Source organism: Shinella zoogloeoides (assembly GCF_030733845.1).
Classification (GTDB): domain Bacteria; phylum Pseudomonadota; class Alphaproteobacteria; order Rhizobiales; family Rhizobiaceae; genus Shinella; species Shinella zoogloeoides_C.
In genome coordinates, this window is the sequence record NZ_CP132311.1 from 165,326 (window position 1) to 221,784 (window position 56,459).

The 56,459-nt window shown below is 65.8% G+C and carries 51 protein-coding genes (2 of these 51 running past the window's edge); 26 read left to right on the forward strand and 25 right to left on the reverse strand.

Translation table 11 applies throughout. The annotated features are described in order from the left end of the window. Positions 1-224, forward strand: partial view of a hypothetical protein gene (locus Q9316_RS01790; RefSeq protein ID WP_306033556.1) — the 3' portion only. Its footprint begins 97 nt before the window's first position; 224 of the gene's 321 nt are visible here — the last part of the coding sequence; the start codon falls outside the window, past its left edge; it ends in the stop codon at positions 222-224. A gap of 157 nt (positions 225-381) precedes the next feature. Here the strand turns inward: Q9316_RS01790 and rfbC are convergent, their stop codons facing one another. From rfbC to rfbB, 4 genes are read right to left on the reverse strand one after another with little or no spacing between them, the layout of a single operon-like run. Then, the gene (gene rfbC / locus Q9316_RS01795; protein WP_306033557.1) at positions 382-924 is read right to left on the reverse strand and encodes a dTDP-4-dehydrorhamnose 3,5-epimerase; all 543 of its coding nucleotides are present in this window, start codon (positions 922-924) and stop codon (positions 382-384) included. Further along, positions 924-1,805, reverse strand: a complete 882-nt coding sequence (rfbA, locus tag Q9316_RS01800; RefSeq protein ID WP_306033558.1) for a glucose-1-phosphate thymidylyltransferase RfbA — start codon at positions 1,803-1,805, stop codon at positions 924-926. The genes rfbC and rfbA overlap by 1 nt, the downstream gene beginning before the upstream one ends. A 1-nt stretch (position 1,806) precedes the next feature. Continuing rightward, the gene (gene rfbD / locus Q9316_RS01805; RefSeq protein WP_306033559.1) at positions 1,807-2,697 is read right to left on the reverse strand and encodes a dTDP-4-dehydrorhamnose reductase; all 891 of its coding nucleotides are present in this window, start codon (positions 2,695-2,697) and stop codon (positions 1,807-1,809) included. 3 nt (positions 2,698-2,700) lie between these two features. Then, a complete protein-coding gene (gene rfbB, locus Q9316_RS01810; RefSeq protein ID WP_306033560.1) occupies positions 2,701-3,762 on the reverse strand; it encodes a dTDP-glucose 4,6-dehydratase in 1,062 nt (353 codons plus the stop codon). Positions 3,763-4,123: 361 nt separating this feature from the next. Between rfbB and Q9316_RS01815 the strand changes: the two genes are divergently transcribed. The 8 genes from Q9316_RS01815 to Q9316_RS01850 all read left to right on the forward strand — a co-directional run bounded on the left by Q9316_RS01815 (position 4,124) and on the right by Q9316_RS01850 (position 13,872). Beyond that, positions 4,124-4,978 (forward strand): SDR family NAD(P)-dependent oxidoreductase, encoded by an 855-nt coding sequence (locus tag Q9316_RS01815; protein WP_306033561.1) that lies wholly within the window; start codon positions 4,124-4,126, stop codon positions 4,976-4,978. 38 nt (positions 4,979-5,016) lie between these two features. Beyond that, positions 5,017-5,214: a hypothetical protein gene (locus Q9316_RS01820; protein ID WP_306033562.1), complete on the forward strand. Its 198-nt coding sequence runs from the start codon at positions 5,017-5,019 to the stop codon at positions 5,212-5,214. Beyond that, positions 5,211-5,333: a hypothetical protein gene (locus Q9316_RS01825; protein WP_306033563.1), complete on the forward strand. Its 123-nt coding sequence runs from the start codon at positions 5,211-5,213 to the stop codon at positions 5,331-5,333. Before Q9316_RS01820 ends, Q9316_RS01825 begins: the two co-directional genes overlap by 4 nt. Before the next feature lie 280 nt (positions 5,334-5,613). Next, the gene (locus tag Q9316_RS01830) at positions 5,614-6,360 is read left to right on the forward strand and encodes a transporter substrate-binding domain-containing protein (RefSeq protein ID WP_306033564.1); all 747 of its coding nucleotides are present in this window, start codon (positions 5,614-5,616) and stop codon (positions 6,358-6,360) included. Between the two features lie 66 nt (positions 6,361-6,426). Next, positions 6,427-8,082 (forward strand): amino acid ABC transporter permease, encoded by a 1,656-nt coding sequence (locus Q9316_RS01835; protein ID WP_306033565.1) that lies wholly within the window; start codon positions 6,427-6,429, stop codon positions 8,080-8,082. 10 nt (positions 8,083-8,092) lie between these two features. After that, the gene (locus Q9316_RS01840; protein ID WP_371878022.1) at positions 8,093-8,734 is read left to right on the forward strand and encodes an SDR family oxidoreductase; all 642 of its coding nucleotides are present in this window, start codon (positions 8,093-8,095) and stop codon (positions 8,732-8,734) included. A gap of 11 nt (positions 8,735-8,745) precedes the next feature. Next, complete coding sequence (locus Q9316_RS01845; RefSeq protein WP_306033567.1) at positions 8,746-11,775, forward strand: aminotransferase class III-fold pyridoxal phosphate-dependent enzyme; 3,030 nt, start codon at positions 8,746-8,748, stop codon at positions 11,773-11,775. A gap of 81 nt (positions 11,776-11,856) precedes the next feature. Further along, entirely contained in the window at positions 11,857-13,872 is a 2,016-nt protein-coding gene (locus Q9316_RS01850) for a beta-galactosidase (RefSeq protein ID WP_371878023.1), read from the forward strand. Positions 13,873-13,899: 27 nt separating this feature from the next. Here Q9316_RS01850 and Q9316_RS01855 read toward each other — a convergent pair whose 3' ends face one another. Further along, positions 13,900-15,846 carry a glycosyltransferase family 2 protein gene (locus Q9316_RS01855; protein WP_306033568.1) on the reverse strand — a complete coding sequence of 649 codons (1,947 nt, stop codon included), beginning with the start codon at positions 15,844-15,846 and terminating at the stop codon, positions 13,900-13,902. A gap of 58 nt (positions 15,847-15,904) precedes the next feature. Here Q9316_RS01855 and Q9316_RS01860 point away from each other — a divergent pair, with 58 nt between their 5' ends. Continuing rightward, positions 15,905-16,786: a transporter substrate-binding domain-containing protein gene (locus Q9316_RS01860; RefSeq protein WP_306033569.1), complete on the forward strand. Its 882-nt coding sequence runs from the start codon at positions 15,905-15,907 to the stop codon at positions 16,784-16,786. Between the two features lie 17 nt (positions 16,787-16,803). Here Q9316_RS01860 and Q9316_RS01865 read toward each other — a convergent pair whose 3' ends face one another. Continuing rightward, positions 16,804-17,466, reverse strand: a complete 663-nt coding sequence (locus tag Q9316_RS01865) for a S24 family peptidase (protein ID WP_306033570.1) — start codon at positions 17,464-17,466, stop codon at positions 16,804-16,806. A gap of 93 nt (positions 17,467-17,559) precedes the next feature. Further along, positions 17,560-18,465 (reverse strand): DMT family transporter, encoded by a 906-nt coding sequence (locus tag Q9316_RS01870; protein ID WP_306033571.1) that lies wholly within the window; start codon positions 18,463-18,465, stop codon positions 17,560-17,562. Between the two features lie 188 nt (positions 18,466-18,653). Between Q9316_RS01870 and Q9316_RS01875 the strand changes: the two genes are divergently transcribed. The 4 genes from Q9316_RS01875 (at position 18,654) to Q9316_RS01890 (ending at position 22,647) form a co-directional block, all read left to right on the forward strand. Then, positions 18,654-19,535 carry a DMT family transporter gene (locus tag Q9316_RS01875; protein WP_306033572.1) on the forward strand — a complete coding sequence of 294 codons (882 nt, stop codon included), beginning with the start codon at positions 18,654-18,656 and terminating at the stop codon, positions 19,533-19,535. 115 nt (positions 19,536-19,650) lie between these two features. Next, positions 19,651-21,147 (forward strand): sensor histidine kinase, encoded by a 1,497-nt coding sequence (locus tag Q9316_RS01880; RefSeq protein WP_306033573.1) that lies wholly within the window; start codon positions 19,651-19,653, stop codon positions 21,145-21,147. Next, positions 21,144-21,590, forward strand: a complete 447-nt coding sequence (locus tag Q9316_RS01885) for a response regulator (RefSeq protein WP_306033574.1) — start codon at positions 21,144-21,146, stop codon at positions 21,588-21,590. Before Q9316_RS01880 ends, Q9316_RS01885 begins: the two co-directional genes overlap by 4 nt. A gap of 1 nt (position 21,591) precedes the next feature. Beyond that, entirely contained in the window at positions 21,592-22,647 is a 1,056-nt protein-coding gene (locus tag Q9316_RS01890; RefSeq protein WP_306033575.1) for a sensor histidine kinase, read from the forward strand. 72 nt (positions 22,648-22,719) lie between these two features. On the opposite strand, the gene Q9316_RS01895 is transcribed toward Q9316_RS01890, so the two are convergent. Continuing rightward, the gene (locus tag Q9316_RS01895) at positions 22,720-22,896 is read right to left on the reverse strand and encodes a hypothetical protein (RefSeq protein WP_306033576.1); all 177 of its coding nucleotides are present in this window, start codon (positions 22,894-22,896) and stop codon (positions 22,720-22,722) included. Positions 22,897-23,058: 162 nt separating this feature from the next. Here Q9316_RS01895 and Q9316_RS01900 point away from each other — a divergent pair, with 162 nt between their 5' ends. Next, on the forward strand, positions 23,059-23,487 hold the full coding sequence (locus Q9316_RS01900; protein WP_306033577.1) for a VOC family protein: 429 nt from the start codon (positions 23,059-23,061) through the stop codon (positions 23,485-23,487). Positions 23,488-23,584: 97 nt separating this feature from the next. On the opposite strand, the gene Q9316_RS01905 is transcribed toward Q9316_RS01900, so the two are convergent. The 5 genes from Q9316_RS01905 to Q9316_RS01925 form a co-directional block, all read right to left on the reverse strand. Continuing rightward, positions 23,585-24,019, reverse strand: coding sequence for an SAM-dependent methyltransferase (locus tag Q9316_RS01905; RefSeq protein ID WP_306033578.1), 435 nt, complete (start codon positions 24,017-24,019; stop codon positions 23,585-23,587). A 17-nt stretch (positions 24,020-24,036) separates the two neighbouring features. Continuing rightward, a complete protein-coding gene (locus Q9316_RS01910) occupies positions 24,037-26,247 on the reverse strand; it encodes an FAD-dependent oxidoreductase (RefSeq protein WP_306033579.1) in 2,211 nt (736 codons plus the stop codon). Positions 26,248-26,260: 13 nt separating this feature from the next. After that, on the reverse strand, positions 26,261-26,659 hold the full coding sequence (locus tag Q9316_RS01915) for a hypothetical protein (protein WP_306033580.1): 399 nt from the start codon (positions 26,657-26,659) through the stop codon (positions 26,261-26,263). Between the two features lie 2 nt (positions 26,660-26,661). Continuing rightward, positions 26,662-27,870, reverse strand: a complete 1,209-nt coding sequence (locus tag Q9316_RS01920) for an acetyl-CoA C-acetyltransferase (protein WP_306033581.1) — start codon at positions 27,868-27,870, stop codon at positions 26,662-26,664. 105 nt (positions 27,871-27,975) lie between these two features. Next, positions 27,976-29,772, reverse strand: a complete 1,797-nt coding sequence (locus tag Q9316_RS01925) for an acyl-CoA dehydrogenase C-terminal domain-containing protein (protein WP_306033582.1) — start codon at positions 29,770-29,772, stop codon at positions 27,976-27,978. Positions 29,773-30,285: 513 nt separating this feature from the next. Here Q9316_RS01925 and Q9316_RS01930 point away from each other — a divergent pair. The 3 genes from Q9316_RS01930 (at position 30,286) to Q9316_RS01940 (ending at position 36,311) form a co-directional block, all read left to right on the forward strand. Then, on the forward strand, positions 30,286-34,140 hold the full coding sequence (locus Q9316_RS01930; protein WP_306033583.1) for a peptidoglycan-binding protein: 3,855 nt from the start codon (positions 30,286-30,288) through the stop codon (positions 34,138-34,140). A gap of 453 nt (positions 34,141-34,593) precedes the next feature. Continuing rightward, on the forward strand, positions 34,594-35,520 hold the full coding sequence (locus Q9316_RS01935; protein WP_306033584.1) for a sulfite exporter TauE/SafE family protein: 927 nt from the start codon (positions 34,594-34,596) through the stop codon (positions 35,518-35,520). Next, on the forward strand, positions 35,517-36,311 hold the full coding sequence (locus Q9316_RS01940; protein WP_306033585.1) for a TIGR02186 family protein: 795 nt from the start codon (positions 35,517-35,519) through the stop codon (positions 36,309-36,311). Before Q9316_RS01935 ends, Q9316_RS01940 begins: the two co-directional genes overlap by 4 nt. Here Q9316_RS01940 and Q9316_RS01945 read toward each other — a convergent pair whose 3' ends face one another. Then, positions 36,312-36,818, reverse strand: coding sequence for a winged helix-turn-helix transcriptional regulator (locus Q9316_RS01945; RefSeq protein WP_306033586.1), 507 nt, complete (start codon positions 36,816-36,818; stop codon positions 36,312-36,314). A gap of 115 nt (positions 36,819-36,933) precedes the next feature. Between Q9316_RS01945 and Q9316_RS01950 the strand changes: the two genes are divergently transcribed. Continuing rightward, on the forward strand, positions 36,934-37,494 hold the full coding sequence (locus tag Q9316_RS01950; RefSeq protein ID WP_306033587.1) for a dihydrofolate reductase family protein: 561 nt from the start codon (positions 36,934-36,936) through the stop codon (positions 37,492-37,494). Positions 37,495-37,621: 127 nt separating this feature from the next. Continuing rightward, complete coding sequence (locus Q9316_RS01955; RefSeq protein WP_371877943.1) at positions 37,622-38,842, forward strand: PQQ-dependent sugar dehydrogenase; 1,221 nt, start codon at positions 37,622-37,624, stop codon at positions 38,840-38,842. Here the strand turns inward: Q9316_RS01955 and pdeM are convergent. Genes pdeM through Q9316_RS01975 form a run of 4 tightly spaced genes read right to left on the reverse strand, consistent with a single transcriptional unit; the run spans position 38,839 to position 43,798 of the window. After that, on the reverse strand, positions 38,839-39,564 hold the full coding sequence (pdeM, locus tag Q9316_RS01960; RefSeq protein WP_306033588.1) for a ligase-associated DNA damage response endonuclease PdeM: 726 nt from the start codon (positions 39,562-39,564) through the stop codon (positions 38,839-38,841). The genes Q9316_RS01955 and pdeM overlap by 4 nt on opposite strands. 16 nt (positions 39,565-39,580) lie before the next feature. Continuing rightward, a complete protein-coding gene (locus Q9316_RS01965) occupies positions 39,581-42,106 on the reverse strand; it encodes a ligase-associated DNA damage response DEXH box helicase (RefSeq protein WP_306033589.1) in 2,526 nt (841 codons plus the stop codon). A gap of 55 nt (positions 42,107-42,161) precedes the next feature. Further along, the gene (locus tag Q9316_RS01970; protein ID WP_306033590.1) at positions 42,162-42,797 is read right to left on the reverse strand and encodes a YitT family protein; all 636 of its coding nucleotides are present in this window, start codon (positions 42,795-42,797) and stop codon (positions 42,162-42,164) included. Positions 42,798-42,856: 59 nt separating this feature from the next. Further along, positions 42,857-43,798, reverse strand: coding sequence for a methyltransferase (locus tag Q9316_RS01975; RefSeq protein WP_306033591.1), 942 nt, complete (start codon positions 43,796-43,798; stop codon positions 42,857-42,859). A 144-nt stretch (positions 43,799-43,942) separates the two neighbouring features. Here Q9316_RS01975 and Q9316_RS01980 point away from each other — a divergent pair, with 144 nt between their 5' ends. From Q9316_RS01980 to Q9316_RS01990, 3 genes are read left to right on the forward strand one after another with little or no spacing between them, the layout of a single operon-like run. Further along, complete coding sequence (locus Q9316_RS01980; protein WP_306033592.1) at positions 43,943-44,209, forward strand: DUF6460 domain-containing protein; 267 nt, start codon at positions 43,943-43,945, stop codon at positions 44,207-44,209. Between the two features lie 2 nt (positions 44,210-44,211). Next, positions 44,212-44,697 (forward strand): CAP domain-containing protein, encoded by a 486-nt coding sequence (locus Q9316_RS01985; protein ID WP_306033593.1) that lies wholly within the window; start codon positions 44,212-44,214, stop codon positions 44,695-44,697. Positions 44,698-44,722: 25 nt separating this feature from the next. Beyond that, positions 44,723-46,069 carry an MATE family efflux transporter gene (locus Q9316_RS01990; protein WP_306033594.1) on the forward strand — a complete coding sequence of 449 codons (1,347 nt, stop codon included), beginning with the start codon at positions 44,723-44,725 and terminating at the stop codon, positions 46,067-46,069. 44 nt (positions 46,070-46,113) lie between these two features. Here Q9316_RS01990 and Q9316_RS01995 read toward each other — a convergent pair whose 3' ends face one another. The 3 genes from Q9316_RS01995 to Q9316_RS02005 all read right to left on the reverse strand — a co-directional run bounded on the left by Q9316_RS01995 (position 46,114) and on the right by Q9316_RS02005 (position 48,042). Further along, positions 46,114-46,473: a DUF2934 domain-containing protein gene (locus tag Q9316_RS01995; protein ID WP_306033595.1), complete on the reverse strand. Its 360-nt coding sequence runs from the start codon at positions 46,471-46,473 to the stop codon at positions 46,114-46,116. 136 nt (positions 46,474-46,609) lie between these two features. Continuing rightward, positions 46,610-47,695, reverse strand: a complete 1,086-nt coding sequence (locus tag Q9316_RS02000; RefSeq protein WP_306033596.1) for a quinone-dependent dihydroorotate dehydrogenase — start codon at positions 47,693-47,695, stop codon at positions 46,610-46,612. Further along, complete coding sequence (locus Q9316_RS02005) at positions 47,695-48,042, reverse strand: DUF952 domain-containing protein (RefSeq protein WP_306033597.1); 348 nt, start codon at positions 48,040-48,042, stop codon at positions 47,695-47,697. Before Q9316_RS02005 ends, Q9316_RS02000 begins: the two co-directional genes overlap by 1 nt. Before the next feature lie 108 nt (positions 48,043-48,150). Here Q9316_RS02005 and Q9316_RS02010 point away from each other — a divergent pair, with 108 nt between their 5' ends. Together Q9316_RS02010 and Q9316_RS02015 are read left to right on the forward strand one after the other, a co-directional pair. Then, positions 48,151-48,579, forward strand: a complete 429-nt coding sequence (locus Q9316_RS02010; RefSeq protein WP_306033598.1) for a hypothetical protein — start codon at positions 48,151-48,153, stop codon at positions 48,577-48,579. Between the two features lie 70 nt (positions 48,580-48,649). Continuing rightward, the gene (locus Q9316_RS02015) at positions 48,650-49,303 is read left to right on the forward strand and encodes a response regulator transcription factor (RefSeq protein WP_306033599.1); all 654 of its coding nucleotides are present in this window, start codon (positions 48,650-48,652) and stop codon (positions 49,301-49,303) included. A gap of 2 nt (positions 49,304-49,305) precedes the next feature. On the opposite strand, the gene Q9316_RS02020 is transcribed toward Q9316_RS02015, so the two are convergent. Next, positions 49,306-52,806, reverse strand: coding sequence for a hybrid sensor histidine kinase/response regulator (locus Q9316_RS02020; RefSeq protein WP_306033600.1), 3,501 nt, complete (start codon positions 52,804-52,806; stop codon positions 49,306-49,308). Between the two features lie 185 nt (positions 52,807-52,991). Between Q9316_RS02020 and mscL the strand changes: the two genes are divergently transcribed. After that, complete coding sequence (mscL, locus tag Q9316_RS02025; RefSeq protein WP_306033601.1) at positions 52,992-53,432, forward strand: large conductance mechanosensitive channel protein MscL; 441 nt, start codon at positions 52,992-52,994, stop codon at positions 53,430-53,432. 162 nt (positions 53,433-53,594) lie between these two features. On the opposite strand, the gene Q9316_RS02030 is transcribed toward mscL, so the two are convergent. The 3 genes in view from Q9316_RS02030 to Q9316_RS02040 are tightly spaced (at most 33 nt apart) and all read right to left on the reverse strand, a layout consistent with a single transcriptional unit that may run on beyond the window. Then, positions 53,595-55,202 carry a 5-guanidino-2-oxopentanoate decarboxylase gene (locus tag Q9316_RS02030; protein ID WP_306033602.1) on the reverse strand — a complete coding sequence of 536 codons (1,608 nt, stop codon included), beginning with the start codon at positions 55,200-55,202 and terminating at the stop codon, positions 53,595-53,597. Continuing rightward, a complete protein-coding gene (locus Q9316_RS02035) occupies positions 55,199-56,389 on the reverse strand; it encodes a pyridoxal phosphate-dependent aminotransferase (protein WP_306033603.1) in 1,191 nt (396 codons plus the stop codon). The genes Q9316_RS02030 and Q9316_RS02035 overlap by 4 nt, the downstream gene beginning before the upstream one ends. Before the next feature lie 33 nt (positions 56,390-56,422). Further along, positions 56,423-56,459, reverse strand: the 3' portion of a protein-coding gene (locus Q9316_RS02040) for a TetR family transcriptional regulator C-terminal domain-containing protein (protein ID WP_306033604.1). The gene runs 602 nt beyond the window's last position; 37 of the gene's 639 nt are visible here — the last part of the coding sequence; its start codon lies off the right edge, out of view; its stop codon occupies positions 56,423-56,425.

A 56,459-nucleotide genomic window follows, 5' to 3' on the forward strand; every position in this document is an offset into this window, starting at 1 on the left:
GCTGGGCGGTTCATTTTGCGCTCAACGAGTTCTTCCGACCAAGGTCAGCGCCCTCATCGAAATCGCCTACCGAGAGCCGCTTCCGAAATGTTTTCGCCATGATGGATGAAGGCCGGCGCCAATCCCTGATCCGGTACAACATGGAAAAGTATGAGTGCGGCCGCGAGGAAGCCATGCGGCTGGCCATGGACGAACGAACCCGCGATGCTGATAGGTGGAATTGACACAGCGGGAGGCGGCTCGCCGCGCTTTTCATTCGCCCGTTAGGCCTCTCGCTCGTTGGCAGGGACGGTCCTGATCGCCACCCTCAATCTCGGCAAGGATGTAAATTGAGGTTACGTGGCGATAAAAATCCCAACCGCATTCCCAATTAACCTGCCATCAGAACGTCTCGGCGTCGCGGAAGCGGCTGGCCGCGCCATCCTTGGCCGACAATTGCGGCTCGCCGGACGTCGGCCACTGAATGTTTAGATCCGGGTCGTTCCACAGGATCGAGCGTTCGAAAGCGGGGTTGTAGTAGTCGGTGGTCTTGTAGAGGAATTCGGCGGTTTCGCTGAGGACGACGAAGCCGTGGGCAAAGCCCTCGGGCACCCAGAGCTGCTTCTTGTTCTCTGCGCTCAAGTGCACGCCGACCCATCGCCCGAAGGTCGGGGAAGCGCGGCGGATATCGACCGCCACGTCAAACACTTCGCCCTCGACCACGCGCACCAGCTTCCCCTGCGCCTGCTCTATCTGGTAGTGCAGGCCGCGCAGCACGTTGCGGGCGGATTTCGAATGGTTGTCCTGCACGAACTCGCGATCGAGGCCGGTCGCCTCCTTGAAGGCGCGGGCATTGAAGCTCTCGAAGAAGAAGCCGCGCTCGTCGCCGAACACCTTCGGCTCGAGAATGACGACCTCGGGAATGGCTGTCGCTGTGGCCTGCATCAGTATATCGTTTCCTTCAGGATGTTTTGCAGATAACGGCCATAGCCGCTCTTGATGAGCGGCGCGGCGAGTTCCTCGAGCTGCGCAGCATCAATCCAGCCGGCGCGGTAGGCGATTTCCTCCGGGCAGGCGACGCGCAGGCCTTGGCGCTTCTCGATGGTGGCGATGTATTGGCCGGCTTCCAGCAACGAGTCGTGCGTGCCCGTATCCAGCCAGGCATAGCCGCGTCCCATGATCTCGACGCGAAGCTGGCCCTGTGACAGATAGCGGCTGTTGACGTCGGTGATTTCCAGCTCGCCGCGCGGCGAGGGCTTGATCCCGGCAGCAATGTCGCACACCTGCCCGTCGTAGAAATAGAGCCCAGTGACGGCATAGTTCGACTTCGGCTGTTCCGGCTTTTCTTCGATGGACAGCGCCTTCTGGTTCCGGTCGAAATCCACCACGCCATAGCGCTCCGGATCGGTCACATGATAGGCGAACACGGTCGCGCCGCTCTCAGCGCCTGCCGCATTGTGCAGCAGCTTCTGGAAATCGTGGCCGTAGAAGATGTTGTCGCCGAGGACCAGCGCGCTCGGCTGGCCGCCGATGAAATCACGCCCCAGGATAAAGGCCTGCGCCAGTCCGTCGGGGCTTGGCTGCACGCAATAGGTCAGGCTGATGCCCCATTGGCTGCCGTCGCCGAGAAGCGCCTGGAAGCGCGGCGTATCCTGCGGGGTGGAGATGACCAGGATCTCGCGAATGCCTGCCAGCATCAGCGTCGTCAGCGGATAGTAGATCATCGGCTTGTCGTAGACGGGCAGAAGCTGCTTCGACATGGCGAGCGTCGCCGGATGAAGTCGTGTGCCGGAGCCTCCGGCCAGAATGATACCCTTGCGTTGCATCTCAGCTCCGAATGATCTGCTGGAGGACGTGATCGAGGCCCGACTGCCAGTGCGGCAGGGTCAGTCCGAAGGTTTGCTGAAGTTTTGCCGTGTCGAGCCGCGAATTGGCCGGGCGGCGGGCTGGCGTCGGATAATCTTCCGTGGAAATCGGCAGGATCGCGTCGGCGGCGACCCGCACCGGCCTGCCGGCACGCCGGGCGGCCTCGATGACATAGCAGGCATAGGCATGCCAGTTGGTCTCGCCGCCTGCGGCAAGATGGTAGATATCGTCCGCGGCGCCGTCGCCATCTCTGACAGCCTGCCGGATGGCATGCGCCGTGACGTCGGCGATCAGCGCGGCGGAGGTCGGGGCGCCGACCTGATCGGCAACGACCTTCAACTCGTCACGCTCTGCCGCAAGGCGCAGCATGGTCTTGGCGAAGTTCGCGCCATGCGCGCCGAATACCCAGCTCGTGCGGAAGACGAGATACCGGGCACCGCTGACCGACAGAGCCTTCTCGCCGGCGAGCTTGCTTTGTCCATAGACGCCCTGCGGGCCGGTCATGGCATCCTCGGCATACCGGCCGGTGGCGGTACCGTCGAAAACGTAGTCCGTCGAATAGTGCACCACCAGCGCGCGGCGCCGCGCCGCCTCCGCGCCGATGATGCCGGGGGCGTGCGCATTGACCGCATGGGCGCGTTCCGCCTCGCCCTCGGCCCGGTCCACGGCCGTATAGGCGGCGGGATTGACGATGACGTCCGGCTCGGCCCTGCGGATGGCCTCGCGCAGGGATGTCTCGCTTTCAAGGTCGCACTCGGAGCGGTCGACGGCGATGAGCTCGCCGAGCGGCGCGAGCGCGCGCTGCAGCTCGAACCCAACCTGTCCGTTCTTGCCCGTCAGCAGGATCCGCATGGCTCAGCGCCCGTATTGCTGGCCGAGCCAGTTCTGGTAGGCGCCGCTGGTCACATTCTCCACCCAGTCCTGATTATCGAGATACCAGCGGACCGTCTTGGTGATGCCGGTCTCGAAGGTCTCCGCCGGTTTCCAGCCGAGTTCGCGCTCGGTCTTGCCGGCGTCGATGGCGTAGCGCCGGTCATGCCCCGGCCGATCCTTCACGAAGGTGATCTGGCTGGCATAGGACAGACCGTCGGCGCGTGGCTGCAGGTCGTCGAGGATCGCGCAGAGGACGTGCACGACGTCGAGATTGGCCTTCTCGTTCCAGCCGCCGATATTGTAGGTCTCGCCGACCTTGCCCGCCTCGAGCACGCGACGGATCGCGGAGCAATGGTCCTTCACATACAGCCAGTCGCGTACCTGCTGGCCGTCGCCGTAGATCGGCAAGGGCTGGCCGGCCAGCGCGTTGCGAATGCACAGCGGAATGAGCTTTTCCGGAAAATGGTAGGGGCCATAGTTGTTGGAGCAGTTGGTGGTCAGCACCGGCAGGCCATAGGTATGGTGATAGGCGCGCACCAGATGATCGGACGCCGCCTTGCTGGCCGAATAGGGACTGTTCGGCTCGTACCGGTTGGTTTCTGCGAAAGGACTATCCTCCTTCTCCAGCGAGCCATAGACCTCGTCGGTCGAGACGTGCAGGAAGCGGAATTCCCGCTTGCGATCCTCGGCAAGCTCATTCCAGTAGGCCCGCACGGCATCGAGCAGGCGGAACGTGCCGACGATGTTCGTCTCGATGAAGGCCGCCGGGCCATGGATCGATCGGTCGACATGCGATTCGGCCGCGAAGTTGACGATCGCACGCGGCGCATGCTCCGTCAGCAGGGCGCCGATCGCATCGGCATCGCCTATGTCCGCACGCACGAAGACATGCCGGGCGTTCCCCGCAAGACTCTTCAGATTTTCCGGATTGCCCGCATAGGTAAGCTTGTCGATGTTGACGACGGTCTCGTCCGAGGCCCCGACCCAGTCCAGAACAAAGTTGCTGCCGATAAAACCCGCACCGCCCGTTACGAAGATCGTCATGTTCCTTGGCTCTCGCACTCTAAAAGTTGCGATTGAGGTAGCATAGACGATGCAGAAGGCTCAATAAGAATAAGGGCGTTTTATCGTGATGTCTGCGATCTTCTCAATTACCAGTAGAAAACTTAGTTTTACAATTCGCCGCTAAGCCATTGATATTGCGTCCGATGATTGGCGGAATTTTACAGCCATGCTCTTGATCATGCGGCGTAACCACTAGCTTCCCAAGCTGAACGCGCGGGTTCGATTCCCGCTACCCGCTCCAATCTTCGTTGTCGAGCGCCACTGGTGGTACGGATCATGTCTGTCGGCCTTGCCCACTGTTCGGGCGCTTGTCGCCACGCCGTCGCAAACTAAGGCGAACTTGCCGAAGCTCTCCTATTTCTTTATTTCAAGCCAAGGCATCCGTAGGCATCCCCCAATTGCCTCATGGAGATCGTGTGATGACGAAAGCACTTGTCACGGGGCGACGCATGCTCCCGAACGCGCGGTCGCGACCACGCTCGCAAAAGAAGGGTCGGAGGTGCATGCGCTCGGGCACGATCGCATCACGCTTGACGAGATGCGCGTCGAGCACGGGATCGTGCCTCTGGCAATGGATCTGACGGATCGTGAATATGTCCGCGCCGTTGCAGAAGGATTGGAGCCTGACGTCCTCGTCCATGTGGCACTTCGCTGGTTTGAGAAGCCCCGCTTTCTGGAGCTTGCGGAAGCCGGCATCGACATGACGCTTGAGGTTAACCTGTCCGCCACGTTGCATGACACGCGCGCTGTCCTGCCCTCTATGATCGATAGAGGCCGCGGGGAGCTCGCCATGTTCTCCCAAGATAATAGTGACGCGGAAAGCGCAGTCGAACCGGCGGCCGTGGCAGCCATCGACGGCTTTGTGTGCGCGCTTGCCGACAAGACCCAGGGCAGCAGTGTTTTCGTTCACCGCCTCTCAGCGGGAAAGCCGGCTTTCAAGCAGTTGGGCTCCCGGGTTCTTGCGCAGTTGTCGGCTGCGTCAGCGAAATCGTGCCCGGCCGCGGCCGGACGGACTTCTATCGCACCTCGATCGCCGGCAACTAGGCGCAAGCCGTGCTCTATGACGGCTATCGTCCGATCCAGCCGGAACATACTGCCCCATCGTCAACGATGTCATAGCGCTCCCGGTTATGTTGATGTCGCCCGCGTCGAGGTCTTTCCGATCGACCAGGCGACGGGCGGGAGAACCATGTGAAGTTCGGGACGGAATAACGGCCTGCCGGGAGGAGAGCCATGGAAGACGAGACTGACAAGGCAGGGAACCGGCAACGGCCGGATCTCGTCCGCGACTATCGCCCTGTCGCAATCCATTCCGTGCTCGCCGCCCATGCGATGATGCCGAAATCTCGGTCGGAAGCGGCGCCCGAGCCTGCATCGCCCGAAATGGACTTTGTTCTGCCGGCCGGCTTCCGCAACTCTTCGGAGGATTGAGGTTTGCTCGCTTCATCGGCACCGGCTCGATCACCGAGGCGGCCCTCACCGGCATTCTGGCCCGCGAGGGGCCGGGATGTTCGCCGAATTCCGCGGCAACCGTGGTCTCGACGCCCTGACGCAGGTGCTGGACGACGTCTTGCGCCGAGTGCGCTCCAGATAGTTCGTGCGTCCTTCGGTGCGCAATCCCCGCTGCGCCCGAGTTGAAACGTCGGCAGCCCAGCCGAAAACCGACCGTCCGGGCAGGGACTGAAACCCAAAATAAAAACGTTTATATTTCTTCTTGAAAACGTTTATATTCCTTGTTACCGTTGCTCTCAGGATGGAGGAGGGGCCCCGTCCGTGGGATTTGTCGTGCGTTCGTCGAAAGTGGCGGCGGCGATCGTTGAGGAGGAAGAGATGAGGAAATTCGTTGCAACATTCGCGTTTGCCGTCCTTGCGGCCGGCGGCGTCCATGCCGCCGATCTTGGCGGCAAGCTCCTGAAGGTCGGGTCCGACACGACCTCGCCGCCGATGGAAAGCATCGACCCGGCGTCCGGCCAGATCGTCGGCTTCGACGTCGATGTGGTCAATGCCATCTGCGCCAAGATCAACTGCCAGGCCGAATTCGTGACGACCGGCTGGGACGGTATCTTCGTCGCGCTCGACCAGGGCAATTTCGATCTCGTGGCCTCCGGCGTCTCGATCACCGAGGAACGCAAGAAGGCGATGGATTTTTCCGATCCCTACATCGTCAACAGCCAGGCCGTGCTGACGCGCGCCGAGGACCAGGGCATCACGCTCGAAAAATTCAAGGCCGAGGGCCGCAAGCTCTCCGCCCAGGCCAACACGACGGACGCGCAGGTCGCCGAAGGCGTGGTCGGCAAGGAAAACGTCGCCGCCTATGACAGTTTCAGCGCCGCCATCATCGCGCTGAAGAACAAGGATGTCGACGGCGTGGTGATCAACGGCGCCAACGCCGCCGCCTATGAGCGCGAATTCGCCGGCGAACTCGTCGCTTCCATCAAGGACCTCGAATCCGATCCGCTCGGCCTCGTCTTCCGCAAGGGCGACGAGAACGTCGCCGCCTTCAACGAAGGCCTGAAGGCGATCAAGGACGACGGCACGCTCGACCAGCTCGTCGCCAAATACTGGGGCCTCAAGTAAACAGGCCCTTGCCGGAAGCGCCCCATACGGCGCTTCCGGCCCTTTTCCATCCCGCCGGAGGCCGGAATGTCGTTCGTCAGAAGCGTGAGGCCCAGCAATCTGGTGATCCTCGCCGCGCTGCCTTTCATCGTCTACCTGTTCGCCTCCTCGGGCGACTATCAGCGCTCGCTGCGCGCCATCCTCGGCATCGAGCAGGGTTCGGGCGCCTTCGTGCCGGGTTTCCTGCTGCTTGTCGTCGCCTTTTCCGCCGGCCTTGCCGTTCTCGTCCTGTCGCGGGCAAAGCCGGCGCGGCCGCGCATGACCCTCGCCGCCGGTCTTGCCGGCCTGCTTGCCACGGCCATTCTCGTCGCCGGTGATCTGGTTCATCCCTTCAGCGCTTCCGTGGTGGCGAACGGCGTCGATCCGTTCAAGTCCGACCTCGTCGTCAAGGGCGTCACGCCGCGCCAGCTGACGGAGGCGGCCGATCTCATGGTGCGCGGCGTCGAGGCCTGGCTCTGGCCGGCCTATGCCGTGTCGTTGCTCGCCGGCCTCGGCCTGCTTTTCATCGGCAGCCGCGCGCCCGTTCCCGCCGAAAGCCTTGCCCACCGGGCGGGCGCCTGGCTCACCGGCCTCGTCAATGGCGCGGGCCTCGTCTTCGTCGTGCTTTTCGCTCATCTCGCCTTCGCTTCCGGGCTTGCCACGACCATCCGTGCGGCCATCGCCGCCTATATTCTCGCGGCCGTTCTCGGCCTTGTCTGGGTCGGACTGCTGAAGCTGCGCTATACGCGCGGGAGCCTGCTGTTCTTTGCCGGCATGATGGTCGTCTTCGCCGCGCTTTCCGCCTGGTTCCTGCTGCAGCCGCGCGACGGCTACGTGCTGGCCGGCACGCTGGAAGGCAAGGTCGGCATCGTCACCAACACGCCCTCGGGCCTGATCAGCGCCGTGCGCTTCGGCCAGTATGAGGGCGGCCCGGCGAACGAGACGCCGGTGCGTACCTTCGTCACGCCCGAGCAGGCCATCGAGGCCGTCGGCCGGAAAGAGGATGTCAGCGGCGCGCTGCTGCCGGCCGCTTCCGTCCCTGCCAACTGGCCGCGCCTCTGGCAGGTCGAGGCGCTGAACGATCGCGACCGCGCGGCCGGCATCACCTTCGCCGTCATCGCCATCGCCGTCGGCCTTCTCACCTTCGGCGGCTTCCTGCATCGCCGCCATCCGCTGTCGGTGGGCTCGGAATTCATCGTCGATACCATTCGCGGCATCCCCATGCTGGTCATCGTGCTCTATGTCGGCCTGCCGCTCTCCGGCGCCCTCAAGGATGCGACGGCCGGCGTGTTTGATCCGCCGAACCTCGTGCGCGGCATCGTGGCTATGGCGATCGCCTATTCGGCCTATCTCGCCGAAATCTTCCGCTCCGGCATCAACGCCATTCCCGCCGGGCAGATCGAGGCGGCGGGCAGCCTCGGGCTCAACCGCTGGCAGACGGCGCGGCTCGTCATCCTTCCGCAAGCCTTCCGCATCGTCATTCCGCCGCTCGGCAACGAGCTGATCGCCATCCTCAAGGACACCTCGCTGCTGTCGATCCTGTCGATCCGCGACATCACCCAGCGCATGCGCGAGTTCCAGTCGGCGAGCTTCCTGCCGTTCGCACCCTACAATTCGGCGGCCATCCTCTACATCCTGCTGACGCTCGCCGCCGCCAGCCTCATCAGCCTGATCGAGAAGAAATATGACGTCAAACACCGCTGAGACAGGAACCGTGCTCGTCACAGGCGCCGCGCGCGGGCTCGGCCGGGCCCTCGCCGATCTCTATGCGGCCGCCGGCTCGCGTGTCATCGCCTGCCAGCGGCCGGGCGCGGGCGAGCCGCTCGACGTGTCGGATGCGGGTTCCATCGCGGCGCTCGGCCAACGGCTGGAAGGCCGGCCGATCGACATCGTCATCAACAATGCCGCGATCCGCGGCGATACCGGCGGCCTCGCCTCGCTCGAAGCGGACGGCTTCCTCGAGGTCATGCGCATCAACGCGCTGGCCCCGCTGCTCATCGCCCGGGCGCTGCGGCCCAACCTGCTTGCGGGACGCCGCAAGGTGCTGGTCAATATCAGCAGCCGCGCCGGCTCTCTGGCGGAAGGCACGATAGACGACGAGGACGGCGACTACGCCTATCGCTGCTCCAAGGCCGCGCTGAACATGGCGACGGTCAAGCTCGCGCAGGATTTCCGCCGCGACGGCATCGCGGTCATCTCGCTGCATCCCGGCTGGGTGCGCACCGACATGGGCGGCGCGCAGGCGACTATCGACGTGGCGCAAAGCGCGGCGGGCCTGAAGGCGTTGATCGACGCAACGACAATGGCCGAGACCGGAAGCTTCCGCGCCTATGACGGCCGAACGGTGGCATGGTGAGGGCGGCGGCGATGATCGGAACGATGGAACGGCAGGAGGAAATCGCGGCGATCGAGCGGCTGTTGCTCGACCGCTACGGCATTGCCGGCACGATCACGCCTCTGCCCGGCGAGCACGACCTCAACTATCGCGTCGAGACGGCGGATGGTGCGCGCTATCTCCTGAAGCTGCATGCGCCCGGCGATGCGGACGACCTCGCCATGCAGGTCGCCGTGCTCGATCATCTTGCCGAGGCCGCGCCGCATCTTCCGCTCTCCCGCGCCCTGCCGGACAGGACGGGCGCCCGGACGGCCGATGCCGACATCCACGGCCCGCGCACCGCGCGGCTGCTGACCTGGCTGCCGGGCGACGTCTGGTCGCGCGCGGCCGTGCGCGATGCGCGGAGCGTCGCCACGCTCGGCCGGCTGCTCGGCGCGCTCGATCGCAGCCTGGAGGGCTTTGCCCATCCCGGCGCGAAGCGTCTCTATGCCTGGGATATCGGCCGGGCGGACATGCACCGGGAGAGCCTCCGTTTCATCGACGATGCCGAAAAGCAGGCGGCGGTGGCATCCATTCTGGACCGCTTCGCGACCGAGGTGTTGCCGCGGCTGGAGGCCTGCCCGCGGCAGGTCATCCACAACGATGCCAACGACTACAATGTGTTGCTCGATAGTGAAGGGCATGTCAGCGGCCTGCTCGATTTCGGCGACATGGTGGAGACGTTCCGTGTCGTTGAGATCGCGGTCGCCGGCGCCTATGCGTTGATCGGCACGTCCGACCCCGTCGAAACGATCGGCCGCCTCGCCGCCGCTTACCATGCCGTCAACCCGATCGGCGAGGCGGAGGCGGAACTGCTCTTCGACCTCGTCTGCACGCGCTATGCCGTCAGCATCTGTATGGCAGCCCGGCAGATCCGCGACAATCCCGACAACACCTATCTTCTGGTCAGTCAGGAGGATGTCTGGCGCGAGCTCCGCCGCCTGCAGCGGGAAAATCGCCCCCTTGCCATCGCCCGCATCCGTGATGCCTGCGGCTTCGCGCCGATTCCGCATGCGCCCCGCGTCGAGCGCTGGCTGGAGCGCAACGCCCACGATTTCGCCGCCGTTATCCGTCCGGGCCTCGTCAGACCAAAGGTGCTCTCTCTCGACCTGACGGCATCGGGGCCGGATGCGGCCGCCTGGGCATCCCTGGATGCGGACGGCGCCGAGCGGCTCATCGAAGCGCGCGTGATGGAAGCCGGGGCGGATTTCGCCATCGGCCTCTATGGCGAGGACCGCGCCGTCTACAAGGGCGATGCCTTCGAGACCGGCCCGACCGGCGCGCGCCGTACGGTGCATCTTGGCATCGATCTCTTTGCGCCCGCCGGCGAGCCGGTGCATGCTCCCTTCGCCGGCAAGGTCGCCTTCATCCATGACGATGCCGTCGCCTTCGGCTTCGGCCCGACGGTCCTTCTCGAACATCGCACCGATGAGGGCGATGTCTTCTGGACGCTCTATGGGCATCTCTCCCGCCAAGGCGTCCAGAAGCTCTCTTTGGGGCAGGCCATCGCCAGGGACGAGGCCTTCGCCGCCTTCGGCACGGCTGCGGAGAACGGCAACTGGTCGCCCCACCTGCATTTCCAGGTCGTCACCGACCATCTCGGGCTGGAAGGCCGCATGCATGGCGTCGGCGTGCGCGATCAATGGCAGGTCTGGCAGGCGGTCAGTCCGGACCCGAGCGTCGTCTTCGGCTTTGCGACGCCCGCTTCGGTCATCGTCGCGCGCGACAAGGATTTCCTGGTGCGCGAGCGCCATCGCCGCATCGGCCGCTCGCTCTCCGTCGCCTATTCCGCCGCGCCGCTGAAGATCGTCGGCGGGGAGGGCGCCCACCTCATCGATGAAGAGGGCAACCGCTGGCTCGACATGGTCAACAATGTCTGCCACGTCGGCCATTGCCATCCCCGCGTCGTCCGGGCGGCGCAGGCGCAGATGGCTCGGCTCAACACCAATTCGCGCTACCTGCACGATTCGCTGGTGGAATATTCCCGCCGCCTCGCCGCGCTCTTTCCCGATCCGCTCAATGTCTGCTTCTTCGTCAATTCGGGCAGCGAGGCGAATGACCTCGCCATCCGCCTTGCGCGTGCCTATACCGGCAACCGCGATATCGTCACGGTCGACCATGCCTATCACGGGCACCTGTCGAGCCTGATCGACGTCAGCCCTTACAAGTTCGCCGGCAAGGGCGGCGACGGCTGCCCGCCGCATGTGCGCGTCGCCGAAATGCCGGATCTCTATCGCGGCCGCTTCCGCTATGGCGATACCCATGCTGGAAAAAAATACGCCGAGGACGTGCGCCGGCAGGTCGAGGCGCTGGCCGCGGAGGGCCGCCGCCCGGCGCTGTTCTTCAGCGAGGGTATCCTCGGCACCGGCGGCCAGCTCACCTTGCCGGAGAACTACCTGAAGGAAGCCTATGCCCATGTTCGCGCGGCAGGCGGCCTCTGCCTTGCGGACGAGGTGCAGGTCGGCTTCGGCCGCGTTGGCAGCCATATGTGGGCGCACGAGCTGCAGGGCGTCGTCCCTGATATCGTCACCATGGGCAAGCCGATCGGCAACGGCCACCCCATGGCAGCCGTCGTCACCACGGAAGCGATTGCCGCCGCCTTCGCCAACGGCATGGAATATTTCAACACCTTCGGCGGCAATCCCGTCTCCGCCGAGATCGGCCTTGCCGTGCTCGACGTCATCAGGGACGAGCGGCTGATGCACCATTGCAGGGTGGTCGGCGACCGGCTGATGGACGGCGCCCGGGCGCTCGCAGAACGCCACGCGATCATCGGCGACGTGCGCGGCCACGGCCTGTTCAACGGCATCGAGCTGGTGCGCGACCGGGAGACGCTGGAGCCGGCGGCGGCGGAGCTCGATTTCGTCATCGCCGAGATGAAACGCAGGCATCGTATCCTGCTCTCCAGTGAGGGTCCGCACCACAATGTGCTGAAGGTGAAACCCCCCGCACCCTTCAGCGCCGATGACTGCGACCGCTTCCTCGCCGCCCTCGACGAAACCCTCGGCGCGCTCGCGCGCTGAGGTACACCGCTCCCCAAGGGGTTTGCAATCGTGACGAAAGCGGCGCTCCAAAAGGCGCCGTGAATGACAAGGACAGTACTAGTGCACAAGCCGCTCGCCAGACAGAACCGCTTCGACGCCAGCCGGCAGGAGGCCGGCATGCTGGAGCTTGGCGTGTGCTATTATCCCGAGCAGTGGCCGCGCGAGAAATGGGACGAGGATGCCCGCCGCATGGTCGAGCTCGGCCTTGCCTGGGTGCGCATCGGCGAGTTCGCCTGGTCGCATATCGAGCCGCAATCCGGCGTCTTCCATTGGGAATGGCTGGACGAGGCGATCGAGGTGCTCGGCTGCGCCGGCCTCAAGGTCATCCTCGGCACGCCGACGGCCGCGCCGCCGAAATGGCTGGTCGACCGCTATCCCGATATCCTGCCGGTCGATGCGAAGGGCACCGTGCGCAAGTTCGGCGCGCGCCGGCACTATTGCTTCTCCAGCCGCCGCTACCGCATCGAGGCCGCCCGCATCACCGAGGCCATGGCGCGCCGCTACGGCGAAAACCCCTTCGTGCATGCCTGGCAGACCGACAACGAATACGGCGACCACGATACGATCCACAGCTATTCCGACGAGGCGAAGCTCGCCTTCCGCGCATGGCTCGCCGCGCGCTACGGCACCATCGACGAGATGAACCGCGCCTGGGGCACGCAGTTCTGGAGCATGCACTACAACAGCTTCGACGAGGTGGACCTGCCCAACAACCTCGTGGAAGAGCCGACTCCGACCCATCTCGTCGATTATTTCCGCTTCTCCTCCGACCAGGTGAGGAGCTTCAACAGGGCGCAGGTCGATCTCATCCGCCGGCATTCGCCGGGCCGTCCGGTCACGCACAATTTCATGTCGCAGAACACCGACTTCGATCACTACAAGGTCGGCGAGGACATCGATATCGCTTCCTGGGACGTCTACCCGATGGGCGGCCTCATCAACGGGCGGCTCAGCTCCGAGGAGAAGGCGCGCTACCTGCGCGTCGGCGACCCGGACCAGACGGCCTTCAACCACGACCTCTACCGCGCCGTCGGCCGCGGCCGGGTCTGGGTGATGGAGCAGCAGCCGGGGCCGGTCAACTGGGCCGCGCACAACCAGTCGCCCGCCGACGGCATGGTGCGCCTGTGGACGTGGCTGGCCTATGCGCACGGCGTCGACATGGTCTCCTACTTCCGCTGGCGCCAGGCGCCCTTCGCGCAAGAGCAGTTCCATGCCGGCCTGCTGCTGCCGAACAGCGAGGTGGACCAGGGCTATCTGGAAGTCGCGCAGGTGGCCGAGGAAATAGCGCGCCTTCCTGCCGGCGAGGTCAGGCAAAAGGCCTCGGTCGCCATCCTGCTCGATTATGAATCCCGTTTCGCCACCCGCGCCCTGCCGCAGGGCCGCGGCTATGCGGCATCCGCCATCGCGCTCGACTGGTACGCGGCGGTCGCCCGCCTCGGCGTGGACGTGGATTTCATCGGCCAGCATTCCGACCTTTCGGGCTACAAGCTGGTGCTGGCGCCCGATCTCGTCATCCCCGATGCGGATTTCATCGCCCGGCTGAAGGCCTCCGGGGCAAAGGCGCTGTTCGGCCCGCGCAGCGGCAGCAAGACGCGCGACATGCACATTCCTGCCGACCTGCCGCCCGGCCCGCTTGCCGCGCTCCTGGATTTCCGCGTGACGCGCGTCGAATCGCTGCCGGAATTCCACAGCGAGCCCGCGCTCTACGGCAATGCGAGCCACGCCGTCACCGGCTGGCGCGAGCTCATCCGCACCAGCGAAACGGTTCTGGCGACCTTCGAGGGCGAGCACCGCACCGGTTCCCCGGCGGTGATCGGCAACGACAAGGCGCGTTATGTCGGCACGCTGCCGCGCGGTGAGTTCCTCTCGATGCTGGTGGGCGATACGCTCGGCTGGGCCGGCGTCGCCAGCCTTCCCGATCTCGGCGACCTGCGCCTCGCCCGCCGCGGCCGGCTGCACTTCGCCTTCAACTACGCCAGCATCCCGGCGACCGTGCCGGCCGCTACGAGTGCCGCGTTCCTCGTCGGCAGCCGCGCGCTTGGTCCGGTCGATGTGGCGATCTGGACGGAAGATTGACGAAACCCGAGTCGGGCGCCGGAGCTCTCATCCGGTGCCGGGCGCCGCTGCGGGGCCTTCCTGCGTCTTCGCCGGGCGATGGGCCGTCTTGTTCCAGAAGAACGGATTGGAGCGCAATTCGCGCACGGCGCGCCAGGCGGCCTGCGAGATCAGCAGCCAGTAGACGGGCGTCAGCGCCCAGCGCGATCCGACCGTCCGCCGCTCCTCCCGCGTCATGCCGATGCGCCCGAGCGCGATGAAGACCGCGTAGCTTCCGGCAATGTTGAGGGCATCGAGCGTGAACAGGGTGAGATCGAGCAGCCCGACGGTCGCGTTCTCCAGCGCGACGAGGCGCCAGACGATGACGCCGAGATAGGCGAGAATGAGCGGATGGGCGAGCGAGGAGAGGATGAGCCCGCCGACCAGCACCTGGAAGACCAGGCTCGGCCCGAGCCCCATTTCCCTGACGAGTTGCGAGGGCCGGCGCATCAGCACCAGCCAGGTCTGCAGCCATCCCTTGAACCAACGCGTGCGCTGGCCGAGCCAGGCGCGGATTTCGGTCGGCGCCTCCTCGTAGGTCGGCCGGCTGATCACCCCGCAGCGGTAGCCGAGCCGGTAGAGCCTGAGGCCGAGGTCGGCATCCTCGGTGACGTTGAACGGATCCCACCCGCCCACGTCCTGCAGCACGCGCGTGCGGAAATGGTTGGACGTGCCGCCGAGCGGCATCGGCATGCGGGCGGCGGCCAGCCGCGGCAGCAGCACCCGGAAGAGGCCGGCATATTCGACCGCGAAGAGCGCGCTGATCCAGCTTTCCCGCGCATTGGTGATGATGAGCGGAGCCTGGAGGCAGGCGATATGCGCCGGCCCGGCCGCAAAGGTCCGCCACGCTTCCTCGAGCTGCATCGGGTCGATCCGGTCTTCCGCATCGTAGATCACCAGGAATTCGCCCCGTGCCGCGCCGAGCGCATAGGTCAGGGCCCTCGGCTTGGTGCGCGGCCGGCCGGGCGGCACCGTGACGATCTCGAATTGCGGGCCGAGGGCGGCTGCGGCCAATGCGTCGAGCGTCTCCCGGTCGTCGGCCTCGCAGATCAGCTTGATGTCGAGGCAGGCCGCCGGCCATTGCAGCCGGTTCAGCGTAGCGACGAGCTGCGGCACGACCGCCGCCTCCCGGTAGAGAGCGACGAAGACGGAATAGACCGGCCGCCGGCCGAGGAGGGGCGCGGGCCGCGTGCGGAATTTCTCCCGCCATTTGGCCAGCAACGCCATCACGCGGATGATGACGGTGGCGAAGAAGAACAGCCCGAGCACGATGTGAAGCAGCAGCAGCACGGCGATCGGCTGTATGGCCAGCAGCATGACGAGAAGCGTGAGGGCCATGCCGATATAGAAACCCTGCCGCCCCCACAGGGTGATGCGGGCGCTGGCTTCGGGCGTGGCGCTGAACAGCCGGTCGACGGTCTCGCGAAGCCGGCGCCCGCTGCCCGCCTGCCAGACCGCCGCACGCACGGCGACGGGCGTGGTCGAGACCATCATTGTGCGCAGCGACGGAGAGAAGCGCAGCCGTTCCTGCAGATAGTCCAGCCGGGCCGCGCTGGGGACGATGGCCGTGATCGGTGCGCGGGTACGCTGGCGCAGCCGGACGACGGTCGGCTCTACGAGTTGGCTGTCGGCGCCAGGAAGATCCTCCACCTCGTTCGGATCCAGCTTGCGCAGGAAGGGCAAGCCGAGAATTTCCGCAAGCGCTTCGTAGTAGATGTCCGGCGCAACCATGCCGCTTGCGATGAGTTCCGCTTCCAGCGTCGTGCCGTGCTGGCCGGCGCGCACCAGCATTGTGGAGATGAGCGTTTTCGAGAGGCCGAGCCGGCGGAAGAGCTGGGCTTCCGCCATGAGAGGCGCCGGCACATGCCGGTCTTCCGAGGGCGGCGCCTGCCGCGCCGGCGCAATGCCGATTGCGGTGGCGAAAGCGATGTCGTCGGGATATTCTGCCAGTCGCATGCAGCCCATCGCCGCCGTGTAAACGGCTGCGCCCCATTTAAACCCCAAGTTGATTGTAATGTGGAAGAACAGAATTTCATCCCTTAAATCCCATGGGATTTTTGCGCTTTGCCTGCTGATGGCGACGGTAAATCCGCTATCCGCCGCCGCGCAGGAGCGGGCGCCGGTCGATCTGCCGATCCTCTTCGATACCCGAGAGCGCATCGCCCGGCCGGACCTTTCCGGCATCGTGCGGCTGCGCTTCCTGACGACCGTGGATTTCCCGCCGTTCAATTTCATCGACCAGACCGGCAAGCTTGCCGGCTTCCACGTCGATCTCGTGCGCGAGATCTGCCGGGAACTGGCCTTGACGGAAAAGTGCCAGATCCAGGCCGTGACCTTCCCGGAGCTGGAAAAGGCGCTGGTCGACGGCAATGGCGAGGCGATCGCCGCTGGCGTCGCCGTCACGGCGGAGTTGCGCATGCGTTTTGCCTTCTCGCGCCCCTTCATGCGGCTGCCGGCGCGCTTTGCCGTCACGAAGAAGGCGGCGCCGGCCGGCGAGACGGCGGCGGCGCTCGATGGCAAGCGGGTGGGTGTCGTGGCGGCAAGCGCACACGAGGCTATGCTGAAGGCCTTTTTCCCGCGGGTGACAGCCGAGGCTCTCCCGGATCGGGCGGCCCTGCTCGCGGCACTGAAGGATGGCAAGGTGGATGCCGCTTTCGGCGACGGCATGCAGCTCGCCTTCTGGACGAACGGCACGGAATCGGCCGGCTGCTGCCGCCTGTTCGACGGCCCCTACGTTTCCGAGCGGTTCCTCGGCGAGGGATTGACGATCATGGTGCGCAAGCAGGACGAGGCCATTGCCGGCGCCATCGACCACGCGCTTCTGGCGCTTTCGCGCAGCGGCCGCCTGCAGGAAATCTACCTGCGCTACTTCCCCGTCAATCTGTACGGCGGCTGATATAGGTAAGTGGTTACTTACTGGCTCGCCCAGATGATGCGGGCGATCCAGTCGATTTCGTCGATATCGAAGTTGCGGTTCGGGTGTTCGGGGTTGAGCGAGACGAGCTCGATCGTACGCGGGCTCTGGCGGTGCAGCACCTTGGCCATGACCTCGCCTTCCCGCGTCTTGACGACGACCCTGTCGCCGCGGCGCACCTGTGCGCCGGGTTCCACGATCAGCACATCGCCGTCGCGGTAGAGCGGCAGCATGCTGTCGCCCTGCACTTCCAGCGCATAGACGCCGGCCTTGCGGTCCGGCGAGGCGGGGAATTCGACCACGTCCCAGCCCTGGCCCGCCGGAAAGCCGCCATCATCGAAGAAGCCCCCGGCGCCGGCCTGGGCGAAGCCGAGCAGGGGAATGGTGCCGGCCTGCGGTGGAAAGGCGCCCTGCGGCAGCGCGGCATCGCGCGCCGGGTCGGCCAGCGTGAAGAATTCGTCGATGGAGGCGCCCGTCGCGTCGAGCACCTTGGCGATCGATTCCGTCGAGGGCCAGCGCTGGCGGCCGTCGGCAGCCTGCCGTTTCGACTTGTTGAAGGACGTGGGATCGAGCCCGGCGCGGCGGGCAAGGCCGGACGGCGAGAGGCGGTAGCGCTCGGCGAGGGCGTCGATCGCCGCCCAGATCCGGTCGTGGGAAAACATGCTGCGAAACCCTGCCAAGGCGGCGGACGGCTCTTGCCGGTCCGATTGACCGGAAGCATATCGAAGGACGATTTCCGAGTAAAGAAAAAAGGATTATATTCCTGTATCGTTCCGGCCGGCATTCTCCCGCGCTCGCCGGCGCGCCACGACGCTTTCGCGCCAGATGGTGAAGATGCCGGCGCCGACGACGATCGCCGAGCCGACGATGGTGTTGAGGTTCAGCGTCTCGCCGAAGACGCTGACGCCGATGATCGCCGCCAGCACGACCTGGAGATAGGTCAGCGGCTGCACCGCCGCCGCGTCGAGCAGGTCATAGGCGCGGATCAGGAAATAGTGGCTCGACATGCCGGTAATGCAGAGCAGGCCCATCCAGAGCCAGTCGCCGGGGGTGAGATTGGTCCAGAAGAACGGGCCGACGAGCGAGATCGCCGCCGCCCCGGCGACGCCGATATAGAAGAAGCTGGTCGAGGCCGGATCGTCACGGCTGACGAGGCGCGTCACGATGACGTAGATCGCGAACATCAGTGCGCCGGCGAGCGGCAGGAGGACGCTCGCGTCGAAGGAACTGCCGGCCGGGTTGAGGACGATCAGCACGCCGCAGAGGCCGACGCCGATCGCCGTCCATCGCCGCCAGCCGACCCGCTCGCCGAGAAGTGGCATGGAGAGAAGCGCCACGAAGATCGGCCCGGAGGACAGGATCGCCTGGGAATGGGCAAGGCCCACCGTGCTGAACGCGGTGATGACGACGACGATCTGGAACGCGAGCAGCACGCCGCGCAGGATCTGGAGGAACGGCCGCTTCGCCGCCGCCGCCGCCCTCAGGCCGCCCGGGCTGCGCGCGCCCAGCACCATCGCGAAGGCGCCGAACGCCCAGAAGCGCAGCATGGCGATGAAGACAGGCGGATAGGCGCTGCCGAGATGTTTCGAAATGGCGTCCTGCAGGCTAAAGATCACGATCGCGAGCAGGGTGAAGGCGTAGCCGAGTCGTTTGGAATCCATGGTCCGCGCATATACCCGTCCCGCCCTGCTTGCACGCCCAAACTTGCCCGCGGGCGGACATTTCGCGGCGGATGGGCACGCGCAGGAAAAATTTCCTTCACACCGTGATTTTCAGCCACTTTCGCGAAAACGCGGGGCGCGCTATCAAGGCAGGGCGCGGCCCTGTTCCGCGCGTCGAGGTTCCTTCCGTGCACAAGACCGTCACTTCCGGCATTCTGCTGACGTCCTTCGCCTATTTCCTGTTTTCGTTGCAGGATGCGTCGGTCAAATGGCTCGTTGTGGCCCTGCCGGTCTGGCAGATCCTCTTCGTGCGCAGCGTGACGATCTTTTCGCTCTGTCTCGTCGTCGGCGGGCGTCCGCTCCTGCGGGCCTCGCACCGGTCGCCGGTGCTGAAGCCGCTCTTCCTGCGCAACCTTTTGCTGCTTGCCGCCTGGCTCAGCTACTACAACGCCGCGCGTGATCTCGGCCTCGCGGAGCTGACGACGCTCTACTATGCCTCGCCGGTCGTCATGACGATCCTTTCCGTGCCGATCCTCGGCGAGCAGGTGCCGGGCTACCGGTGGCTTGCCGTCGTCGTCGGCTTCATCGGCGTGGTCGTCGCCTGCGGCATCGCGGCGAAAGGGCTCACGCTGTCGCTGCCCGTCTATCTCGCCCTGCAGGCCGCCGTCTTCTGGGCCATCGCGACGGTCCTCCTGCGCAAGACGGCGCTGCATGAGCGCACGCAGGTGCAGATGACCATTTCCAGCGGATTCTTCGTGTTCTTCACGGCGCTCGCCATGCCCTTCGTCTGGCAGCCGATCTCGCTCGTCGATCTCGCGCTGATGGCGGGAACGGGTGTGATAGCGGGCATCGGTCAGTTCGCGATGTTCGAGGGCATGCGCCGCGCGCCCGTATCGGTCCTCGCCCCGTTCGAATATACCTCGCTCGTCTGGGCCTTCGCGCTCGGCTATCTCATCTGGAGCGACGTGCCCGGTTCGAATGTCTTCGTCGGCGCTGCGCTGATCTTTTCCGCCGGCATGATCATCATCGCCCGCGAGCGGTTCGACCGGCGCCTGCGCGTGCGGACATGAGGGTTAAGTTGCGAAGCAACCAAAAGAATCCCCGTTTTTTGACGTTCGTCAGTTGCGTGCTGGTTCCATGACGATATTGTCGCCGTCCGTAAGGCAGCTTTAACCGGGGGGCTGAATGCCGATATCGAACGCCGCATTCGTGCGCTCGACCGTTATGCTATTGATCGGCGGAATGATCGCGCTGCTCGGCATCGTCGGCACGTCGCTCTGGCTCGTCCACAAGGTCGAGGGTTATTTCACCGGCTATATCGAAGTGCGGGAAGTCCGCAGTGCGGCATCCGACCTCCTGTCCACGCTGAAGGACCTGGAAACGGGCCAGCGCGGTTTCGTCATCACCGGCGACGAGGCGTTCCGCGCGCCTTATGACGCGGCGCTTGCGGCCGTGGCCGAAAAACAGCAGCTCCTCAGCGAGAAGGCCGCGCGCTTCCCGAACTACGCAGCCCGCATGCCCGAGATCGAGCGGCTGGTGAAGGACAAGCTGCAGGAGCTCGCCGAAACGGTCGAAGCCGTCGAGGAGGGCCGGCAGGCCGAGGCGGTGGCACAGGTCAAGACCGACCGTGGCCGCGTGATCATGGACCAGTTGCGCACCCAGCTCGGCGACATCATGGGCAATGCCGACAATCGCCTGCAGGAGGGCGTTACCGATACGGTATGGTCCGCTGGCGCCCTGCAATGGACGACGGTGATCGGTGCGATTGCCATCATCGGCGTGCTCGGTGGCGCGGCCATGGTCGTCGCGCAATATACCCGCGACATCCTCGCCGCGCGCCGCGAGGTCGAGACGCTGAACGCCACACTGGAGAAGCGCGTGGACGAGCGGACGGAAGAGCTGATCCGCGCCAATCAGGAGGTCCAGCGTTTCGCCTATATCGTGACGCACGATCTGCGCGCCCCGCTCGTCAACATCATGGGCTTCACCAGCGAGCTGCAAGCCTCGCTCGCCGCCATCCAGGCCTATGTGCTGGCCGACGGCAAGGCGCCCAGCCCCGACGACATCCTGGAAGCCCGCCGAGCCGCGTCCGAGGACCTGCCGGAAGCGATCGGCTTCATCCGCTCTTCGACGAAGAAGATGGACGGCCTCATCAACGCGATCCTGAAGATCTCGCGCGACGGGCGGCGGGAACTCAAGATCGAGCGCGTGGACATCAAGGCGCTGGTCGAGGCCGGCGCGGCCGCGGTCGGCCACCAGGTCGCCGAATCGGATGGCGTGATCACCATCGGCGACACCCTGCCGACCGTCATTTCCGACCGGCTGTCGCTGGAGCAGGTGTTCGGCAACCTCTTCGACAATGCGATCAAGTACCAGGCGCCCGACCGGCCGCTGCGGGTTTCCGTCACCGCCCGCAACAGCGGCCGGGCCGGCTTCGTCATCGAATTCACCGACAACGGCCGCGGTATCGCGCCGGAAGACCATGAACGGGTCTTCGAACTCTTCCGCCGCTCGGGAACGCAGGACAAGCCCGGCGAAGGCATCGGTCTGGCGCATGTGCGTTCACTGATGCGCAATCTCGGCGGTGATATCGTCGTCAGATCCGAATTCGGGCAGGGGACGACCTTCGTGCTTCGTCTGCCGCCCGACCTCAGCAAGGTAGTAAGGAGTATGCAGGCATGAACGGACTGGGCAAGGAAGTCACCATCGTCATGATCGAGGACGACGAGGGCCATGCGCGCCTCATCGAGAAGAACATCCGCCGCGCCGGCGTGCACAACGAGGTCGTGCCCTTCACCAACGGCACCGACGCGCTCGATTTCGTGCTCGGCAAGGATCGTTCGGGCCTGGCGAGCGCCGGCCGGTTCCTGCTGATCCTGCTCGATCTCAACCTGCCGGACATGTCGGGCATCGACATCCTGCAGAAGATCAAGTCCAACTCCCACACCAAGCGCCTGCCGGTCGTCATCCTCACGACGACGGACGACGAGCGGGAAATCCAGCGCTGCTACGATCTCGGCGCCAACGTCTACATCACCAAGCCTGTCGAATATGAAAGCTTCGCCCATGCGATCCGCCAGCTTGGCCTGTTCTTTTCCGTGATCCAGATTCCCGAGACGCAATAAAATGAAGGAAGGCCCTGTCCGTATCCTCTATATCGACGACGATCCGATCCTCGCGCGGCTCGCCCAGCGCGCGCTCGGCCGTCTCGGCTACGAGGTGCTGCATGCCGAGGACGTGGAGCAGGGCCGCGAGCGCATCGCCGAGGGCGGCTTCGATGCCGTCGTGCTCGATCATTTCCTGCAGTCGGGAACGGGGCTTTCCCTGCTCAGGGAACTCGTCGATGCGCCCGGCGCCGTGCCGGTGGTCTATGTGACGGGCTCGAACGACGCGCAGGTCGCCGTCGAGGCGCTGAAGGCGGGGGCGGCCGACTATGTCATCAAGTCGGTCGGTGACGATTTCATGCCGCTGCTTGCCAATGCCCTTGGCCAGGCGCTGGAAAATGCCGCGCTGAAGAGGGCCAAGCTCAGGGCGGAGCTCGAAATCCGGCTCGCCAAGGAGCGTGCGGAAATCCTGCTGGCCGAGGTGAACCACCGCGTCGGCAATTCGCTGGCGCTCGCCGCCGCGCTCATCCGCCTGCAGATGTCGAGCGCCACCGACGACGCGGTCAAGGAGGCCCTGTCCGAAACGCAGGCGCGCATCACCGCCATCGCCGGCATCCACCGCCGGCTCTACACCTCGGAAGACGTGCGCCATGTCGACATGGGCGCCTATCTCTCCACGCTCCTGTCCGAACTCGACACCTCGATGAAGGGGCACGGCCGCAACGTGCGCCTCAACCGCACGCTGGAGCCGCTGCATGTGCCGACCGACCGGGCCGTCTCGCTCGGCGTCATCGTGACGGAACTCGTCACCAACGCCTTCAAATACGCCTATGGCGAGGCGGGCGGCGAGGTGCGCGTCAGCTTCACCCGGCTCGACGCGGACAATGCCCTTCTCTTCGTCGAGGACGATGGCATCGGCTGGCGGGGCGAAGGCCCCGTGCGCGGCACCGGCCTGGGCTCGAAGATCATCGGCGCCATGGCCTCAAGCCTCGGCACGAAGCTCGACTATGCCGCCCGTGCCATCGGCACGCGCGCGGAGCTGCTGGTGCGCATGGCGGAGGCCTCGCGGCCGGCGTGACATTTCCTTCGGAACGGCAAAGGACCCGGATGCAGGGACATCCGGGTCTTCGGGGAGGTCAGTCGGGGTGGCTTACTTGCAGACCTTGATCTTCTTGATCACGACATTGCCGTAGTAGTCGTAGGACTTCACCTTCTTGATGAAGCAGTGCGGCTTGTAGCCGTAGCTGTAGTAGCCGGCCTGCGAGGGGGCGGCGAAGGAAATGGCGGCGACGGCGGCGATGGCGGCGGAAATGATGAACTTGCGCATGGGTCTCTCCTGATCACTTGGTGGGGACGAGCCTCTCTCGTCCGGTGATCAGAAAGTCTCACATTGCCCCGTCCACCGCTGTTCCCGGGGAAACAGGGGCCGGCGTTGACGATCGGCGCGGGTGACCTAGCTAGAGGCTTTCACATTATGGGAGCCTCAGACATGGAAACGCAGGAACTCCATCGCGGCCGTCTCATCGACCATATCCAGCTCGTCGTGCGCGATCTTTCGGCAAGCCGCCGGTTCTACGAGGCGATCTTCGACGCGCTGAAGATCCCCATCGGCGGCACCGGGGAGAATTATTTCTGGGTGGACGAATTGTTCGTCTCGAGCATCGACAGCGAGGCGGCCCTGGGCAAGCTGACCGGGCGGCATCACCTCGCCTTCCAGGCGGCCGACCATGGCATGGTCGAGGCGTTTCACGCGGCGGGACTTGCCGCCGGCGGCAAGGACAATGGCGGGCCGGGCGAACGACCCTATCATCCCGGCTATTTCGCGGCCTTCCTGCTCGATCCCGACGGCAACAATATCGAGGCGGTCCATCACGGTGCGGCTGAGCGCAGCGCGCCGTCGGTGAAGATCACCTTCTAGAGTTTGTCAGGGAAAAGTGGGAACCGGTTTTCCCGAAAAGACAAACGAAAACAAAAGAATTTAGAGCGTGTCTGGTTCAATCTGAACCTGATACGCTCTAGGCGTCGTCCAGCGGAACGATTCTCAGCGGATCGCCGCCATCGATGAAAAGCAGGCCGCCGGGCACGAGCGCGCCGGCGATGCAGGCGCGCGCCTTGCGCCCGGCCTCGGGGTGGCGGCCATCGAGCGCGCCGACGCGGATGGCGACGGCAAGGTCATAAGGTGCCTCGCCGGGCTCGAGCGTGAAATCCTCGGCTGCGGTGCAGCGGAAGGCGAGGCGGCCGGCGGCGATTTCGGCGGCGGATCCGGCAATGGCCTGCCGGATCGCGGTGTCGGACCGGTCGATGGCCAGCACATGGCCGTCACCGATGCGGCGGGCGATCTCGCGGGCCATGGCGCCTGGGCCGCAGCCGATTTCGAGGATGCGCTGCCCCGGCTTGAGGGGCAGCGCCTCGACGATCTCGAGCAGCCGGGGCGAGAGGTCGCGCGCCATGGCGACAGGAAGGCGGCTCAGGCCGCCTTCTTCGCCTCCGGCGCGAAGCGGCCGTAGAAGGTCTCGCCCTTGGCGGCCATGTCCTTCAAGAGCGGCGTCGGCTGGAAGTGGCTGCCATATTTGGCGGCGAGCTTTTCGCAGAGCGCGACGAAATTCTTCACGCCCATGCCGTCGATGTAGGACAGCGTGCCGCCGGTATAGGGCGCGAAACCGAAGCCGAGGATGGAGCCGACATCGGCCTCGCGCGGATCGGTGACGATGCCTTCTTCCATGGTGCGGGCCGCTTCCAGCGCGATGGTGACGAGCAGGCGCTCCTTGATCACCTTGATGTCGACATCGTCGGGCTTCTGCTGCGGATAGAGGTCCTTCAGGCCCGGCCACAGCTTCTTCTTGGCCGGCTTCGGCGGGTAGTCGTAGAAGCCCTTGCCAGCCTTGCGGCCGAGGCGGCCTTCGCCTTCCACCAGCTTCGTGACCAGTTCCATGTGGCGCGGGTCGACGGACTGGGGCCCTAGATCCGCGATGGAGGCCTTGAAGATCTTGTAGGAAAGATCGACGGCGACCTCGTCGTTGAGCGAGAGCGGCCCGACCGGCATGCCGGCCATCTTGGCGGCATTCTCGATCATCGCCGCCGGCACGCCTTCGATCAGCATGTCATAGGCTTCGGCCATGTAGCGGAAGACGCAGCGGTTGACGTAGAAGCCGCGCGTGTCGTTGACGACGATCGGCGTCTTCTTGATGGCCGCGACATAGTCGAGCGCGGTGGCGAGCGCCTTGTCGCCCGTTTCCTTGCCGAGGATGACTTCCACCAGCATCATCTTGTCGACCGGCGAGAAGAAGTGGATGCCGATGAACTGGTTCGGGCGCTTGGAGTTCTTCGCAAGGCCGGTGATCGGGAGGGTCGAGGTGTTGGAGGCGAAGATCGCGTCCTCGCGCAGCACGGCCTCGATCTTCTCCGTGACTTCCTTCTTGACGTTGCGGTCCTCGAAGACGGCCTCGATGACGAGGTCGGCATCGGCGAGCGCGGCGTAGTCGGGCGTCGGGGTGATGAGGGAAAGCAGCTTTTCGCCGTCCTCCTTTGCCATGCGGCCCTTGCCGATGGCGCCGGTGACGAGACCCTCGGAGTGCGCCTTGCCCTTGTCGGCAGCCTCCTGGTCGCGGTCGATGAGGACGACCGGAATGCCGGCGGCGGCGGTGACATAGGCGATGGAGGCGCCCATGAAGCCGGCGCCGACGACGGCGACCTTCCTGATCTTCGACTTCGGCACGCCGGCCGGGCGGCGCGCACCCTTGCCGAGTTCCTGCATGGAGATGAACAGCGACCGGATCATCGAGAAGGCTTCGGTCGTCTGGAGGATGTGCGTGAAGTAGCGCTGCTCGATCTTCAGGCCCGTCTCGAAGGGCACCTGCAGGCCTTCATAGACGCATTTGAGGATGGCGAGCGCGCCCGGATAGTTGCCGGCGGTCTCGCGGCGCAGGATCGCCGGTGCGGCGGGCCATAGCTGGGCGGAGGCGGGCGTCCAGATGCCGCCGCCGGGGGCCTTGAAGCCCTTCTCGTCCCACGGCTGGACGGGCTTGAGGCCGTCCTTGATCATCTGCTTGGCGGCCGGGACCAGCTGGTCGGGCTCGACGACCTGATGGACGAGGTTCATCGCCTTGGCGCGCGCGGCCGTCAGCGAGGAGCCGGTGGTCATCATCTGGAGGGCGTCCTGCGCATTGGCAAGGCGCGGCACGCGCTGGGTGCCGCCGGCGCCGGGGAAGATGCCGACCTTGACTTCAGGCAGCGCGATCTTGACCGACTTGGCATTCGAGGCGACGCGGCCGTGGCAGGCAAGCGACATCTCGAAGGCGCCGCCCATGCAGGTGCCGTTGATGGCGGAAACCCACGGCTTGCCGCAGGTCTCCAGCTTGCGGAACAGCCAGGTCATGCGGCCGGTGGCTTCGAAGAGTTTTTGCACGGCGGTGGCCGGGTCGGTCGCCTGCGCGTCCTTCAGGAGATCGAAGCTCGCCTTGATCATGGAAAGATCGGCGCCGCCCGAGAAGGAGGACTTGCCGGAGGTGATGACAACGCCCTTGACGGCGGCGTCGGCGACGACCTGGTCGATGATCTTGTCGAGTTCGTCCATCACCTCGACGGTGAAGACATTCATCGACTTTTCAGGCATGTCCCAGGTGACCAGCGCAATGCCGTCGGCGTCGGTCTCGATGGTGAAGTTCTTGTATGCGCTCATGGTTTTCTCCCCCTCAGTAGAGAATGGGTTCGATCTGCAGCGAGACCTTGCCTCGGCCGCTATATCCCTGTTTCGTCGTGTTGGTGGCAATGAGGCGACCATCGCGCTCGAGGCGAATGGTGAAGCCCGGGTCGATCGCCTTGCGCAGCGCCGAACGCTTCACCCGCATCGAAAAGCGGATGGAATGCCGGTTGCCCTTGCTGACGACCGTGGTTTCGGCGATGCGCTCGGCGGCGACATCCATGATGCCCTGTTCCTCCAGCCGGATCATCAGCCGGCCGACAGGCACGGGGCCGCTCGCCACATTGGTGACGGTGCCCGACAGCACGATGCTGTCGCCCGCCTCGGCGGACGAGGCGACAAGGCCGGTCCCGACGAAGGCGAGGAAGCTGCGGCGTGTCGGGTTGGTCATGGTTACACCCGTTCGATGATCGTCGCCGTGCCCATGCCCGCGCCGATGCAGAGCGTGACGAGGGCGGTGTTGAGATCGCGGCGTTCCAGCTCATCGAGCACGGTGCCGAGGATCATCGCGCCGGTCGCGCCGAGCGGGTGGCCCATGGCGATGGCGCCGCCGTTGACGTTCATCTTGTCGTGCGGGATGTTGAAGGCCTGCATGTGGCGCAGCACCACGGCGGCGAAAGCCTCGTTCAACTCGAAGAGGTCGATGTCGGAGAGCGCCATGCCGGTGCGGGCGAGCAGCTTTTCCGTGACGTCAACCGGGCCGGTCAGCATCAGCGCCGGGTCGGAGCCGATATTGGCGAAGGCCTTGATGCGACCGCGCGGCTTCTTGCCGAGGATGTTACCGCCTTCCTTGGAGCCGAGCAGCACGGCGGCCGCGCCATCGACGATGCCGGAGGAATTGCCGGCATGGTGCACGTAGTTGATGCCTTCGATTTCCGGATGCGCCTGGATGGCGACGGCCTCGAAGCCGCCCATCTCGCCGGGCAGCTGGAAGGAAGGCTGGAGCTGGGCCAGCGCCTGCATGTCGGTGCCGGGACGCATATGCTCGTCACGGTCGAGGATGACAAGGCCGTTGATGTCCTTCACCGGCACGACGGAATTCTTGAAGTAGCCGTTTGCCCACGCATGGGCGGCGCGCTTCTGGCTCTCGACGGCATAGGCGTCGACGTCGTCGCGGCTAAAGCCGTACTTCGTGGCGATGAGGTCGGCCGAGACGCCCTGCGGCATGAAATAGGCCGGGAAGTTGACCGAGGGGTCCATGAACCAAGCGCCGCCCGACATGCCAAGGCCGACGCGCGACATGGATTCGACGCCGCCCGCGATGACGATGTCGTCGGCGCCCTGGGCGATCTTCGCCGCGCCGAGGTTCACGGCGTCAAGGCCAGAGGCGCAGAAGCGGGAAAGCTGCACGCCGGGGGCCTTGGTCGAATAGCCGGCCTCGAAGGCGGCGGCCTTGGGGATCACCGAGCCGGCGTCCATGACAGGATCGACGCAGCCCATGACGATGTCGTCGACCTTGGCCGTATCCAGTCCGTTGCGGTCGCGCACCGCCTCCAGCACCTTGGCGGCAAGGCGCACGGACGGCACTTCGTGCAGCGAGCCGTCCTTCTTACCGCGCCCGCGCGGGGTGCGAACGTGATCGTAGATGAAGACGTCGGTCATTGTTTTCTCTCCCTGGCGGCGCGTTTGCGCCCTAGAATTTTTGGCTCGCGGCCTGCGACTGTAGCCCCTCGCCCCGCTTGCGGGGAGAGAGGATGAGGCGAAGCGTCAGAATGCCTCTGCGGCGAGTTCCATCATCGTGTCCGCGCCGGCCTCGATGCGGGTCTTGCGCAGGGCCGTTTCCGGCATCAGTCGTTCCATGAAGAACTTCGCCGTCACCAGCTTGTTCTTCAGGAAGTCTTCCCGCTCGTCCGCGCCGTTTGCAAGGCCTTCCTCGGCGGCTTTCGCGATCTTCGCCCACATGTAGCCGACGACGACGAGGCCGAAGAGGTGCATGTAGTCGGTCGAGCCGGCGCCGGCATTGTCGGGCTTGGCCATGGCATTCTGCATGAACCACATGGTTCCGGCCTGCAGGTCGTTCAAGCCCTTCTTGAGGCCCTTGGTGAAGGGGGCGAGCTTTTCGTCGGCGCGGTTCTCCTCGCAGAAATCGCCGATTTCCTTGAAGAGGGCCATGACGGCGCGCCCGCCGTTCATGCCGAGCTTGCGGCCGACGAGGTCGAGCGCCTGGATGCCGTTGGCGCCTTCGTAGATCATGGCGATGCGCGCGTCGCGCACATACTGGCTCATGCCGTGCTCTTCGATATAGCCGTGGCCGCCGAAGACCTGCTGGGCCATGACGGCATGGTCGAAGCCCTTGTCGGTCAAGACGCCCTTGAGGATCGGCGTCATCAGGCCGAGGATGTCGTCGGCGGACTGGCGTTCGGCCGCATCGGCCGAGCGGTGGGCGATATCGGATTTCAGCGCGGTCCAGAGCGTGAAGGCGCGGCCGCCCTCCGTCCAGGCCTTGATGGTCATCAGCGTGCGGCGGATGTCCGGGTGGACGATCAGCGGGTCGGCCTTGCCATCCGGGTTCTTGACGCCGGAGAGCGAGCGGCCCTGCAGGCGCTCGCGGGCATAGTTGGCGGCGTTCTGGTAGGCGATCTCGGCGATGGAGAGGCCTTGCAGGCCGACGCCGAGGCGCGCCTCGTTCATCATCACGAACATGGCGTTGAGGCCCTTGTTCTCCGCGCCGATGAGGAAGCCGGTCGCCTCGTCGTAGTTCATGACGCAGGTGGCGTTGCCGTGGATGCCCATCTTGTGCTCGATGGCGCCGCAGGAGACGCCGTTCTTCTCGCCCGGGGTGCCGTCGTCCTTGAGCATGAACTTCGGCACGATGAAGAGCGAGATGCCCTTGGTGCCCTCGGGCGCGCCCTCGATGCGGGCGAGCACCAGATGCACGATGTTCTCAGACATGTCGTGGTCGCCGGCGGAAATGAAGATCTTCTGGCCGGAAATCTTGTAGGAACCGTCGGCCTGCGGCACGGCCTTGGTGCGCAGGAGGCCGAGGTCGGTGCCGCAATGGGGCTCCGTCAAGTTCATCGTGCCGGTCCAGGTGCCATCCACCATCTTCGGCAGGTAGGCGGCCTTCTGTTCGTCGGAGCCGTGCACCAGGATCGCGGCGATCGCGCCCTGCGTCAGGCCGGGATACATGATCAGCGCCATGTTGGCGGACGACATGTATTCGCCGACGGCGGTGTGCAGCACGTAGGGAAGGCCCTGGCCGCCGAATTCTTCCGGCACGGCAAGGCCGATCCAACCGCCCTGGCGATAGAGGTCATAGGCCTGCTTGAAACCCTTCGGCGTCGTCACGGCCGCGTCGTCGCTGCGCTTGCAGCCTTCCTGGTCGCCCGAGAGGTTGACCGGGAACAGCACCTCCTCGGCAAGCCTTGCGGCCTCGCCGGCAATGGCTTCGACCATGTCTCCAGTCGCATCGGCAAAACCGGGCAGGTTGTTGTAGCGCTCGAGCGACAGGACGTCGTTCAGGATGAAAAGCGTGTCATTCACGGGGGCCTTGTAGATCGGCATTTCTCGCGTTCCTCACCTATGCCACGGACAGGAGTCCGGTCCTTGGGGAGGGAGTGTATAAAACTTTGACGTTTGCGTAAACGTCAAAACGTGAGAAGCGACGAAATTTTCATCAGAGAGGCGAGGAAGGCGGCGACCCAGAACGCTGGGAGGCGCCTTCTTGTTCTTCAGGCAAGCCGACCGGGCCCGTATCCAACTGTCCCGCAATCATCCGCTTTCTTCCTTCAATCCAGTCTATGAGCAAATCGTTAAAAAAATTCGGGCCAGGTTAACTGCTTGTTTACCACGTTCCATGAATTGTGGCGCTTGAGGGCGTGGGATCGGGAATCATTTCGGCTTCCCTCTGTGACGCCGGGACGGACAGCCCGGATGGGACAGGGACGATACGGATTCCCCCGCATGCAGCGATGACGGCGAGAGAGGTTTCGCCGGATGCAACAGGGCGCAGCCGGGCGGCAGCGCCGTCAAGGGTATCTCCCGGCAGGCCGTGAGGCCGCCAAAGCGAGGCGAAAGATGAACGGATCGCGAAACCCGCAACGTCATGGCGAACGGTCTTCGCTCGACGCGCTCAATCGCACCATCGAGGGGCTGGAAGCCCGCATCGAAGGCCTGATGGCGAACGGCCGGGACGCGCGCGGGCGCGGCGAGGAGCGGTTTGCCCCGCGCACCGAGCAGCCGGCCCGCTACGAGCATTCGCGCAACATTCCGTTGCGCGACGATCCGGTCTCCGAGATCATGCAGCGCCAGCGCGCCATCGAGGGCGGCCGCGAGCGCGTTGCCCCGCGCGCGGAACGCCGCCCGCTCTCCGGCGATCACCATACAGCCGCCCAGCAGGCCCACGCCGCCTACGGCACGGCCGCGCCCGCCCGCACGGAAGGCTCCGTCGAGGACATCGCCAAGGCGCTCGTTTCGCTGCGCCAGGACCTCAAGAAGGATATCGCCGACGGGCTGGAACGCGAAATGCAGTCGCTGCGCTCGGAAATCCGCGGCATCCGCCAGATGGCCGAAGGTCGCGGCAACGGTGACGACCTGCGCGAGGAGCTGCTGCGGCTTTCCACCGGCATCAACCAGCTCGGCCGCCAATCGGGCCATGCCGAAGGCCTGCGCGTCGAGTTCGACGAGCTGCGCTCGGTGCTCGACGGCCTTGCCCGCGAAGATTCCGTGCGCCGCATGGAGGACCGCTGGAACGGCGTCGAGCAGAAGCTCTCCGTCTTCGACCAGACCCGCGACGACGAGCTGGTGGCGCTCGCCTACCGGCTCGACGAGCTGAAGAACCAGATCAACACGATGAGCGCGACGCCGGCGATCCGCGCGCTGGAAAGCAAGATCGAGACGATCGCGCAGTCGGTCGACATGCTCGGCCGCCGCAGCGAGCCGGACAACGGCCGTTTCGTCTCCGCCGTCACCTCGCAGTTCGAGGGGCTGGACACGCGCCTCGACGAGATCAGTCGCGCCATCGCGGCGGCCGGCCGCATGCAGCAGTCGCCGTCCGCCGACCACGGCATGATGCAGCGCCTCGAAGGCCGCATCGCCGATCTCGCCGGCCAGCTCGACCTCATCGCCCGCCGCCCGGCGCCCGCGCACGACCAGGGGCTCGGCCTGCGCATCGAGGCGCTGGCGAGCCGCATCGAGGAAATGTCGAACGAGCGCGCCGCGTTGCGTCTCGAAGAGCGCATCGAGCAGCTTTCGCAGATGCTTGAGCAGAGCCAGAACCAGCAGGCCGCGCCCGTCATGGCCGGCAGCGACGAGCTTGCCTATTATCTCTCCGATATTTCCCGCAAGATCGACGCGCTCGACCAGGGCAGCGTCAACGGCGAACTGGCCGACCGGCTGGACGCGCTCGCCCGCCGCATCGACGGTCTCGACGCGCCCGTCGGCAGCCCGTTCCAGGACGATCGCTTCTCGCATATCGAAGGCCGCCTCTCGGCGATCGCCGACCGGCTCGACGCGACCCGGGCAGCGCCCGTCGGCGACCAGGAGGCCCTGCGCGGCCTCGAAGCGCAGATCGCGCATCTCTCCACGCTGATCAGCACGCCGTCTTCCTCGTCCCCCGCGATGTCGCCGGACGTCGAGAACCGGCTCGCGACGATCGAAGACTACATGGCGACCAATGACGAATATATCGTCGAGGCCGCCCGCCAGGCGGCGGAAGCCGTGATGGAAGCCTATCGCCACGCCGGCCCGGCCGCTGCCGCCAACACCGACATGGACGCGATCGCCGGTCTTGCCGGCGACCTGCGCGCGCTGGAGGAGCTGACCCGCTCCAGCGAGGACCGCACGGCGCGCACCTTCGATGCCCTGCACGACACGCTGGTGCAGATCGCCGGCCGCCTGGAACAGCTCGACGCCCCGCGCGAGACCTTCGGCCGCCGGGAAGCGGCGATGCCGCGCGCCGACATGCCGGCCATGGATTTCGCCCGCAATGCCGAGCCCGCCGCAGGCCTTGGCGGCAATGACTACCCTTTTGACGACGACGGCTTCGGCGCGGCGGACCTGCGCCAGGCTGAGCCGGCGCCGCACGAGGAAAGCCGTTTCGCCGAGATCGAGGTCGAGCATATCGATGTCCCCGAACGTCCCGCGCCGCTGGAAGAACTGGCAGACGAGGCCGTGGCCTTTGCCGGCGAAGAGGCGGAAGACCGGTCGAAGGGCGGCCTGCTGGCCGGCCTGAAGCGCCGCTTCAAGCCCGCCCGCAAGGAAGCCGCCCCGCAGGCCGAACGCCGCCAGATCGACCCGACGCCCTCCATCGACCCCGCCGACGAACTGGCGCCGGAAGAGGCGAACCAGCTTCTGGAGCCGGGCTCCGGCGTGCCGGATGTCCGCCGCATCCTCGAGCGCGTGCGTGCCGGTCAGGCCTCGGGCAACCGGGCGGGCACCGGTGGCGAGGGCGAGAAGGCGGACTTCATTGCCGCCGCGCGCCGCGCCGCAAAGCTCGCCGCCGAGGAAGCCGACACGATCTCCCGCGTCGCTCCGACGAAGAAGGCCGACAAGCCGGCGAAGGGCGAGAAGCCCGCCTCCGCTCTCGCGCGCCACCGCCGGCCGATCCTGCTTGCCGTCGGTGCGGTGCTGCTCGCCGTCATGTCCTATCCGCTGGTCAGCACGCTGCTGAACGGCGACGAGGCACCGGTGCTCGTCGAGCAGACGGCCCTGACCCGTGAGGAAACAAAGCCCGCCGCAACGACGGCAGGCGCCGGCGAGAGCGTGACAGCCAACACCGCCGCCACGCCCGTTGTTGAGGAAAAGACGGTCACCGACCCGGTACCGGCCGAAACCGGAAGCGAACGCAGCCTTGCCGGCGCGGACGGCAATGCGGCGGCCGTCGAGGCGACGCCGACCCGGTCCTTGGGGGATGATACGAACGTCATCACCGCTCCGGCGATGACGGACGACAATGCGACAGCCGGCTTCGAGCCGGTGACGACGCCGGAAGCAGAGCCGCTGGCCGACAAGGACACCAAGGCGGCCGCGGAAACGGCGCCGATCGATGCGACGCAGACGGCGGCGATCGTCGTTCCCGATGCCATCACGCCGGCCTCGCTGTCCAAGGCGGCCGGTGAGGGCGATCCGCTGGCGCTGTTCGAAATCGGCGCGCGCTATACCGAAGGGCGCGGCGTTGCGACCGACCTCAAGGAAGCCGCCCGCTGGTACGGGCTTGCGGCGGACCGCGGCTTTGCGCCGGCGGAATACCGTCTCGCCAACCTCTACGAGAAGGGCCAGGGCGTCGAGCGCGACCTGAACCGCGCCCGCGGCCTCTACGAGGTGGCGGCCGGCAAGGGCAATGCCAGCGCCATGCACAACCTCGCCGTCCTGCTCGCGACCGGTATCGGTGACAAGGCGCCGGACTTCAACGCGGCGGCGAAGTGGTTTCAGAAGGCCTCGGAACTCGGGGTGCGCGACAGCCAGTTCAACCTCGCCATCCTCTATGCGCGCGGCAACGGCGTGAAGCAGGATCTCGAAGAATCCTACAAGTGGTTTGCCATCGCAGCCCGCGACGGCGACAAGGATGCGGCGGAAAAGCGCGACGAAGTGGCCAACGCCATGCGTCCGGAACAGCTTTCCAGCGCCAAGGCGAAGATGGAGCTGTGGAAGCCGCAGGCGCTCGACGAGAAGTCGAACGCGGCGGACCTGCCCGACGAATGGGTCGGCAAGCCGACCAAGACGGCCAGCGTCGACATGAAGAAGGCGATCCGTAACATCCAGGCCATCCTCAACAACAACGGCTTCAACGCCGGCACGCCGGACGGCGAGATGGGCAAGAAGACGACTGCCGCCATCAAGGCCTTCCAGAAGTCGGTTGGCCAGAAGGAGACCGGCGAGATCGACGACGCGCTCGTCACCGAGCTACTGAAGCGCAACAAGCAGCCGAGCTGATCGGCGGACCGCCGGAGAGGCCGCTGAAAGGCTTCTCCGGTTGACTTGTCCACGGCCCGCGGGCATGAGGCCCGCAAGGTTGCCGCATGTCGTTCACGATGTGCGACAAGCGCTGCGGCAATGTGTATCCCCCCGGCATGATTCCATCCTTAAATCGGCCCCGATTTGCGGAATTATGCGATAGAAATTTCATGTCGCTCCAAGATGATAACGCCTTCGACAAACGTCATCATCCCTAAGGGCGCAGGGGCGCGCCGCAATGGCCGCGCCCCATGACGGATCCTTGCGTGATGCAGGGCGCGACCGGCCGGTGGGAGGGGTCCTTTCCGCGGCGGGGCGCTTGCCTGCATTCGCTGCCTGCCGAAGAGGAGCCGCGGCGGCACGAACGGGTGAAGCGGCTGCCGGACTTCTAGCCTCCGCGCGAGCGGAAGAACGACCGATCGGGGTAACGTTGTGACTGTCTATCTGCCCATCGCAGAGCTCTCGGTGAACATCTTCATCATTCTCGGCATGGGCGCGGCCGTCGGTTTCCTTTCCGGCATGTTCGGCGTCGGCGGCGGCTTCCTCATCACGCCGCTGCTGATCTTCTACAACATCCCGCCGATCGTCGCCGTGGCGACGGGCGCCAACCAGGTCGTCGCGTCCTCCATGTCCGGCGCGCTCTCGCACTTCCGGCGCGGCACGCTGGACGTCAAGCTCGGCACGGTGCTGTTGTTCGGCGGCCTTGCCGGCGCCACGGTGGGCATCTGGATCTTCGCGCTGCTGCGCAGCATCGGCCAGCTCGACCTCGTCATCTCGCTGCTCTATGTCGTGCTGCTCGGCACCGTCGGCACCCTGATGCTGCTCGAGAGCATCCGCGCCATGCGCCGGTCGGCCAACAACCAGCCCGTCTCGTTGCGCCGGCCCGGCCAGCATAGCTGGGTGCACCGCCTGCCGTTGAAGATGCGGTTCAAGAAGTCGAAGATCTATCTTTCGGTCATTCCGGTGATCGGCCTCGGCTTCGGCATCGGCATCCTCACCTCCGTCATGGGCGTCGGCGGCGGCTTCATCATGGTGCCGGCCATGATCTACCTGCTGCGCATCCCGACGAACGTCGTCGTCGGCACCTCGCTGTTCCAGATCATCTTCGTCACCGCCTATACGACGGTCGTGCAGGCGACGACCAACTACTCGGTCGATATCGTGCTCGCCTTCATCCTGATGGTGGCCGGCGTGATCGGCGCGCAATATGGCGTGCGCGTCGGTCAGAAGCTGCGCGGCGAGCAGTTGCGCGCGCTCCTCGCGCTGCTGGTGCTTGCCGTCGGCGCCCGCCTTGCGGTCGATCTCGTCGTCACGCCCGCCGACGTCTATTCCGTCGTCAGCGAGGGGGTCTATCGATGAAGGCCCTTGCGACGCTTCTCCTGGTCCTCGGCCTCGCCATGCCCGCGGCAGCCCAGGTGCTGGAAGACCCGCCGGTGGAATTTCCCGAAAAGCTCGAGATCGGCATCTCCACCGACGAGATCGCGATCTCCTCGGATTTTCGCGGCGCGGACCTCACGATCTTCGGCGCCATCGAGGGTTACGATCCGGCCCTGCTCGCCCAGCGCAAATACGATATCGTGGTGGCGCTGGAAGGGCCGAAGGACAACAACACGGTGCGCATCAAGGAGCGCGTCTTCGGCATATGGGTCAACCGTCGCTCGATGACCTTCGAGCTGGTGCCGGAATCCTATTCGCTGTCGAGCACGCGCGATGTCGAGACCATCGCCGAGCCCGCCATGCTCAACGGCGTCGGCGTCGGCATCCAGCATATCCGGCTTTCGCCCATCGGTTATGTCGGCGACGGCAGCACGATCGGCGAGTTCCGCGAGGCCTTCCGGCGGCTGAAGGAAAGCGGAAGCTTCTACCAGCGCGATCCGGGCGGGGTGCAGTTCATCAGTGCGAGCCTGTTCAAGGCGACCGTGAAGCTGCCGGCGAACGTGCCGAACGGCACGCACGTCGTGCGCGCCCATCTCTTCCGTGACGGCGTCTTCATCGCGGAAAAGGCGTTGCCGCTACGCGTGATGAAGACCGGTATCGAGCAGATGATCTCCAATGCCGCCTACAACAATTCGCTCGCCTACGGCGCGCTCTCGGTGCTGCTGGCCGTGCTGACGGGCTGGCTTGCCAGCGTCGTCTTCCGCAGGGACTGATCAGCCGGAGGCCTTGGCGGCGTGCCGGGCGACGGTCGCCTCGTAGGCGGCCCTGAGTTCGTTGAAGACGGACCGGGGGGGCGGCGGGCTGCCGAGATGAATGGCGCGCAGCTCCTCCATGAAGGCCTGCCACATGGCGGGTCCGCCGTCTTCCAAAAGTTCGGCGCGGATCGACAGCTCTTCCGTCACCGGCAGGAAACGCCGGCCCCAGGCGCCCATCATGGCGAAGACCGGCACGAGCGCGATGCCCATCTCGGTCAGGCTGTAGAGGGCCTTCTGCTTGTGGCTCGGATCGTCCGCCTTGCTGATCAGCCCCTCGTCGACGAGGCGGCGCAGGCGATCGGCGAGGATATTCGAGGCGATGCCTTCCTCCGATTTCGTCAGCAGTTCGCGGAAATGGCGGCGGTTGCCGAACATCATGTCGCGCAGCACGATCAGGCTCCAGCGGTCACCGAGAATTTCGAGGGTAAGATTGATCGGGCAGCCGGAGCGGCTTGTGTCTCTCATCGGGGTCTCCAAAAACTGATTGCATTGTACAATCGGTTTTGCTATTCATCAACCAGTTGCAAATCGCAACTGGTTTAAATCGGCGCGGCAAGGCCCGCAAAGGGAGGACAGGACGATGGCAAAGGTAATCATCTGGAATCTCGTGACGCTCGACGGCTTCTTCGAGGGCGAGAAGAAATGGGATCTCGACTTCCACAACAAGGCCTGGGGGCCGGAGCTGGAAAAGCTCAGCAACGATTTCGGCACCTCCGCCGGCCTGCTCGTCTTCGGCCGGGTGACCCATGACGGCATGAAGGCCTACTGGACGACGACCGAGGACGAGGGCGAGGTGAAGACCTTCATGAACGCCCTGCCGAAGCTCGTCGCCTCGCGCACGATCACGTCCTCCGACTGGAACAACACGGAGGTGACGGCGGATATCCTTGGCGAGATTTCCCGCCGCAAGCAGGCGCTGGACAAGCCGATCTATGTCTTCGGCAGCGCGGATCTCACGGACTCGCTGCTGAAGGCGGGCCTTGTCGATGAGGTGATGCTGGCCGTCGTGCCGGTGCAGCTTGGCAAGGGCACCCCCTTCTTCAAGGAGGGCGCGCGGCGGGATTTCGGTCTCGTCGAGGCAAGGCCGCTCTCCAACGGCACGATCATCACGCGCTATGCGCCGGAAGCGACGGCCGTCTGAGGGCGATAAACATTTCTTGAAGAGATGTGTTGAAACAAATCACGGTGCCGAACCCTTCGGGCGTTAAGGTGGATTGCGGATATCGCATCCACCGACGCGTTCACGATCGAACCCCAAGGGAACAGCCATGCGCACCAACTCTCTTCTCACTGGTACCATGCTCGCCGCCACGCTTCTCGCCGCCCCGGTCTTCGCCCAGACCGCCAGGACGGCGGAGACGCAGGAGGCCAATGCCCCGGATCAGAAGCCGGCCTTCGAGAACCAGACCCGGGCCGCACTTCCCGATGCGGTGCCTCAGATCGGCGTCGATGTCGTGGCGGAAGACCTGCCGCATCTGTGGGCCATGGAATTCCTGCCTGACGGACGCATGCTGGTGACGACCAAGGAGGGTGCCATGCATGTGGTCTCGCAGGAGAACGGCGAAGCGAGCCCGCCGATCGAGGGTGTGCCTGCGGTGATGGCCGAAGGGCAGGGCGGCCTGCTCGACGTGGCGCTCGCCCCGGACTTCGAAAGCTCGAACCGCATCTATTTTTCCTTCTCCGAGCCGCGCGAAGGCGGCAACGGCACGTCGGTCGCCTCCGCGCGCCTGACCGAGGAAGACGGCAAGCTGGCGCTCCAGGACGTCAAGGTCATCTTCCAGCAGATGCCGACCTACGATGGCGACAAGCATTTCGGCTCGCGTCTCGTCTTCGGGCCGGAGGGTCAGCTCTATGTCACGGTCGGCGAGCGCTCGGACGCCGAGACGCGCGTCGGGGCGCAGGACGTCGCCAGCGGCTTCGGCAAGGTCTTCCGCATCGATGCGGAGGGCAAGGCGCTCTCGGACAATCCCTTCGCCGGCAAGGACGGCGCGCTGCCGGAAATCTGGAGCTACGGCCACCGCAACCTGCAGGCCGCCACGTTGGACGGTGAGGGCCGGCTCTGGACGGTGGAACACGGACCGAAGGGCGGCGACGAGCTGAACCGGCCGGAAGCCGGCAAGAACTACGGCTGGCCGAAAGTGACCTATGGCATCGAATATAGCGGCGGTCCGGTGGGCGAGGGTATCACGGCGCTCGAAGGCACGGAGCAGCCGGTTTATTACTGGGACCCGGTGATCGGCCCCTCCGGCATGGCCTACTACAACGGCGACGCCATTCCCGAATGGAAGGGCGCTTTCCTGATCGGCGGCCTCGTCAGCCAGGGGCTCGTCGTGCTGCACATGGACGGCGACAAGGTTGCCCGCGAGGAACGCGTGCCGCTCGATGCCCGCATCCGCGACGTGAAGGTCGCGCCCGACGGCACCGTCTTCGCCGTGACGGAGCAGCAGGGCGGCCCGTCGACGATCCTTCGGCTGGTGAAGGCGGGCTAGCCTCTCAGATTGGAAAACCGCACCGAATAGATGCGGTCGCGGCCGAGCATGTGGGCGACGAGGCTCTGACGGTCGAAGAGGCCGGTCATCGCCTTGTGGCGAAGGTCGAGGCCGCCGGTCATGATGCCGAAGGCAGGCATCAGCAGGCGGCGGCCGTCGGTCGCAAAACACGGGCGGCGCACCGCCTTCTCGCGGCGAATGACCGTTGCGGCCGGATGCAGGTGGCCGGCGATCTCGCCGGCGGGGGCAAGAAGCGACGGTTCGTGCCGGAAGACGAGGCCGGCATAATGCAGTTCGTCGGCCGACTGGCCGGGCAGGTCCACCGTGCCGTCGGGATCGTGGTTGCCGTTGATCCAGATCCAGTCGCGCCCGCGCGCCAGCGCCGCGATCTTCGCGCGAAAAATCTCCGGCAGATGGGCGGAGCCGATGCGGTCATGGAAATTGTCGCCGAGGCTGACGACGATGGCGGGATCGTGCCTGACGATGACGGCTTCCAGAACCTTGAGCGTCGCCAGCGTATCGTAGGGCGGCAGCATCATGCCGCGCCGGGCGAAGGCGGCACCCTTTTCGAGGTGCAGGTCCGAGACGACGAGCAGGCGCGTTTCCGGCAGGTAGAGCGCGCCGAGCGGATCGCACACGGCCTCGACGCCGGCAATGACCGTGCGGGCCGAAACGGCGCCGAAATCCTGAATGTCCATTGCTGCCAGCGCCAGTCTCTGCATGCGCGTCGTCTATTCCCTAAATGCCGGCCTCGCCCATCGCCTCGGCGATCAGGTCCTCCGCGGCTTCCGCCAGCAGAGAATCCTGCGCCTCGCCCGCCACCGTCTCCTTGCCGATTTCCAGCATGATCGGCACCGCGAGCGGCGAAATGCGGTCGAGCCGCCGATGGGTGATATGGCCTTTGATTCGCACCAGCATATCGCCCAATCGCTGAATATCCAAAAGTCCCGCCGCCGCGTCGTTGCGCGTGGCTTCGAGCAGGATGTGGTCCGGCTCGTGGCTTCTCAGCACGTCGTAGATCAGGTCGGCCGAGACCGTGACCTGCCGGCCGGTCTTTTCCTTGCCCGGATGGCGCTGCTCGATAAGGCCGGCAATCACGGCGCAATTGCGGAAGGTACGCTTCAGCATGAAGCTTTCGTCGAGCCACGCCTCGAGATCGTCGCCCAGCATGTCCTCGTCGAAGAGGTCCGCGAGCGATGGGCGCTCGATGGCGAACGAATAGCCGAGGTCGTCCAGCGCCCAGATGGCGAGCGAATAGTCGGTGGCGACGAAGCCGAGCGGCCGGCGGCCGGCACGCTCCAGCCGGCGGGTGAGCAGCATGCCGAGCGTCTGATGCGCCAACCGCCCCTCGAAAGGATAGGCGACCATGTAGTGCCGGCTGCCGCGCGGGAAGGTCTCGATCAGCAGCTCGTCGCGTCTGGGCAAGGCCGAGACGTCCCGCTGCAGGGCGAGCCAGTCGCGTACCTGGTCCGGCAGCTCGCCCCAGCGGTGCGGGTCGTCCAGCATGCCCCGCACCTGGTCGGCGAGATAGGTGGAGAGCGGAAACTTGCCGCCTGCGTAAGCCGGCACTTTCGGATCAAGCGAGAAGGCCTGGGAGACGAGACATTCGTTCTCGCGGATGCCCTCGAAGCGCAGCACCTTGCCGGAGAACAGGAACGTGTCGCCGGGCGCCAGCATTTCGAGGAAATATTCTTCGACCTTGCCGAGCGAGGCGCCGCCACGCCCGACCGCGCCCTTGGCGCCGCGCTTGACCATGCGCACGTTGAGCATCGGCATTTCGACGATGGTGCCGAGGTTGAGGCGGTATTGCTGGGCGACCCCCGGATTGGAAACGCGCCACAGCCCGTCGACGGTCTTGCGGATGCGGGCATAGCGCTCGTAGGTCTTCAGCGCATAGCCGCCAGTCGCCACGAACTGCACGATGCGGCCGAATTTCTCGCGGGAAAGTTCGGTATAGGGCGAGGCGGTGGTGATCTCGGCAAAGAGCGCGTCCTCGTCGAAGGGCGCGGCGCAGGCCATGCCGAGCACATGCTGGGCGAGCACGTCGAGCGCGCCCGCGCCGACCGGCGGCGTGTCCTGCGCGCCGAGATAGTTGGCGTCGAGCGCGGCCTGGCACTCCATCACCTCGAAGCGGTTGGCGGGCACGAGGATGGCACGGCTCGGCTCGTCCATGCGGTGGTTGGCGCGGCCGATGCGCTGGGCAAGGCGCGAGGCGCCCTTCGGCGCACCGACATGGATGACGAGATCGACGTCGCCCCAGTCGATGCCGAGGTCGAGCGTCGAGGTGGCGACGACGGCGCGCAGGCGGTTTTCCGCCATGGCCTGTTCCACCTTGCGGCGCTGGCCGACATCGAGCGAGCCGTGGTGCAGTGCAATCGGCAGCGTGTCCTCGTTGATGTTCCAGAGCTCCTGGAAGAGGATTTCCGCCTGGCTGCGCGTGTTGACGAAGAGCAGCGAGGTCTTGTGCGCCTTGATCGCCGCGTAGACCTCCGGCATGGCGTATTTCGCCTGATGGCCGGACCAGGGGATGCGCTGCTCGCTCTTCAGGATGGTGATGATGGGCTTGGCCCCGCCCGGCGCGGTGACGAGGCCGGCATGGTGGCCCGCATCCGGCGCCTGGGCGACCAGCCAGCGGCGAAGATCCATCGGCTCGGCGACGGTGGCGGACAGGCCGATGGTGCGAAGCCCCGGCGCGAGGCGGCGCAGGCGCGCGAGGCCGAGTGAGAGCAGATGGCCGCGCTTGGAGGTGACGAGCGAATGCAGCTCGTCGAAGATCACGTATCTGAGGTCCTTGAAGAAGCGCTCGGCCTCGCCGTTGGCGATGAGGAGGGCGACCTGTTCGGGCGTCGTCAGCAGGATATCGGGCGGGTTGAGGCGCTGGCGCTGGCGCTTTGCCTGCGGCGTGTCGCCGGTGCGCGTCTCGACGGTGATGGGAAGGCCCATTTCGCTGACGGGCTTCATCAGGTTGCGCTCGATATCCACCGCGAGCGCTTTCAGCGGCGAGATGTAGAGCGTGTGGATGCCGGTGAAGGTGGAACCGGGCGGGATCTTTCCGCGGCGTGAAATGTCGGTCAGCGCCGGCAGGAAGCCGGCGAGCGTCTTGCCGGCGCCGGTGGGGGCGATCAGCAGCAGGCTTTCGCCCGCTGTGGCGCGGGCGAGCAGCTCCATCTGGTGGGCGCGCGGCTGCCAGCCCTTGGCCGCGAACCAGCCGGCGAAGGGTTTGGGCAGAAGGGAAAGGCCGGCGGCGGAATCGAAGGTGCTCACGGGCTTAAAGCTAGTGATGGGCCGGCGAATGTGAAGTCGCCCCAGGAAAAATAGGTCACATCGCGATGTAGCGGTCGGCGCGGTGGTTGACGGTGAGGAAGAGGTTCAGCACCAGCGCGCCGACGACCGAGCACAGCACGATGAAGGGCGCGGCGACGGAGAAGGCGGCGACCAGCACCACGAGGTCGAAGGCGAGCTGCACGAGGCCGGCGCGCATGCCGAAGCGCTCCTGCAGGTAGACCGCCAGCACGCCGATGCCGCCGAGACTGGCGCGGTGGCGGTAGAGCCCGAGCAGGCCGAAGCCGAGCAGGATGCCGGCGAGCACTGCCGTCCACATCGGATCGATGCTCTCGATGTGCACGAAATGCGGCTGAAGCTCGGTGATGAGCGAGGTGAGGGAAACGGCGATGACGGTCTTGATGGTGAAGGCCCAGCCGAGGCGCTTCAGGGCGAGAATGTAGAACGGGATGTTCACGACGGTATAGTAGAGGCCGAAACTGACGCCGGTGAGATAGTGCAGAATGAAGGCGACGCCGGCGGTGCCGCTCGCCACCAGCCCGGCGCTGCTCATCAGCGCAAGGCCCAGCGCGGCGATCATGCTGCTGGCAAACAGGCCCTGCGCATCTTCCAGCGGCGTATGGCGGGTGGGGGTGGGGTTCCAGAAGCCGAAACGCCGTTTGTCGCCGTCCATGCCTGATCTCCGAAGGGTTCTTGTCGTTGTTGTAACGGGCGATATGGCCCGCGCGAGGGCTATCCCTGCCGCCGGGCGAGGAAGAGCAGGCCGTGCACCGGCTGGCCGGCATCGCGCCGGATCACGCTCTTTTCCATGGCGACGAGGTCGAAGCCGTTTTCCGCAAGCCGCCGGCGGATGAAGGCCTGCGGATGGGCATAGCGCAACGAGGGGCGCAGCAGCGGCGCATCGCCCTCGCCGCCATCCTCGACGGAGAAGGCGAAGAGGCCGCCGGGCCTTGCAAGGCGCGCGACGCTCGGGAAAATCGCGGCGAGGTCGCCGAGATACATCAGCACATCCGCCGCGCTGACGAGGTCCGCGCGCGCCTCCGGGCCTTCGGCAAAAAGGCTGCTCGTCTCTGCCGGAAGCGAAAGGTCGGCCTGGGCGAGATGGTCGTAGACCCCTTTTTCCGCCGCCTTGGCCAGCATGCCGGCGGACAGGTCGAAGCCTTCCAGCCTTTCGGCCTCGGCGCGGAACTCGACGCCGAAGAGGCCGGTGCCGCAGCCGATGTCGCTGACGAGGCCGAAAGGTGCTGTCCCGCCCGCGTGCCTGCGCACGAGGCGGGCGAGCGTCTGGGGAACGGTGTAGTCGAGCTTCTGGACGAGCGCGGTGTCGAAGCGGTCGGCATAGTCGTCGAAGAGCCGCTCGACATAGGGCGTCGGCGGCGCGGCTGGCATGTCGGCGGCGGCGAGCACGGCAAGCTTCAGGCCGGCGCCGAAGATGTCGGTGGGATCGAGGGCGACGACCTTTTCGAGGGCGGCGGCGGCCGCCTCCTTCCGGCCCGATTTTTCCGCATATTCGGCGAGCCGGAACCAGCCGGCGGCCCACAAGGGCACCTGTTCGAGCGCCTGTTCCATGATTTCGGCCGCCTCCGCGAACTCCCCCGATTCCGCGAACATGCGGGCATAATCGGCGCGGCGGTCGGCGATGAGATCGCCGGAAGAGAATTGCGGGCTCGTCATGGGGGCTCGAAAATGGGGAACTGGCTGAGCTACATGGCAGGGCCGCCGCAAAAGGCAAGCGAATTCTTGGCCGGCGGCCCTTGCTTGCGGCGGGACCGGGGACGGCTTATCTGGAACGGACACGAATTTTTGGAGAATCAACCGATGTCGAATGGCGTGAACGGGTTCCTTGGCGACACACCGATCCGCGTGATCATCAAGCTGCTGATCCTGTCGGTGGCCGTCGGCTTCCTGATGTCGATCTTCGGGCTCTATCCGGACGATATTCTCTTCGCGGTGCGCGATTTCGTCATCGACCTGTGGAACACCGGCTTCAAGACGCTCGGCCGCCTCGGCGACTACCTGCTGCTCGGCGCCGTCATCGTCGTGCCGGCCTTCATCCTCATCCGCCTCCTGAGCCATCGCCGGTGACCATGCTTTCACGCCGAACCTTCCTTGCCACCTCCGCGGCGGCCGTGGCAGCGCTCGCCGCCGGCTGTTCCACCACGAGCCTGCTAAGCCCCTCGGCCGGCACCGGCAGCGACCAGACGCCGGCCTCGCTCGCCCTCGTCAACAAGCTGAGGGCCGGGCGCGGCCTGCCGGCGCTTGCCGTCGACAAGGCGGCGCAGCGCGCGGCGATGGACCAGGCAAGCCGCATGGCATCGGCCGGCAAGATGCAGCACAATATCGGCTTCGGCGCGAGTTTCATGAAGCGTATGAAGGGCATGGACGTCGCATTGCCGGCGGCCGAGAACATCGCGGCCGGGCAGGACGGCGCGGCCGAGGCCTTCGACGCCTGGTACCGCTCGCCCAAGCATCTGGAAAACATGCTGGGCGCCTATCGCGGGCTCGGCGTCGCGGTCGTCTCCAATCCGGCGACGGGCAACCGGCCGTACTGGGCGATGGTGTTGTCGGGCTGAGGCCGGGGAAGGCGGAGGGGGAGAGATGAGCGCGACAACGGCGGGCGAGAATGAAGGAGCAGGCGCCTTCGAGGTGACGCATCGGCTGGTGCTGTCGATCGCCATTCCCATGACGCTCGGTTTCCTGACGACGCCGCTGATCGGGCTCACGGACACGGCGGTCGCCGGGCGGCTCGGCTCGGCGGATGCGCTGGCCGGCTTGGCTGTCGGCGCGGTGATCTTCGACCTGCTGCTCGGCAGCTTCAATTTTTTGCGCGCCTCCACGACAGGGTTGGTGGCGCAGGCCTTCGGCCGCGGCGACCGGCGCGAGGAGCAGGCGGTCTACTGGCGCTCGCTGATGATTGCGCTCTGTTGCGGCCTGGCGATCGCGCTGCTCTCGCCGCTGCTGCTGTCCGCTGGCCTTTTCCTGATGGCGCCCACCCCGGGCGTGGCGGCGGTGACGTCGACCTATTTCACGATCCGCGTGCTGTCGGCGCCGATGGCGCTGGCCAATTACACCCTGCTCGGCTTCGTGCTCGGCCGCGGGCAGGGCATGACGGGGCTGCTGCTGCAGGCGATCATCAACGGCATCAACATCGTGCTGTCGATCACGCTCGGCCTGTGGCTCGGCTGGGGCATTGCCGGCATCGCCTGGGGCACCTTCGCCGGCGAGACGATCGGCATGCTGGCGGGCCTCTTCATCGTCGTGACCCGCTTCGACCGCGTGCACCGGCCCACCCGGGCGGAAATCTTCGCGCGGGCGCGCCTGCGGGCGCTGTTCTCGCTCAACCGCGACATCATGATCCGCACCTTCGTGCTGATCGGCGCCTTCGCCATCATGACGCGCATCGGCTCGTCGATGGGGCCGCTGGTCCTGGCGGCCAATGCGGTGCTGATGAACATCTTCCTTGTCGCCGGCTACTATCTCGACGGCCTCGCCAATGCGGCCGAACAGCTTGTCGGCCGGGCATTCGGCGCCCGCTTCCGGCCGGCCTTCGACCGGGCGGTGAAGCTCACCATGCTCTGGTCCTTCGGTCTCGGCCTCGTCACGACGCTGCTCTTCCTGGTCTTCGGGGGGGATGTGGTCGGCCTGCTGACGACGACGGAAAGCGTGCGGGCGGAGGCGGCTAAATATCTGCCCTGGGCCGCGTTGACGGCGATTACCGGCGCGCTCGCCTTCCAGATGGATGGGGTGTACATCGGTGCGACCTGGTCGTCCGCCATGCGCAACATGATGCTGGCGGCCTTCGTCGGCTATCTTGCCGCGCTCGCCCTCTTCGTGCCGCTTCTCGGCAATCACGGCCTCTGGCTGTCGCTCAATCTGTTCCTGGCATTCCGGGGTGTTTTCCTGGCACTGCGCCTCCCGCAACTTGCCGGACGGCAGTTCGCCTGATCGTCGCCGGGCCGGAGTTCATATCCGGCCCCGCGGTGCCAGTGCTAAAATGGCTGGTCGAGTTGGGTGTCGATGTCCCGGGCATCGAGCGGTTTCCTGGGCGCCGTCGGCTTCAGCCGGGTGATGCGATCGGGATTTTCCGCCGTCGGGTTCTCCGGCACGGTGCCCGGCGGCAGGGTGCTGCGGGCGATATCGGCCTTGCTGGTCCGCTCTAGCCTTTCCGCCGGATGCAGGTCCGGGCGCAGGATGAAGCCGTTTCCGGCACGTTGCGACGCTTCAACGTCCGCCTCGTTCACATCCGCCCTGGCGCGCAGCCAGTGCGAATATTCGCGACCTTCCGGGCGGCCTTCTTCTTCCCATATCTCGTGGGCCCTTTTCCGGATCCGTTCGTCGTGATCGTCCATGGTACGTCCCTTCCTGGCCGTTTTGGCCGTTAATGGCGGGATCGGTGCAGGCTACCGTCGATGTGAACCGGCTTTTGCCGAACACTCCACCCGCATGGAAGAAACCCTATCGGGCGGCTTTGGTTCCCTTGGACGTTCAGAGCGGCCGGTCGGCCCAATGGGCAAGGCGGGTGCCGCGCAGCGCGCGGATCGAGGTGATCTGCTCGCGGTCGCAGAGGCGCGAGAGCCCGCTGACGATCTCGCCGGGCAGTGTCGGGCCGGCATAGACCATGCAGGAATAGAGCTGCACGAGGTCCGCGCCGGCGCGGATCTTCTCGGCCGCTGTTTCCGCCGAGGAAACGCCGCCGACGCCGATGATCGGCAGGCCCTCGCCGACGCGCCTGCGCATCTTGGCGAGCACGGTGGTCGATTTCTCGAAGAGCGGTTTTCCCGAGAGACCGCCGGCTTCCTTCGCCTGGCGCGCGTCGCGCAGGCCTTGGCGGGAGAGGGTTGTGTTGGAGACGATGAGGCCGTCGAGTGGATGGGCGAGGGCCACCTCGGCGATGTCGTCGAGGCCTTCCTCGGTGAGGTCGGGCGCGATCTTCAGGAAGACCGGCACCGTCCGGCCGCGCTGCGCCTGCATCTCGGCGCGGGCGGCAAGCACGGTGGAGAGCAGCGCGGAGAGGCTTTCCTTCGCCTGCAGGTCGCGCAGACCCGGCGTGTTGGGCGAGGAGATGTTGGCGGTGAAATACCGCGCGACGTCGTAGAAGGTGCGGATGCCGGCGACGTAATCGGCGATGCGGTCCTCGCTGTCCTTGTTGGCGCCGATATTGACACCGATCAGCCCGTCGCGGCCGCACGTCTTCAGGCGTTCCAGAGCGGCCGCGTGGCCGGCATTGTTGAAGCCGAGGCGGTTGATGACGGCGTCGTCCTCGACGAGGCGGAAGATGCGCGGCTTGGGATTGCCCTCCTGCGCGCGGGGCGTAACGGTGCCGATCTCGGTGAAGCCGAAGCCGAGGCGCAGCAGCGCCTCCGGCACCTCGGCATTCTTGTCATAGCCCGCGGCCATGCCGAGCGGGTTGGGGAAGGCAAGGCCCGCGACGGTCTGGGCAAGGCGGGGATCGGCCTTCGCCTGGCAGGCTGGCACGATACCGGCCTTCAACGCGGCGATCGACATTCCGTGCGCGGTTTCCGGATCGAAGAGGAAGAGGCCCTTGCGGCCGAGCGAGGAAAGCAGCGACATCACAGGGGCATCTCCGGAAACTGGTGGGCGCCGTCGGCGCCGCGCGGCAGGGGTTTCTCCCAGAGCACGGCGGATAGCGGGAGGGCGGCATAGAGGTGCGGGAAAAGGTCGCCGCCGCGCGACGGCTCGAAGACAAGCTTTTCGCCGAGCGCGTCGCCGTCGACGGCGACCAGCAGGAGGTCGTCCTGGCCGGCGAAGTGGCGCACGGCGGTCTCCCTGGCCTGGCTTGCGGTGGAGAAGTGGATGTAGCCGTCTGAAAGGTCGATGACGGCGCCCTTGAAAATCCCGGCCTCCCGCGCATTTTGCCACAGACTTGCCGGAACGATCTTGTAGATTGTTTTGGCCATCTCGCCCGTTACTCCCTTGCCTGCCGTCGATAACGGTAGCGCTTGCCGCAAAGAACGGCGAATGTCCACCGGCGACAGGCCCGCAAACCGGCTCTTGGAGGATTTTGCATGCGAATCTGTGCTCTGCCCCTGATCTTCGTCGCGACCCTCCTGGCGGGCTCCGCCCATGCGGAAGGCGAAGGCCGCTACCGCATGGAGAAGACGGAGACCGGTTTCATTCGGCTCGACACGGCCTCGGGCGACGTTTCGCTCTGCCGCGAACAGGACGGGCAGATCGTCTGCCGCATGGCGGCCGACGAGCGCGCGGCCTTCGAGAAGGAGCTCGATCTCCTCGCCAAGCGTGTCGAAGCGCTGGAAAAAGGCGGGGTGAGCGGTCAGACGGGTGCAAAACCCGCTCTGCCGACGGATGAAGAGATTGACCGGACCATGACCATCATGGAAAAGATGATGCAAAGGTTCATGGGCATCGTGAAAAACCTGGAGGACGGCGAGGAGGAAACCGCCCCCGGGAAAGACGCGGACCCGCAGAAGACCTGACGGACCGTCCTGCGCCGGCAATGCCGTGCTGCATCCGTCACGAGGTCTTTGTACTCCGGGGAGGGAGCGCATGGCATCGGCACTCACGATCATCATCGCGGATGACCATCCGCTGTTCCGCGGCGCGCTCAAGCAGGCGCTGACCGGAATGGCGGGCAGTCCCGATATCGTCGAGGCGGGCGATTTCGAGGCGGCGCGCAAGGCGGCCGCTGCCAATTCGAACGCCGATCTGCTGCTGCTCGACCTCGCCATGCCTGGTGTCAGCGGCCTCTCGGGCCTCATTTCACTGCGCGCCGAATTCCAGAGCCTTCCCGTCGTCATCGTTTCGGCCAGCGACGACCCGGCCACTATCCGCCGCGCGCTCGATCTCGGCGCGTCCGGCTTCATCTCCAAATCCGCCTCCATCGAGGAAATCCGCGAGGGGATAGGCTCGGTGCTCGACGGCAATGTCTACACGCCGGGTGGCTATGTGCGCGGGCCGGAGCAGGACAGCGAGGTGGCGGATCTCATCGCGCGGCTGCGCACGCTGACGCCGCAACAGTCGCGCGTGCTGGCCATGCTCGCCGAGGGCCTGCTCAACAAGCAGATCGCCTACGAGCTCGGCGTCTCCGAGGCCACCATCAAGGCGCACGTCTCGGCGATCCTCCTGAAACTCAATGTCGACAGCCGCACCCAGGCGGTCATCCAGCTCGGCAAGATCGGCAACGCGCAAGCTGCTGCTTAAATTTATTCCGCCGCCTCGCGCTGCAGCGCGGAGAACTGCGTCAGCCAGGCCCGCATGGACGCGGGGCGGACGGGCTTGTTCTGTACGAGGATCGTGTCGCGCTCGGCCTCGGCGCGCACGTCCGGCGTGCGGTCGGCGGTCACCAGCAGGGCCGGCACGTCGCGGCCGAGAGCGGCGCGCAGCTCGCCGATGGCGGCGATGCCGGTGCCGTCGTCGAGATGGTAGTCGGCAATAACGGCATCGATGGCCGGCGGCCCGCCCGCGACCAGCGCCTCGACCGCCGCCACGGATTCGGCGAGCGTCACCGTGCAGCCCCAGCCGGACAGGAGCAGCCGCATGCCGTCGAGAATCTTCGGCTCGTTGTCGATGCACAGCACCCTGAGGCCCTTCAGCGGCTCGTCGCTCGCCGGCACGACGGCGGGCTTGTCGGCGACGTGGCGGCTGGCGGCGATGTCGACCGGCACGCGTACCTTGAAGCTGGTGCCGCGGCCCGGCGTCGATTGCAGCTCGACCGGATGGGAAAGCACGCGCGAGATGCGGTCGACGATGGAAAGGCCGAGCCCAAGGCCCGGCGCCGTGCGCGCGCCCTCGTCGAGGCGGGCGAACTCCTTGAAGACGGTGCGGAATTTCGAGGCGGGAATGCCGATGCCGGAATCGAGCACCTGGATATAGGCATGTCCGCCCTTGCGCCGGACGCCGACGAGGACTTTTCCCGAATTGGTATACTTGATGGCGTTCGAGACGAGGTTCTGCACGACACGGCGCAGCAGGTTCGGATCAGTGCGGATGGCAAGCGAAGAGGAAAGCACGGTGAACTTCAGGTTCTTCGCCCGCGCCATCGGCGCGAAGTCGGTCTCGATGCGCTTCAACAGGTCCTTCAGCGGCACCGTCTGTACGCGCGGCTTCATCGCGCCGGTATCGAGGCGGGAAATGTCGAGCACGGCGCCGAGGATCGCCTCCACCGATTCCAGCGAGGAATCGATGTTGTGGATCATCTCGCGGTTCTCCGTCTCGCCCAGTCGCTCGACGAGCGAGGAGGAGTAGAGGCGCGCGGCGTTCAGCGGCTGGAGGATGTCGTGGCCTGCGGCCGCGAAGAAGCGCGTCTTGCTGATATTGGCCTCCTCGGCGGCGGCGCGGGCCTCGGCAAGTTCCGTGTTGACGCGGGTGAGCTCGGCGGTTCGCTCGGCGACGCGCTGCTCCAGCGTCTCGTTGACCTGTTTCAGCGCCCGGTCGGAGGCGACGCGGTCGGTGATGTCGGTATAGGTGGAGACGAAACCCTTCTCGGGCATGGCATTGGTGCGCACCTCGACGATGCGCTCGCCGCCTGAAAGCACCAGCGCGAAGGGTTCGTCGAAGGTCATGGTCCGGGTGATCGCCGTCTCCCGGTCGGCCTCTGCGATGTCGCCGCGCTCGGCGAGGATTTCCACAATGTCGGCGAGCGGGAAGCCGACCTGGCCGACATATTCCGGCAGGTCGAGCAACTGGCGGAAGCGGCGGTTCCAGACGGTGAGGTTGCCTTCGCTGTCGAAGACGGCGATGCCCTGGTCCATCTGGCCGAGCGCCGTCTGCAGCATGTCCTGATTGTATTGCAGGGCCTCGCTGGCCTGGTCGAGCAGCCAGTCCGTATCCGTCGGCGTGTCGTCGATGCGCTGGAGCACCAGGGACAGCACGAGGCGGGCGGAGGAGGAGCCGATGGCGCTGCCGAGCAGCTGTTCCGAGAAGTGCACGATGGCGGCATCGGCCGGCGCATTGTCCTCCAGCCAGCGGCCGACCTGTCGCTCATAGGTGTGGAAGGAGCGCTGCATGCGCTCCTCGCCGAGATATTTGGCGATGGTGGTCTTGAGGTCCCGCACCGTCACCTTCGTCCGCCGGCCGCGGAAGGCGCGTTCGAGGCGCGGCTTGGCGCGGATGAAGGTGCCGGCCTGCAGGCGCTCCAGCGAGGTCGGGTTGCGGGTGAGCGAGCCGATCACATAGGCACCGACATTGACCATCATGGAAAGCAGGGTCGCGTTGACCAGCGGATCGGCGTTCTCGCCGGTGAAGATGGTGGCACCGGGGAAGAGGAAGCCGAGCACGGTTTCGGCGACATAGGCATTGTCGGCGACGCCGATGCTCGGCAGGAAGAGCAGGTACGCCCAGACCACCAGGCCGCAGATCATGCCCGCCATCGCGCCGCGCGCATTCGCGTTGCGCCAGAAAAGGCCGCCGAGCAGGGTGGGTGCGACCTGCGCCGCCGCGGCAAAGGCGAGGAGGCCCATCGAGGCGAGGCCCGCATTGGCCGTCGCCGCGCGATAATAGGCATAGCCGAGCAGGAGCACGAAGAAGATCGCCAGCCGGCGGATGCGCAGCAGCATGCGCGACAGGTCGTCCTGCTGCTCGACGCCGCCGATGAGGTTGCGGCGCAGCACGACGGGGATGACGATATCGTTCGACACCATGATGGACAGCGCCACCGAGGCGACGATGACCATGGCGGTGGCGGCGGAAAAGCCACCGATGAAGGCGACGAGCGTCAGGACCGGCTGGTCGAGCGCGAAGGGCAGGGTCAGCACGTAGAGGTCGGCGTCGCCCTGGCCGTTGAAGGTCATGACGCCGCCGATGGCGACCGGCAGCACGAAGAGGTTGATGGCGATGAGGTAGAGCGGGAAGAGGAAACCCGCCATGCGCAGCTCGCCCGCCGTGCGGTTCTCCACGACCGTGACGTGGAACTGGCGCGGCAGCATCACGATGGCGAAGGCGGAGAGCACGATGAGCAGGATCCAGCGTGCGACCGGCGTCTCGTAGCTCAGCGACTGCATGACGCGCTCGTTCTCCGAGGCGCGCTGCCAGAGGTCGCCGGGCCCGTCGAACATGAAATAGATCACGTAGATGCCGACCGAGGCGATGGCGACGAGCTTGACCAGCGATTCCATCGAGATGGCGAGAATCAGGCCATCCTGGTGCTCGGTGGCGTCAGTGTGCCGCGTGCCGAAGACGATGGCGAAGCAGGCGAGGAAGAGCGTGACGACCAGCGGCAGGTCGATGAGGCCGCCCGAGGCGGCGATGCCGAAGCCGGTCGTGTCGACCATGGCCGCGACGGAGCTCGACACGGCCTTCAGCTGCAGCGCGATATAGGGGATGTAGCCGATCAGCGAGATGAGCGCGACGACGGCGGCGACGCCCGGATTCTTGCCGTAGCGGGCGGCGACGAAGTCGGCGATCGAGGTGAGACGCTCGGATTTCGCCAGCGTCACGATGCGGCGCAGGAGCGGCATGCCGAGCGTGAACATCAGGATCGGCCCGATATAGATGCCGGCGAATTCCAGCCCGTGGCTGGTGGCAAGGCCGACACCGCCGAAATAGGTCCACGAAGTGCAGTAGATGGCAAGGCTGAGCGCATAGACGAGCGGCCGGCCCCTGGAGGCGCGCTCGGAGCGTCTGGCTTTGCGGTCGCCGTAACTTGCGACCGCGAAGAGCAGGAGCAGATAGGCGAGCGCCAAGGCGAATATCAGCGAGCCCGGCATGCTTCCTCCCGCAGTCCTTCGGCCTTTTCGGGCAGTGTAGGCCAAAGCGTTGCGGAAGCAAATCGCGCCGGAAGTCGGGGTTGGAGAAGACCCGTGTGCAAACCCCTGAATATTGATGGAGCGCAGTTTCCTCGCAACAAAAACTGCACTAGGTTGCTTTCGCGTCGCAGCAAAAGGAGACCCGTATGCTCAATGAGTTCAAGGAATTTATCGCCCGCGGCAATGTCATGGACCTCGCCGTGGGTGTCATCATTGGTGCAGCCTTCAACAAGATCGTCGAATCCGTCGTCAATGACCTCGTCATGCCGATCATCGGCGCCTTGACCGGGGGTGGTTTCGACTTTTCCAACTACTTCATCGCGCTGTCGAGCAATGTGACGGCCAGTTCGCTCGCCGCCGCCCGCGAACAGGGCGCGGTCTTCGCATACGGCAATTTCATCACCGTTCTCATCAACTTCCTCATCCTTGCCTGGATCATCTTCCTGATGATCAAGGGCGTGAACCGCATGCGCGCTTCGCTGGAGAGGGAAAAGGCAGCGGGCGTTCCCGAAGCTGCGCCGCCGCCGGAAGACGTGCTCCTCCTCACGGAGATCCGCGACCTGCTCAAGAGCCGCCCGGCAATCTGATCATGACGCTTTTAATGGAAAAGGCCCGGGAAACCGGGCCTTTTGCTTTGCGTTGTCTAGAGTTTGTCAGGGAAAAGTGGGAACCGGTTTTCCCGAAAAGACAAACGAAAACAAAAGAATTCAGAGCATGTCTGGTTCAATCTGAACCTGACATGCTCTAGATCAGGCCGTCGCGCCGGCCGTCTTCGTCTGGTGGATTTCGAGGAGGCTCGGGCCGTTGCGCGCGCCGGCGCGCTCCAGGGCGGCCGGAAGGTCGCGTATGTCGGCGAGCCGTTCGGACGGCACGCCATAGGCGGTACCGATGGCGATGAAATCGGGCGCGGACGGTTTGACGCCTTCCGGCGTGATGCCCGCCTCGACCATGAAGTTCTCGATTTCCTGGTAGCCGTCATTGTTCCAGACGAGGAAGACGACGCGGGCGTCCGCATCGGCCGCCGAGCCGATTTCGGACAGCGAGAATTGCAGGCCGCCGTCACCGACAAGGCAGATGATCGGTGCGTCCGGCTCGGCAAGCGCCGCGCCGATGGCGGCGGGTGGGGCGAAGCCGAGCGCGCCGTAGCCCGTCGCGGCGTTGAACCAACTGCGCGGGCGCGGCGCGGCGCAATAGTAGTTGCCGGCATAGACTGCCTGGGTCGAGTCGCCGACGATGATCGCCTTGGGTAGGGTGCGCCAGATCGTGTCGATGATGCCGACCTCCGCCTGCATCTTCGGCGTCAGCTCGCTCCAGGCGCCCTTGCGCGCGGTCTCGGCGCGTGGGCCCCCGTTGCCGATCGGCTTGTGGCCTTCGAGGAAGCCGAGCATGCCGGCGGCGGCCGTCTTGGCGCTGGAGAAGATCGACAGGCCCGATTGCGGCGTGCGGGCGAGTTGGGCGGCATCGATGTCGATGCGGATCAGCGTCTTCAGCCGCGGGAAGCCGCCGTCGACATTGATGTCGTAGTCGGTCGGGCCGAATTCCGTGCCGAAGGCGACGACGAGGTCGGCATCGGCAAGCAGGCGCCGCACCGATTTCATGCTCGGGCTGGCCGGTACGCAGAGCGGGCTGCCGGCGAGCATGCCGCGTGCATTAACGGTGGTGACGACCGGCGCGCCGATGCGTTCGGCAAGCGCGCGGATTTCCTCCTCCGCCGTGATCGCGCCGCCGCCGGCAAGGATGACGGGGCGCGACGCGTTGGTGCAGAGGATCGCGGCGCGCTGCAGGGTTTCCGCGTCGGCGCGCGGGCGGGTGGCGACGGCGGCCGGGAAGCTGCCGGTCTCGATGGGTTTGGCCATCACGTCGGTCGGGATTTCGATATGCACCGGGCCGGGGCGGCCGGAGAGCAGCACCGCGAAGGCGCGCTCGACGACGAGCGGCAGGTCGGCGGGGTTGAGCAGCGTATGCGAATAGAGCGCCAGCGTCTTCATCATGCCCTGCTGGTCCGGCAGTTCATGCAGCAGGCCGCGGCCATGGCCGAGCGAATCGCGCCGGTTGACGCCCGAGATCACCAGCATTGGCACGGAATCCTGCCGGGCCTGCGCCATCGCGGTGATGGTGTTGGTGAGGCCCGGGCCGGTGATGACCAGCGCGATGCCCGGCTTGCCCGAGACGCGGGCATAGCCGTCCGCCATGAAGCCGGCGCCCTGTTCGTGGCGCGGCGTGATGTGGCGGATCTTCGAGGCTGCAAGGCCGCGATAGAGCTCGACCGTGTGCACGCCCGGAATGCCGAACACGACTTCGACGCCGTTGGCTTCCAGCAGGTCAACGAGAACTTCCCCGACGGTCTTGGTGGTCATGCGCGGCGCTCCCTCGGGCTGGCGGATCGGGCGGCGAGCGCAGCGATGCGCCGGCAGGCCTCGTCGATATGGGTATCGGGCACGGTCAAACTCAGGCGGATATAGCCTTCCGCCTCCTCGCCGAAGGACGAGCCCGGCATGACGGCGACCAGTTCCTCGCGCAAGAGCGCCCAGGCGAATTCCTCGCCGCTCATGCCGGTCTCGGACACGTCGACGACGATGAACATGCCGGCCTCCGGCGGCAGCGGTACGAGGCCCGGCGCACGGGAAAGGGCGGAGGCGAAGCGCGCGGCGCGCGCCCTGTAGCTCTGGCGCATGGTGGCGGCGGTCGAAATCGGGTTGTCGAGCGCATAGGCCGTCATGTCGGCGATGAAGGGCTGGCCGCCGAAGAGCATGGTCTCGGAGACCGAGAGCAGCCGCGTGCAGAAGTCCGCCGGGCCGATGGCCCAGCCGCTGCGGAAGCCCGGCGCGGCGTGGGATTTCGAGATGGAGGAGACGACGATGGTGCGCTCGGCAAGATCGGGATTGTCGAAGGGCGAGGCGAAGGTCGCGCCGAAGACGAGCTGTTCATAGACCTCGTCGCAGACGATCCAGAGGTCGTGCCTGCGGCAGACGGCGCCGATCTCGGCGATCTCCTGCGCGGTCAGCACGGCGCCGGTCGGGTTGTGCGGCGTGTTGAGCAGCAGCACACGGCATTCCGGCGTGATGGCGGCCTCGAGGTCGGCGGCCTTCATGTGGAAGCCGTTTTCCGGGCGCAGCGGCACGGCGATGCGCTCGGCCCCGGTCGAGCGGATGACGCCCTCATAGGTCGCGTAGAGCGGATCGCCGACCAGCACGGCGTCGCCCGTCTCGACGAGGCCGAGCATGACGGCGAAGAGCGCGGTCTGGGTGCCTGGAAAGCAGAGCACGTTCTCGACGGTCACGTCGCTGCGGCGCTTCTTGTACTTGCGCACCAGCGCCTCGACGATCGGCGGCTCGCCGCGGCCGTTGGAATAGCGGTAGCGGCCGGCATGCATGGAGCGCACGGCTTCGGCCAGCAGCGCCGGGTCCGGCGGCACGTCCGGCTCGCCGATGGTGAGCTCGATGATGGCCTGGCCTTCGGCCTTCATGCGCCGGGCCGCGGCATGGATGGCCCATTTCTCCGAGCCGAGATTTTGAAGTCGGTCTGTGATGGACGCGTAGCGCATGGCCGTTCTCCGCATTTCGATTGGGGTATGGTTTTAGGGGTCGGCGCGCGCGGCGTCGACCGGTCCGAGG

Excerpts from the sequence above, each read along its gene's own strand:
- Q9316_RS01870 (WP_306033571.1), bottom strand. The coding sequence starts at position 18,465 with ATGGATTCCAAACGACTCGGCTACGCCTTCACCCTGCTCGCGATCGTG.
- Q9316_RS01830 (WP_306033564.1), top strand. The coding sequence starts at position 5,614 with ATGAGGAAATTCGTTGCAACATTCGCGTTTGCCGTCCTTGCGGCCGGC.
- Q9316_RS01820 (WP_306033562.1), top strand. The coding sequence starts at position 5,017 with ATGGAAGACGAGACTGACAAGGCAGGGAACCGGCAACGGCCGGATCTC.
- Q9316_RS01925 (WP_306033582.1), bottom strand. The coding sequence starts at position 29,772 with ATGCCGATCTACAAGGCCCCCGTGAATGACACGCTTTTCATCCTGAAC.
- Q9316_RS02020 (WP_306033600.1), bottom strand. The coding sequence starts at position 52,806 with ATGCCGGGCTCGCTGATATTCGCCTTGGCGCTCGCCTATCTGCTCCTG.
- rfbA (WP_306033558.1), bottom strand. The coding sequence starts at position 1,805 with ATGCAACGCAAGGGTATCATTCTGGCCGGAGGCTCCGGCACACGACTT.
- Q9316_RS01920 (WP_306033581.1), bottom strand. The coding sequence starts at position 27,870 with ATGACCGACGTCTTCATCTACGATCACGTTCGCACCCCGCGCGGGCGC.
- Q9316_RS01885 (WP_306033574.1), top strand. The coding sequence starts at position 21,144 with ATGAACGGACTGGGCAAGGAAGTCACCATCGTCATGATCGAGGACGAC.
- Q9316_RS01940 (WP_306033585.1), top strand. The coding sequence starts at position 35,517 with ATGAAGGCCCTTGCGACGCTTCTCCTGGTCCTCGGCCTCGCCATGCCC.
- Q9316_RS01860 (WP_306033569.1), top strand. The coding sequence starts at position 15,905 with ATGTGGAAGAACAGAATTTCATCCCTTAAATCCCATGGGATTTTTGCG.
- Q9316_RS01905 (WP_306033578.1), bottom strand. The coding sequence starts at position 24,019 with ATGGCGCGCGACCTCTCGCCCCGGCTGCTCGAGATCGTCGAGGCGCTG.
- Q9316_RS01980 (WP_306033592.1), top strand. The coding sequence starts at position 43,943 with ATGTCGAATGGCGTGAACGGGTTCCTTGGCGACACACCGATCCGCGTG.
- Q9316_RS01845 (WP_306033567.1), top strand. The coding sequence starts at position 8,746 with ATGATCGGAACGATGGAACGGCAGGAGGAAATCGCGGCGATCGAGCGG.
- Q9316_RS01995 (WP_306033595.1), bottom strand. The coding sequence starts at position 46,473 with ATGGACGATCACGACGAACGGATCCGGAAAAGGGCCCACGAGATATGG.
- Q9316_RS01910 (WP_306033579.1), bottom strand. The coding sequence starts at position 26,247 with ATGAGCGCATACAAGAACTTCACCATCGAGACCGACGCCGACGGCATT.
- Q9316_RS02005 (WP_306033597.1), bottom strand. The coding sequence starts at position 48,042 with ATGGCCAAAACAATCTACAAGATCGTTCCGGCAAGTCTGTGGCAAAAT.
- Q9316_RS01895 (WP_306033576.1), bottom strand. The coding sequence starts at position 22,896 with ATGCGCAAGTTCATCATTTCCGCCGCCATCGCCGCCGTCGCCGCCATT.
- Q9316_RS01855 (WP_306033568.1), bottom strand. The coding sequence starts at position 15,846 with ATGCGACTGGCAGAATATCCCGACGACATCGCTTTCGCCACCGCAATC.
- rfbC (WP_306033557.1), bottom strand. The coding sequence starts at position 924 with ATGCAGGCCACAGCGACAGCCATTCCCGAGGTCGTCATTCTCGAGCCG.
- Q9316_RS01970 (WP_306033590.1), bottom strand. The coding sequence starts at position 42,797 with ATGGACGGCGACAAACGGCGTTTCGGCTTCTGGAACCCCACCCCCACC.
- Q9316_RS01835 (WP_306033565.1), top strand. The coding sequence starts at position 6,427 with ATGTCGTTCGTCAGAAGCGTGAGGCCCAGCAATCTGGTGATCCTCGCC.
- Q9316_RS02035 (WP_306033603.1), bottom strand. The coding sequence starts at position 56,389 with ATGCGCTACGCGTCCATCACAGACCGACTTCAAAATCTCGGCTCGGAG.
- Q9316_RS01900 (WP_306033577.1), top strand. The coding sequence starts at position 23,059 with ATGGAAACGCAGGAACTCCATCGCGGCCGTCTCATCGACCATATCCAG.
- rfbD (WP_306033559.1), bottom strand. The coding sequence starts at position 2,697 with ATGCGGATCCTGCTGACGGGCAAGAACGGACAGGTTGGGTTCGAGCTG.
- mscL (WP_306033601.1), top strand. The coding sequence starts at position 52,992 with ATGCTCAATGAGTTCAAGGAATTTATCGCCCGCGGCAATGTCATGGAC.
- Q9316_RS01975 (WP_306033591.1), bottom strand. The coding sequence starts at position 43,798 with ATGACGAGCCCGCAATTCTCTTCCGGCGATCTCATCGCCGACCGCCGC.
- pdeM (WP_306033588.1), bottom strand. The coding sequence starts at position 39,564 with ATGCAGAGACTGGCGCTGGCAGCAATGGACATTCAGGATTTCGGCGCC.
- Q9316_RS01985 (WP_306033593.1), top strand. The coding sequence starts at position 44,212 with ATGCTTTCACGCCGAACCTTCCTTGCCACCTCCGCGGCGGCCGTGGCA.
- Q9316_RS01990 (WP_306033594.1), top strand. The coding sequence starts at position 44,723 with ATGAGCGCGACAACGGCGGGCGAGAATGAAGGAGCAGGCGCCTTCGAG.
- Q9316_RS02010 (WP_306033598.1), top strand. The coding sequence starts at position 48,151 with ATGCGAATCTGTGCTCTGCCCCTGATCTTCGTCGCGACCCTCCTGGCG.
- Q9316_RS01880 (WP_306033573.1), top strand. The coding sequence starts at position 19,651 with ATGCCGATATCGAACGCCGCATTCGTGCGCTCGACCGTTATGCTATTG.
- Q9316_RS01950 (WP_306033587.1), top strand. The coding sequence starts at position 36,934 with ATGGCAAAGGTAATCATCTGGAATCTCGTGACGCTCGACGGCTTCTTC.
- Q9316_RS01945 (WP_306033586.1), bottom strand. The coding sequence starts at position 36,818 with ATGAGAGACACAAGCCGCTCCGGCTGCCCGATCAATCTTACCCTCGAA.
- Q9316_RS02015 (WP_306033599.1), top strand. The coding sequence starts at position 48,650 with ATGGCATCGGCACTCACGATCATCATCGCGGATGACCATCCGCTGTTC.
- Q9316_RS02000 (WP_306033596.1), bottom strand. The coding sequence starts at position 47,695 with ATGTCGCTGCTTTCCTCGCTCGGCCGCAAGGGCCTCTTCCTCTTCGAT.
- Q9316_RS02030 (WP_306033602.1), bottom strand. The coding sequence starts at position 55,202 with ATGACCACCAAGACCGTCGGGGAAGTTCTCGTTGACCTGCTGGAAGCC.
- Q9316_RS01915 (WP_306033580.1), bottom strand. The coding sequence starts at position 26,659 with ATGACCAACCCGACACGCCGCAGCTTCCTCGCCTTCGTCGGGACCGGC.
- Q9316_RS01955 (WP_371877943.1), top strand. The coding sequence starts at position 37,622 with ATGCGCACCAACTCTCTTCTCACTGGTACCATGCTCGCCGCCACGCTT.
- Q9316_RS01930 (WP_306033583.1), top strand. The coding sequence starts at position 30,286 with ATGAACGGATCGCGAAACCCGCAACGTCATGGCGAACGGTCTTCGCTC.
- Q9316_RS01865 (WP_306033570.1), bottom strand. The coding sequence starts at position 17,466 with ATGTTTTCCCACGACCGGATCTGGGCGGCGATCGACGCCCTCGCCGAG.
- Q9316_RS01890 (WP_306033575.1), top strand. The coding sequence starts at position 21,592 with ATGAAGGAAGGCCCTGTCCGTATCCTCTATATCGACGACGATCCGATC.
- rfbB (WP_306033560.1), bottom strand. The coding sequence starts at position 3,762 with ATGACGATCTTCGTAACGGGCGGTGCGGGTTTTATCGGCAGCAACTTT.